The organism is Arthrobacter sp. ISL-95, from assembly GCF_018613695.1.
Lineage (GTDB): Bacteria > Actinomycetota > Actinomycetes > Actinomycetales > Micrococcaceae > Arthrobacter.
The window spans coordinates 1-56915 of record NZ_JAGGPR010000023.1; the positions used below are offsets into that span (position 1 = coordinate 1).

The 56915-nt window shown below is 61.7% G+C and carries 54 protein-coding genes and 1 pseudogene (1 of these 55 running past the window's edge); 27 read left to right on the forward strand and 28 right to left on the reverse strand.

Annotated elements, in window-relative coordinates:
* From J7I86_RS23395 to J7I86_RS22015, 3 genes are all read right to left on the reverse strand, one after another.
* Positions 1 to 370, reverse strand: a 370-nt coding sequence (locus J7I86_RS23395; RefSeq protein ID WP_396019939.1) for an IS30 family transposase, incomplete at its 3' end; no start/stop codon positions are given.
* Positions 297 to 719 (reverse strand): helix-turn-helix domain-containing protein, encoded by a 423-nt coding sequence (locus J7I86_RS23400; RefSeq protein ID WP_396019938.1) that lies wholly within the window; start codon positions 717 to 719, stop codon positions 297 to 299. The genes J7I86_RS23395 and J7I86_RS23400, both read right to left, overlap by 74 nt.
* A gap of 97 nt (positions 720 to 816) precedes the next feature.
* On the reverse strand, positions 817 to 1338 hold the full coding sequence (locus J7I86_RS22015) for a hypothetical protein (RefSeq protein WP_286180149.1): 522 nt from the start codon (positions 1336 to 1338) through the stop codon (positions 817 to 819).
* A 320-nt stretch (positions 1339 to 1658) separates the two neighbouring features.
* Here J7I86_RS22015 and J7I86_RS22020 point away from each other — a divergent pair, with 320 nt between their 5' ends.
* The 5 genes from J7I86_RS22020 (at position 1659) to J7I86_RS22040 (ending at position 3852) form a co-directional block, all read left to right on the forward strand.
* Complete coding sequence (locus J7I86_RS22020; RefSeq protein WP_214822990.1) at positions 1659 to 1943, forward strand: glutaredoxin family protein; 285 nt, start codon at positions 1659 to 1661, stop codon at positions 1941 to 1943.
* Positions 1940 to 2224: a hypothetical protein gene (locus tag J7I86_RS22025; RefSeq protein ID WP_214822991.1), complete on the forward strand. Its 285-nt coding sequence runs from the start codon at positions 1940 to 1942 to the stop codon at positions 2222 to 2224. Before J7I86_RS22020 ends, J7I86_RS22025 begins: the two co-directional genes overlap by 4 nt.
* 5 nt (positions 2225 to 2229) lie before the next feature.
* Positions 2230 to 3084 (forward strand): single-stranded DNA-binding protein, encoded by an 855-nt coding sequence (locus J7I86_RS23035; protein WP_286180150.1) that lies wholly within the window; start codon positions 2230 to 2232, stop codon positions 3082 to 3084.
* Between the two features lie 71 nt (positions 3085 to 3155).
* On the forward strand, positions 3156 to 3608 hold the full coding sequence (locus J7I86_RS22035) for a hypothetical protein (protein WP_214822992.1): 453 nt from the start codon (positions 3156 to 3158) through the stop codon (positions 3606 to 3608).
* Positions 3595 to 3852 carry a ParB family protein gene (locus J7I86_RS22040; protein ID WP_214822993.1) on the forward strand — a complete coding sequence of 86 codons (258 nt, stop codon included), beginning with the start codon at positions 3595 to 3597 and terminating at the stop codon, positions 3850 to 3852. The genes J7I86_RS22035 and J7I86_RS22040 overlap by 14 nt, the downstream gene beginning before the upstream one ends.
* 187 nt (positions 3853 to 4039) lie before the next feature.
* On the opposite strand, the gene J7I86_RS23215 is transcribed toward J7I86_RS22040, so the two are convergent.
* Complete coding sequence (locus tag J7I86_RS23215; RefSeq protein ID WP_309476785.1) at positions 4040 to 4195, reverse strand: hypothetical protein; 156 nt, start codon at positions 4193 to 4195, stop codon at positions 4040 to 4042.
* On the opposite strand from J7I86_RS23215, the gene J7I86_RS23040 reads away from it, so the two are divergent.
* From J7I86_RS23040 to J7I86_RS22055, 3 genes are read left to right on the forward strand one after another with little or no spacing between them, the layout of a single operon-like run.
* Entirely contained in the window at positions 4121 to 4435 is a 315-nt protein-coding gene (locus J7I86_RS23040; RefSeq protein WP_309476786.1) for a thermonuclease family protein, read from the forward strand. The two genes, J7I86_RS23215 and J7I86_RS23040, sit on opposite strands and share 75 nt — an antisense overlap.
* 40 nt (positions 4436 to 4475) lie before the next feature.
* Entirely contained in the window at positions 4476 to 4736 is a 261-nt protein-coding gene (locus tag J7I86_RS22050) for a chemotaxis protein (RefSeq protein ID WP_214822994.1), read from the forward strand.
* 14 nt (positions 4737 to 4750) lie between these two features.
* A complete protein-coding gene (locus J7I86_RS22055; RefSeq protein WP_214822995.1) occupies positions 4751 to 5176 on the forward strand; it encodes a hypothetical protein in 426 nt (141 codons plus the stop codon).
* Here J7I86_RS22055 and J7I86_RS22060 read toward each other — a convergent pair.
* Positions 5170 to 5601, reverse strand: a complete 432-nt coding sequence (locus J7I86_RS22060; protein ID WP_214822996.1) for a hypothetical protein — start codon at positions 5599 to 5601, stop codon at positions 5170 to 5172. The two genes, J7I86_RS22055 and J7I86_RS22060, sit on opposite strands and share 7 nt — an antisense overlap.
* A 405-nt stretch (positions 5602 to 6006) precedes the next feature.
* On the opposite strand from J7I86_RS22060, the gene mobF reads away from it, so the two are divergent.
* The gene (mobF, locus tag J7I86_RS22065; protein ID WP_214822997.1) at positions 6007 to 10419 is read left to right on the forward strand and encodes a MobF family relaxase; all 4413 of its coding nucleotides are present in this window, start codon (positions 6007 to 6009) and stop codon (positions 10417 to 10419) included.
* Between the two features lie 364 nt (positions 10420 to 10783).
* Here mobF and J7I86_RS22070 read toward each other — a convergent pair whose 3' ends face one another.
* Positions 10784 to 11347 (reverse strand): DUF6602 domain-containing protein, encoded by a 564-nt coding sequence (locus tag J7I86_RS22070; protein ID WP_214823072.1) that lies wholly within the window; start codon positions 11345 to 11347, stop codon positions 10784 to 10786.
* Between the two features lie 18 nt (positions 11348 to 11365).
* Here J7I86_RS22070 and J7I86_RS22075 point away from each other — a divergent pair.
* The 7 genes and pseudogenes from J7I86_RS22075 to J7I86_RS22105 all read left to right on the forward strand — a co-directional run.
* Positions 11366 to 11897 (forward strand): annotated as a pseudogene (locus J7I86_RS22075) (integrase core domain-containing protein); the annotation flags it as partial.
* 69 nt (positions 11898 to 11966) lie between these two features.
* Positions 11967 to 13076 (forward strand): hypothetical protein, encoded by a 1110-nt coding sequence (locus J7I86_RS22080; RefSeq protein ID WP_214822998.1) that lies wholly within the window; start codon positions 11967 to 11969, stop codon positions 13074 to 13076.
* Complete coding sequence (locus tag J7I86_RS22085) at positions 13046 to 13618, forward strand: hypothetical protein (RefSeq protein ID WP_214822999.1); 573 nt, start codon at positions 13046 to 13048, stop codon at positions 13616 to 13618. Before J7I86_RS22080 ends, J7I86_RS22085 begins: the two co-directional genes overlap by 31 nt.
* A gap of 181 nt (positions 13619 to 13799) precedes the next feature.
* Positions 13800 to 15761 (forward strand): type I restriction-modification system subunit M, encoded by a 1962-nt coding sequence (locus J7I86_RS22090; RefSeq protein WP_214823000.1) that lies wholly within the window; start codon positions 13800 to 13802, stop codon positions 15759 to 15761.
* Positions 15758 to 16939 (forward strand): hypothetical protein, encoded by a 1182-nt coding sequence (locus tag J7I86_RS22095; RefSeq protein ID WP_214823001.1) that lies wholly within the window; start codon positions 15758 to 15760, stop codon positions 16937 to 16939. The genes J7I86_RS22090 and J7I86_RS22095 overlap by 4 nt, the downstream gene beginning before the upstream one ends.
* Positions 16936 to 20070 carry a type I restriction endonuclease subunit R gene (locus J7I86_RS22100; RefSeq protein ID WP_214823002.1) on the forward strand — a complete coding sequence of 1045 codons (3135 nt, stop codon included), beginning with the start codon at positions 16936 to 16938 and terminating at the stop codon, positions 20068 to 20070. The genes J7I86_RS22095 and J7I86_RS22100 overlap by 4 nt, the downstream gene beginning before the upstream one ends.
* On the forward strand, positions 20063 to 20281 hold the full coding sequence (locus J7I86_RS22105) for a helix-turn-helix domain-containing protein (RefSeq protein ID WP_286180151.1): 219 nt from the start codon (positions 20063 to 20065) through the stop codon (positions 20279 to 20281). The genes J7I86_RS22100 and J7I86_RS22105 overlap by 8 nt, the downstream gene beginning before the upstream one ends.
* 77 nt (positions 20282 to 20358) lie before the next feature.
* Here the strand turns inward: J7I86_RS22105 and J7I86_RS22110 are convergent, their stop codons facing one another.
* From J7I86_RS22110 to J7I86_RS22125, 4 genes are all read right to left on the reverse strand, one after another.
* The gene (locus J7I86_RS22110; RefSeq protein WP_214823003.1) at positions 20359 to 20622 is read right to left on the reverse strand and encodes a hypothetical protein; all 264 of its coding nucleotides are present in this window, start codon (positions 20620 to 20622) and stop codon (positions 20359 to 20361) included.
* Between the two features lie 929 nt (positions 20623 to 21551).
* Positions 21552 to 22397 carry a carbohydrate ABC transporter permease gene (locus J7I86_RS22115; RefSeq protein ID WP_214823004.1) on the reverse strand — a complete coding sequence of 282 codons (846 nt, stop codon included), beginning with the start codon at positions 22395 to 22397 and terminating at the stop codon, positions 21552 to 21554.
* A 2-nt stretch (positions 22398 to 22399) separates the two neighbouring features.
* Positions 22400 to 23320 carry a carbohydrate ABC transporter permease gene (locus tag J7I86_RS22120; protein WP_214823005.1) on the reverse strand — a complete coding sequence of 307 codons (921 nt, stop codon included), beginning with the start codon at positions 23318 to 23320 and terminating at the stop codon, positions 22400 to 22402.
* 155 nt (positions 23321 to 23475) lie between these two features.
* On the reverse strand, positions 23476 to 24741 hold the full coding sequence (locus J7I86_RS22125; protein WP_214823006.1) for an ABC transporter substrate-binding protein: 1266 nt from the start codon (positions 24739 to 24741) through the stop codon (positions 23476 to 23478).
* Positions 24742 to 25122: 381 nt separating this feature from the next.
* Here J7I86_RS22125 and J7I86_RS22130 point away from each other — a divergent pair, with 381 nt between their 5' ends.
* Positions 25123 to 26121, forward strand: coding sequence for an IS481 family transposase (locus J7I86_RS22130; protein WP_214823007.1), 999 nt, complete (start codon positions 25123 to 25125; stop codon positions 26119 to 26121).
* Between the two features lie 135 nt (positions 26122 to 26256).
* On the opposite strand, the gene J7I86_RS22135 is transcribed toward J7I86_RS22130, so the two are convergent.
* The gene (locus tag J7I86_RS22135; protein WP_214823008.1) at positions 26257 to 27537 is read right to left on the reverse strand and encodes an ROK family protein; all 1281 of its coding nucleotides are present in this window, start codon (positions 27535 to 27537) and stop codon (positions 26257 to 26259) included.
* Between the two features lie 116 nt (positions 27538 to 27653).
* Between J7I86_RS22135 and J7I86_RS22140 the strand changes: the two genes are divergently transcribed.
* Together J7I86_RS22140 and J7I86_RS22145 are read left to right on the forward strand one after the other, a co-directional pair.
* The gene (locus J7I86_RS22140) at positions 27654 to 28688 is read left to right on the forward strand and encodes an SIS domain-containing protein (protein ID WP_214823009.1); all 1035 of its coding nucleotides are present in this window, start codon (positions 27654 to 27656) and stop codon (positions 28686 to 28688) included.
* The gene (locus tag J7I86_RS22145; RefSeq protein ID WP_214823010.1) at positions 28685 to 29623 is read left to right on the forward strand and encodes a BadF/BadG/BcrA/BcrD ATPase family protein; all 939 of its coding nucleotides are present in this window, start codon (positions 28685 to 28687) and stop codon (positions 29621 to 29623) included. The genes J7I86_RS22140 and J7I86_RS22145 overlap by 4 nt, the downstream gene beginning before the upstream one ends.
* Positions 29624 to 30068: 445 nt before the next feature.
* Here J7I86_RS22145 and J7I86_RS22150 read toward each other — a convergent pair whose 3' ends face one another.
* The 9 genes from J7I86_RS22150 to J7I86_RS22190 form a co-directional block, all read right to left on the reverse strand.
* On the reverse strand, positions 30069 to 30461 hold the full coding sequence (locus J7I86_RS22150) for a cupin domain-containing protein (protein WP_214823011.1): 393 nt from the start codon (positions 30459 to 30461) through the stop codon (positions 30069 to 30071).
* Positions 30458 to 31831, reverse strand: coding sequence for an FAD-binding oxidoreductase (locus tag J7I86_RS22155; RefSeq protein WP_214823012.1), 1374 nt, complete (start codon positions 31829 to 31831; stop codon positions 30458 to 30460). The genes J7I86_RS22150 and J7I86_RS22155 overlap by 4 nt, the downstream gene beginning before the upstream one ends.
* Positions 31832 to 32000: 169 nt before the next feature.
* The gene (locus J7I86_RS22160; protein WP_286180152.1) at positions 32001 to 32204 is read right to left on the reverse strand and encodes a hypothetical protein; all 204 of its coding nucleotides are present in this window, start codon (positions 32202 to 32204) and stop codon (positions 32001 to 32003) included.
* A 160-nt stretch (positions 32205 to 32364) separates the two neighbouring features.
* Positions 32365 to 33969 (reverse strand): amidohydrolase, encoded by a 1605-nt coding sequence (locus J7I86_RS22165; RefSeq protein WP_214823013.1) that lies wholly within the window; start codon positions 33967 to 33969, stop codon positions 32365 to 32367.
* A 33-nt stretch (positions 33970 to 34002) separates the two neighbouring features.
* Positions 34003 to 34482, reverse strand: coding sequence for a DUF3237 domain-containing protein (locus J7I86_RS22170; protein WP_214823014.1), 480 nt, complete (start codon positions 34480 to 34482; stop codon positions 34003 to 34005).
* On the reverse strand, positions 34482 to 36167 hold the full coding sequence (locus J7I86_RS22175) for an ABC transporter ATP-binding protein (protein WP_214823015.1): 1686 nt from the start codon (positions 36165 to 36167) through the stop codon (positions 34482 to 34484). The genes J7I86_RS22170 and J7I86_RS22175 overlap by 1 nt, the downstream gene beginning before the upstream one ends.
* Positions 36164 to 37027, reverse strand: coding sequence for an ABC transporter permease (locus J7I86_RS22180; RefSeq protein ID WP_214823016.1), 864 nt, complete (start codon positions 37025 to 37027; stop codon positions 36164 to 36166). Before J7I86_RS22180 ends, J7I86_RS22175 begins: the two co-directional genes overlap by 4 nt.
* Complete coding sequence (locus J7I86_RS22185; RefSeq protein WP_214823017.1) at positions 37024 to 38037, reverse strand: ABC transporter permease; 1014 nt, start codon at positions 38035 to 38037, stop codon at positions 37024 to 37026. The genes J7I86_RS22180 and J7I86_RS22185 overlap by 4 nt, the downstream gene beginning before the upstream one ends.
* 57 nt (positions 38038 to 38094) lie before the next feature.
* The gene (locus J7I86_RS22190) at positions 38095 to 39738 is read right to left on the reverse strand and encodes an ABC transporter substrate-binding protein (protein ID WP_214823018.1); all 1644 of its coding nucleotides are present in this window, start codon (positions 39736 to 39738) and stop codon (positions 38095 to 38097) included.
* A 120-nt stretch (positions 39739 to 39858) separates the two neighbouring features.
* On the opposite strand from J7I86_RS22190, the gene J7I86_RS22195 reads away from it, so the two are divergent.
* Positions 39859 to 40434: a TetR/AcrR family transcriptional regulator gene (locus J7I86_RS22195; protein ID WP_214823019.1), complete on the forward strand. Its 576-nt coding sequence runs from the start codon at positions 39859 to 39861 to the stop codon at positions 40432 to 40434.
* Positions 40435 to 40452: 18 nt separating this feature from the next.
* Here the strand turns inward: J7I86_RS22195 and J7I86_RS22200 are convergent, their stop codons facing one another.
* The gene (locus J7I86_RS22200) at positions 40453 to 40947 is read right to left on the reverse strand and encodes a DUF3237 domain-containing protein (protein WP_214823020.1); all 495 of its coding nucleotides are present in this window, start codon (positions 40945 to 40947) and stop codon (positions 40453 to 40455) included.
* A complete protein-coding gene (locus tag J7I86_RS22205) occupies positions 40944 to 42614 on the reverse strand; it encodes a CocE/NonD family hydrolase (protein WP_214823021.1) in 1671 nt (556 codons plus the stop codon). The genes J7I86_RS22200 and J7I86_RS22205 overlap by 4 nt, the downstream gene beginning before the upstream one ends.
* A gap of 157 nt (positions 42615 to 42771) precedes the next feature.
* On the opposite strand from J7I86_RS22205, the gene J7I86_RS22210 reads away from it, so the two are divergent.
* Positions 42772 to 43341 (forward strand): TetR/AcrR family transcriptional regulator, encoded by a 570-nt coding sequence (locus J7I86_RS22210; protein WP_214823022.1) that lies wholly within the window; start codon positions 42772 to 42774, stop codon positions 43339 to 43341.
* An 853-nt stretch (positions 43342 to 44194) separates the two neighbouring features.
* Here J7I86_RS22210 and J7I86_RS22215 read toward each other — a convergent pair.
* Positions 44195 to 44926, reverse strand: coding sequence for a GntR family transcriptional regulator (locus J7I86_RS22215; protein ID WP_214823023.1), 732 nt, complete (start codon positions 44924 to 44926; stop codon positions 44195 to 44197).
* Between the two features lie 154 nt (positions 44927 to 45080).
* On the opposite strand from J7I86_RS22215, the gene J7I86_RS22220 reads away from it, so the two are divergent.
* The 5 genes from J7I86_RS22220 to eda are packed head-to-tail and all read left to right on the forward strand — an operon-like array spanning position 45081 to position 50804.
* Complete coding sequence (locus J7I86_RS22220) at positions 45081 to 46463, forward strand: MFS transporter (RefSeq protein ID WP_214823024.1); 1383 nt, start codon at positions 45081 to 45083, stop codon at positions 46461 to 46463.
* Positions 46464 to 46476: 13 nt separating this feature from the next.
* The gene (manD, locus tag J7I86_RS22225) at positions 46477 to 47688 is read left to right on the forward strand and encodes a D-mannonate dehydratase ManD (protein WP_214823025.1); all 1212 of its coding nucleotides are present in this window, start codon (positions 46477 to 46479) and stop codon (positions 47686 to 47688) included.
* A gap of 11 nt (positions 47689 to 47699) precedes the next feature.
* Positions 47700 to 48698, forward strand: coding sequence for a sugar kinase (locus J7I86_RS22230; RefSeq protein ID WP_214823026.1), 999 nt, complete (start codon positions 47700 to 47702; stop codon positions 48696 to 48698).
* On the forward strand, positions 48686 to 50155 hold the full coding sequence (locus tag J7I86_RS22235; protein WP_214823027.1) for a mannitol dehydrogenase family protein: 1470 nt from the start codon (positions 48686 to 48688) through the stop codon (positions 50153 to 50155). Before J7I86_RS22230 ends, J7I86_RS22235 begins: the two co-directional genes overlap by 13 nt.
* Positions 50148 to 50804 (forward strand): bifunctional 4-hydroxy-2-oxoglutarate aldolase/2-dehydro-3-deoxy-phosphogluconate aldolase, encoded by a 657-nt coding sequence (gene eda / locus J7I86_RS22240; protein ID WP_214823028.1) that lies wholly within the window; start codon positions 50148 to 50150, stop codon positions 50802 to 50804. Before J7I86_RS22235 ends, eda begins: the two co-directional genes overlap by 8 nt.
* A 678-nt stretch (positions 50805 to 51482) precedes the next feature.
* On the opposite strand, the gene J7I86_RS22245 is transcribed toward eda, so the two are convergent.
* From J7I86_RS22245 to J7I86_RS22255, 3 genes are all read right to left on the reverse strand, one after another.
* Complete coding sequence (locus J7I86_RS22245) at positions 51483 to 51968, reverse strand: DUF3592 domain-containing protein (RefSeq protein ID WP_214823029.1); 486 nt, start codon at positions 51966 to 51968, stop codon at positions 51483 to 51485.
* Positions 51969 to 52255: 287 nt separating this feature from the next.
* Positions 52256 to 52570: a hypothetical protein gene (locus J7I86_RS22250; protein WP_214823030.1), complete on the reverse strand. Its 315-nt coding sequence runs from the start codon at positions 52568 to 52570 to the stop codon at positions 52256 to 52258.
* A 622-nt stretch (positions 52571 to 53192) separates the two neighbouring features.
* The gene (locus J7I86_RS22255) at positions 53193 to 54245 is read right to left on the reverse strand and encodes a YhcG family protein (RefSeq protein WP_214823031.1); all 1053 of its coding nucleotides are present in this window, start codon (positions 54243 to 54245) and stop codon (positions 53193 to 53195) included.
* A gap of 216 nt (positions 54246 to 54461) precedes the next feature.
* Between J7I86_RS22255 and J7I86_RS22260 the strand changes: the two genes are divergently transcribed.
* On the forward strand, positions 54462 to 54764 hold the full coding sequence (locus J7I86_RS22260; protein ID WP_214823032.1) for a DUF4193 domain-containing protein: 303 nt from the start codon (positions 54462 to 54464) through the stop codon (positions 54762 to 54764).
* Positions 54765 to 54922: 158 nt separating this feature from the next.
* Here J7I86_RS22260 and J7I86_RS22265 read toward each other — a convergent pair whose 3' ends face one another.
* Together J7I86_RS22265 and J7I86_RS22270 are read right to left on the reverse strand one after the other, a co-directional pair.
* A complete protein-coding gene (locus J7I86_RS22265) occupies positions 54923 to 55303 on the reverse strand; it encodes a DUF4913 domain-containing protein (RefSeq protein ID WP_214823033.1) in 381 nt (126 codons plus the stop codon).
* Positions 55300 to 56915, reverse strand: the 3' portion of a protein-coding gene (locus J7I86_RS22270; protein WP_214823034.1) for a type IV secretory system conjugative DNA transfer family protein. The gene runs 109 nt beyond the window's last position; only the last 1616 of its 1725 coding nucleotides appear in the window; the start codon falls outside the window, past its right edge; it ends in the stop codon at positions 55300 to 55302. Before J7I86_RS22270 ends, J7I86_RS22265 begins: the two co-directional genes overlap by 4 nt.

A 56915-nucleotide genomic window follows, 5' to 3' on the forward strand; every position in this document is an offset into this window, starting at 1 on the left:
ATTGAGATTCCCAATGGCCCGGCACGGCCCGGTCCTGAACCTCAGCAGGACGTTCGGAGATATTGATCATTCCAGGGATCCGGTTCTTGCGCTGACCGGCCTTACGGCAGGGCTGCCTGACAGCCCGCCCGGTGCGCAGACACACGGCCAGATCACGCTTCAGCGCCCCACGGGACTGGACGTATAGGGACTGGTAAATCGTCTCGGGTGACACCCTCATCTCCGGCTCATCAGGGAACTCAACCCGGAGTCGTCCTGCGATCTGCTCGGGTGAGTACCTCTTGTTCAGGTCTTCTTCAACCTTCGCACGCAGCACAGTATTCGTGTGCAGTTTCGCTGGTTTCGGGCGCGAGGCCCGCTCGTAGGCCAGTGCGTGCGCTGAGGTAAGCCCGGTACGGCATCCCTGCCACCGAGTTACGCCGCAACTCCCTCGAAATCGTGGAGGCCGCCCTACCGACCACGGCGCCGATCTGCCGCAAAGATTGTCCCTGGGCGCGCAATTCACGCTGGGCGAAGGTCAGGCAACGGCCCTTCAGATCACGGCCCCGCCGGGGCCTGACACCACCGGCCTCAAGCAAGACCCTGCGTCCGGTACGCCTGCTCGTATTGATCGGAACCACGGCATCAGTGATGAAATCACCTGCCTGCATCCCGGCCCAAAAAACCTGCAAAAGATCAGGTCTCACATGAATTGAATACCCTGCCATGGCAACACCCATCCGCTAAGTGTTGCAATCACCGCAAGAACCCAAGGATCCTCCTACGGGACGACCGCATCTTGTCCTGATTGGTTCTGTCACCAGGTCGGACCGTGCCTTATCCGCTTTCCGGCAGTAGGAACGCGATTCGCTGCTCCGGAGCCCACACGTACGTGTCATCGCAGCCATAACCCCTCAGCCAGGGCTGCCTGGCCACGACCCGAAGGTAGAACCCTTTGGGGTACTCCACGTCCTCGCTGACGGGCTCGGACGCGATGTGGATCGCTCCGGCCGGGCCGCGACCTGCGGACAGGACTGAGTCCGGCGCGTTCGACTGGTCCATCAGCGCCAACCGCAGGTAAGGGCCGGTCACCAAGGGACACAGTTCCAGACCCTGGCTCCTTGCCGTCGCGAAAACCTGGGACTGAACGGCGCCCTCCAGGAGACCAAGCTGCTCTACGGTCCGCTCCACAATTCGCAGCGTTCGGTCTACAGGTGCATCGAACGCGGGGTGAGCGAGCAGGGTCTCTGCGTGGGCATTGAGCTTAACGCCTGCATCGCGCAGTGACCGGACGACCTCGGTTCGCGACTGCCCACCTACCCGAACCACAAAACTCTCACTCTTCGCTGTGCTCATCATGAAGTGATTCTCCGTCATTGGCGGCTGGCCAACGACCTCGCATGGCCCAGACCGTTACCTGGCACGCTGATGGATCTCCTTACGACCCACGCAACCTCAGTGCAGACGACTTCTGACATTGAGTGCAGTTAGCTTCTGAAAATGACATTTCCAAAACCCGCCAGACTCCAGAATCACCGAAAAACAACTACCAAACACCGGTCGAAAACCTCTAGAAATAAGGGTAAAAGCCTGTAAATCCGATTGGATAAACGCTAGAATAGTAGTAGCAAGTCAGCCAGACGAACCTAACCAAACTGATACGAAACGCAGGACTGAAAATGACTTCCTCAACCACCGATTACACGGTCTACACCAAGCCCGGTTGCCCTAACTGCGACCGCACCATGGAGTACTTCAACTCCAAAGGCGTCACCTACACGCCCGTGGACATCACTGAAGTGCCGGCAGCGCTGGAGTACATCACCCAAGAGCTCGGCTACTCCCAGGCGCCCGTCATCGTGAACAACTCCGATGACCAGGACCACTGGTCCGGCCTCCGCCGGGACAAGCTCGTCCAAGCCGCCATGAACCACACGGCAGCCAACCGCCAGGAGGCATCATGAAAGCCCAGCCCATCACCGCCGAGACCATCGCCCTGATCCTGGACGGCCATGGTGTCCTCTCGGAAGTTCGCACTGACCCTGAAATCCAGGCTGTCGCGTACGGGCTTGCGTTCCTGGACTCCCCTGCCACTCCGGCCGAGAAGCGGTTCCACGACGCCTCCACTGTCTTCTATGACGAGGAAAGCGAAAGCAGGTACGAGGTCAACAACCGCGATCTCTTTGAAGAGCAGCTGAGCGACAGGCTGAGCGTCCGCGTAGCCGAACTCGCCAACGCAGGGTGAGGACCATGAGCACCCCGCACCCGGTGGACGGGTTCAAGATCAGCCCGCGGATCCCGTTGGAAGTGGACCTGTTCCGGGAGACCAACCCCGGCGGCAGGATCTACCCCGACGCCAAGGAAGAACCCTTTGCCGGTTACTACGGCATCCCTTCCAGCGTCGAGGACGACCGGTACCTTGCTGCGATCAGCAGGGCACCGATCGGGGCCGGCGGTCTGTGGGATGAACACACCGCGGACCAGTACCAACCCAACGCCCTCACCCACGATGAACCGGGTGGGACCGAACCTCAGAACGAAACCAGCACGTCCACCGAGAACACCACCAGCGCACGAGGAAAAGGAACCATCATGGCCGGCGAAACCACCATTACTGTCATTGGAAACCTGACATCGGACCCCGAATTGCGGTTTACCCCGTCGGGTTCAGCGGTAGCGAATTTTACGATCGCCTCGACGCCCAGGACCTTCGATCGTCAGTCTAACGAGTGGAAGGACGGGGAGACGCTTTTCCTCCGCGCCAGTGTGTGGCGGGAAGCAGCTGAGAACGTGGCAGAGTCCCTGACCAAGGGCACTCGCGTGATCGTGTCGGGACGGTTGAAGTCCCGGTCATATGAGACCAAAGAGGGCGAAAAGCGGACCGTTATAGAGCTTGAGGTAGACGAGATCGGCCCCTCACTGCGTTACGCAAACGCGAAAGTGAACCGCACCCAGCGCAGCAACCAGGGCGGAGGGAACGGCGGCGGATTCGGCAACCAGCCCAACACCGGGCAGGCTGCCCGGCAGGACGACCCGTGGGCCGCAAACACGTCAGCGAACGCCGGTTCCTGGGGCAACGGCCCCGACTCCGAGCCCCCGTTCTAAACCACTAGCTGTCGGGGTCGGCCATTGCCCTGGCCCGGCACCACTCCCTCCAACAGGTACAGGACTTGAACATGACTCATGCAGAGGATCTTCGCCGTTGGGCGAAAGGAACGTACACGACCGAAGCGGCCACCGAGCTGTTGCTGCGGGCGTTCAACGGGCGTTTCGCCGAACCGGGTAACCCGTGGATCCACACGCCGGCGACCTCCGATCACGAGACAGACCAGGCGGCATGGATCGACTTTGATGTGCTGGCCGAAACCGCCCACAACGGCGCCTATTCCGGGGGAGAGGCACGCTTCTTGCTGCTGACAGCTTCGCTGGCGGGGAACGTCCATGTGGTCCTCGCCGATGTCCTGACCGGTTTGGACCGTCATGTGATTGATCTGGTCCTGGCTGCAGTCTCACACGCGACCGGCAGCCACGACCATCCCGGGATCACCGTGGCCGAGGACGGGACCCCGAAGTTCTCCGGGCTGCCGACGACGCTGTACCCGTGGCCTGGTGACGATGACATCCGCTGAGAAGAAGGGCCCCTACTTCACGGAAGAGGACCTGAAGCAGATCCGCGCGGCGGTTCAAGCCGTCGGTCAGTTCGAGGGGTATGTGTCCCTTACGGACTTCGTTGAAGCAGCTGCGCGCCGGGAACTGCGACGGCTGCAGCGCAAGTACAACAACGGCCGGAAATGGCCGGGAGTTGAAGCCGGCGAACTTCGCCCAGGGCGGCGCACCCGCGCCGAAACAGCAGCAAAGGAGGACCACCCGTGACCACCACCCAGCACAGGGTCCGGTTCCTTGGACGTGTCCCGGCCGTCCTTGCCCTGGCCGGTTGCACGGCCCAAGGCGGACCGCTGACTGTTCCTGCCGGCAGCCATGCGCCGTTGCATGAAGTCCCGTGTGAAGCGACGGGCACGGTGGAGCGGCCGCCGGCGCTTCAAGCCACGGCCAGCGGCCCCTATGCCGTGGAGACTGTGGTGGATGGGGACACGATCCGGATCAGCTGCAACGACACAGCACCCGCGTCAGACTCGTTGGCATCAACGCCCCGGAAAGCGTCAAAGACGACGCACCCGTCGAATGCGGCGGCCCGGAAGCGTCCACCTACCTGCACTCACTCCTGGACGGGAGCCAAGTGTTCCTCTCGGCGGATCCCGGACAAGGAGTGCGGGACAAGTACGACAGGATTCTTGCCTACGTCTGGACCGCCGATGGCACTCTGGCCAACCGGGCGATCCTTGAACACGGCCATGCCGAAGCTACCGGCTACGGCAAGCCCTTCGCCTACAGCGAGGACTTCACGGCGGCCGCTGACCAAGCCCAGGAGAACAAGGCGTGTCGATGGAGTTGCTGAGACCACCGACCGCGCAATACCGAATCGTTAGGGGAACACCATGGCCGTCGTTCTGATCTTCTTCGCAGCGTTCGCCGCTGTCGCCCTGGGCGGCTGGATCATCTACGCACTCACGCACCCGGTAGCCGCCGGCCAAGGCATCCTGATCTTTCTGTGCAAGACCGCCGGCGTCATCGCGTTGATCACCGCCGTGGTGGCCTGGCTCGGTCAGAGTCTGCTCCAGGCAGTGCCACCGGCGCTGTTCATGGTTGCCTTCTTCTTCGCCGCGAACCGGCTCGAACGCCGCTGGCGCCGCTGGTGAACCAGCCACTAACTATGACGCCCGACGAGAGACGCTTTTGGTCCAAGGTGATCAAGGGCCCGCGGGAGAATGACTGCTGGCTCTGGACCGGTGCGGTCGGCGACGACGGCTACGGGCGGTACTGGATCAAGACTCCGACAGGTCAACAGGCTGTCCGGCCTCAACGCTTCGCATACTTGCTGTTGACCGGTGAGCAGCTGGACCCCGATACCAAGCTCATGCACTCCTGCGATATCCCGCTATGTGTCCGTGCCACCGGCGCAATGGACAGCCACTTGTTCCCTGGCACGCAAGCCGAGAACCTGATGGATCGGTCCCAAAAGAGACGCCACGCCAACACCCATTCGTGGCGTTGGCGTGGCGTCGGCCGCGCTAACTTCACCGCTCAGTCGCGGCACTTCGTCACGCGCTCAAAGAGCACGGATGGGACGAATCAGTGATCCGACCCCTCATGTCCGGACACGCTCCCGACGCTCCCACTCTCTTCTGAGTCCTGCGCTTCGGCCGATGTGTCAGTGCCAGCCTTGGCCTTCTTCGGTGTGGCCACGTCGATGCTGCGGACATAGGAAACGCTGACGTCCAGGAGTTCTGCGATGCCCTGGCGGGTCTCGCCGGTGGCGAGCATCTTCCGTACTGTTTCCTTTGCATCACCCATGGCCGAAGCCGCGTTCTTCTTCGCCGTGGCTATCAGCTCCGCTGCCTGCCGTTCGGCTTCTTCGACGCCGGCTTCGGCCATCATTGTTGCGGCGTGGTAGTCGGTAGCCAGCGACTGAAGCGTCGCTTCGCGTTCGCGCCGTTTCGCGGCCAGTTCCTCGGTCTTCCGGCGTGCCTGAACGATCATCGTGTTGCGTGTCTTGCCAGCCATCACGCCCCCCTTTGGTGTGGTCGGTTTTCTGTCTCTTATCCCCATTCTTGCAGAAGGCACTTGGCCACCCGAAAACCTAACGGTTAGAAGCCCACCCGTGTTCGATCCGGAAGGGCCGACGGGGCCGTTGCAGTCGGTTTTTGCGGGCGCTGGCAGGGGTTAGACACAACTTGCCTGGGCAGGCACGGAACCACAGCTGTTTGTCGGGCTGTGCATAACCCCTGCCAGCGAGTATCAACAATCAAAGCTGCCGCTTTTCATATGGATACCCGCACCAATGATGATGGACTCAATCCGACATTTTTCGAACCGATACTCGCTAGCTCGCTTCACGCTCAAAACGCCAAATTTAGTCACACCTCTTGCATTTCGAATAAGCGAGGCCGATTCCGCTAGAATCGGATCATGATGTCGCTGCACGTTCTCAGTGCTGGCACCGGCTACCTGTACTACACACAGGAGACCGCCAGCGGTGATGAGCTGCGCGCAGGCGACCGCCAGCTGGGCGACTACTACACCACCCAAGGTCTTCCTCCGGGCCAGTGGCTCGGACGCGGAGCCGAAGCGCTGGACGTATCCGGGCAGGTCACCGAAGCCCAGATGGCGAACCTTTTCGGGCAGGGCCGGCACCCGGAATACGAGAGAATCCTCGCCGCGAAGCTTGCCGAGGGTCTTCCGGCGAAAGCGGCCGAGAAGGCCGCCCAGGCTGAGGCCAAATTAGGCCGCCGTTACTACGACTACGGCCCCAAAGACAACGCCCTCGCACAGGCCATCAGCGTCCGCGAGAGCGACTTCGAACGCATGCAGGGCCGCAAACCCACGGCAGCCGAACGGCACCGTATACGGGCCACCGCAGGGGCTGTGATGTTCTGTGAGGACCACGGACGCCCGCCCGCTTCCAAGGAAGAACTGGGCAAGTACATCACCGGGCAGCTGCGTCCCCAGCAGAACGCTGCAGCCGGGTACGACCTGACCTTTACCCCCGTCAAAAGCATCTCCGTACTGTGGGCTCTCGGCGACGGTGATACCCGTCGTCTGGTCGAAGAAGCCCACCAAGCCGCGCTCAAGCAGTCCGTGGAATATCTGGAAACCCACGCCCTGGCTACCCGGTTGGGGACCAACGGCATCGCCCAGACCTCCGTCAAAGGAGGACTGACGGCCACCGCGTTCCGGCACCACGATTCCCGCCTAGGGGATCCGAACCTGCACACCCACCTCGTGGTCTCCAACAAGGTCCAGGACCTTCAAGGGAACTGGAAGACCATCGACGGCAAGCTGTTGCACCGCTCCGCTGTGGCCGTCTCGGAGCACTACAACACACAGATCCAGGCCTACCTTGAAGAGCATGGGGTTCAGTTCGAAGCCCGCACCGTCAACGGGTCCAAGCAACCGGTCATGGAAGTGGCGTCCGTTCCACGCGAGCTGAATGCGCTCTTTTCCAAGCGCAGCGCGGGGATCCGTTCAAGCCTGACGGAACTGCGCCAGGCGTATGAAGAACAGCACGGCCACAGCCCCGACCAAGCCGCCCTGATCAAGCTCGCACAGGCCGCGACGTTGGACACCCGGCCCGACAAAGAGGCACCCAAGACCCTCGCGGAACAGGCCAAAGCATGGCGGCAGGAAGCCGGAACCCTGTTCACCGAGAAGGACCTGACACGCATCACCGGTGCCCGTTCCCGGACACTCCGCCCCGCTGAGACCGGGGTCGATATTGACGCCGTTGCGCGTCAGATTGTCGCCGCTGTTTCGGACAAGCGCTCGACCTGGACGGCGCAGAACGTCATGGCCGAAGTCAACCGATGGGCACGCGAATACGCCGTCGAACACGGACCGGTTCCGACCGGCACCGTGGAACAAGTGGTCTCCCACAGTCTCAGCACCGCCTCCGTGCGCATCACCCCGGACCAGGTTCACGGCCGGTTCGAAGCACTCACCCGCAACGCCGGAACAGCTGACTTAAACCACCGAACCGACACCCGGTACACCTCCACGAAGATCCTCGAAGACGAAAACCTGCTGCTGCGTGCAGGCAAACGTGACGTCATCCCGGCAGCCTCCATGCAGGACTTCGACGCCGCCGTCGACGCCTACAACCTCGCCGTGGCCACCGGGGAAAAGTCCCACCCGCTGGACGCCGGACAGATCGAACTGGCCCGCGAATTCGCCACCTCATCGAAGCTCCTGGCCGTGGGCATCGGAGCCGCCGGTACCGGAAAATCCAGTTCCATGGGCTTGGTCCGCGCTGCGATCACCCACGCCGGCGGCAGGGTCATCGGCCTTGCACCCTCAGCTGTGGCGGCGGCGAACCTGGGCGAACAGCTCGGCATCACGGCGGCGACAACGGACAAGTTCCTGCTCAGCCCCAACGAGGCTTTCACAGTCACCCCCGGTACGCTGGTCATTGTCGATGAAGCCGGTATGCAGGGCACCGGCAAACTCGCCGACGTCGTCAGGGCAGTGGAAGCCGACGGCGGACTGGTCCGCCTCATCGGCGATGACCGGCAGCTTTCCGCCGTCCAAGCCGGGGGCGCGCTGCGGCTGCTGATCAACGAAGTCGGTGCGACCGAGCTGGAGACCATTCACCGGTTCCACAGCCCCGAAGAAGCAGAAGCATCCCTGCTCCTTCGCACCCCTACCGAGCACGAAGCTGACCCGTTCGCCTGGTACAAAGACAACGGACGGGTCCAGGCCGGAAGCATCGAAACCGTTGAAGGCCTGGCGTTCGGGTTGTGGCAGAGCCGCCTGAACCAAGGCGACGCCGCGGTGATGATGGCACCGACCAACGAAAGCTCCCAACGGCTCTCCGAACGTGCGCAGGCGTACCGGATCGAGACCGGTGAAGTGGCAGGCACCGGGACGTCCGTGCAGTTGCGCGACGGTTCCCATGCCTGGGCCGGGGATCACATCGTGACCCGTCTGAACGATTCCCAGCTGAAGGTCAAGCGCGGCCGGGACGTTGTAAAGAATGGCGACCTCTGGACTGTCGAACAAGCCCACGAGGACGGGTCCCTGTCAGTGGCCCATCTCGAGCATGGCGGGACGATCCGGCTCCCCGCGGAGTACGTCTCAGGGCATGTCCACCTTGGCTACGCCCTGACTACACACCGCGCCCAGGGCATGACCAAAGACGCCGGTATCCCCATCCTCGATGCCTCCACCACCCGTGAGAACGCCTACGTCGCCGCAACGCGTGGCCGGGATGAAAACGTACTGTTCGTCGCCGTCGAAGAAGGCCAGGACAGGGACAGTGTTCTCGCCGCGATCGCCGGGAACCACAGCCAGGACTCCTCCGCACACGAAGCCATGGCCGCCGAATACGAACGCATCAACTCGCCCCTGACCCTGGCCGATCAGTACCGCTACGTCACCGAAGAAGCCAACACGCTGCGCATGGCCGCCATGGCACGGGAGATCCTTGGACCAGACGCAGAGAAGTTCATCACCGCTGAGTCCTGGGGCGCGGTGGCCACCCACCTGGCGAAGGCCGAACAGGGCAGCTGGGACACTGCCGGGCTGCTGCGAACCGCAGCCGGTCAACGCGAATTCCAGAGCGCCGATGACCTCTCCGCTGTGCTTGCCTGGCGCGTGGAAAGTATCATGGACAAAGCCCCCGAGCTGATCGCCAAAGCAGGCGAACGGCCCCTACAGGGACTCACCGATGAGCAACTGGCCGCACTCCGTGCAGAAGCCGAGGCCGGTGCCCGGGCCGCCCGTGAAGCAGCTGCAGTTCACGGCCCGAAACCAGCTGACCACTGGACCAACCGCAGGCACGGTAGCCTCACGGACGCCGAGCTTGAACGCCGGATCTTCACCACCCGGTTCACCGCACGGGAAACAGCTTCCATCAACGACCCCGCCGCTGCCCGTCGTGCCCACCAGCAGCTGCGCGCGCTCCAAGACGAACACCGGATCCGCAACCAGCAGCTCAAAGAATCCCAGCGCACGGCCGAAACAGCCGAACGCGGCGGCCGCAGCGTTCACGGGAAGAACCCCGCCGCCGGTGCCAACACCCAACGCGCCTGGGGACACGAAACCATCGCCGCCCGCGCACGGGCTGAGGAACGCCTCCGCACCCTCACACCACGCCCCGCCACCGCTGTACCGGCACCGGACAGGCTGCCTGAATGGCTCGCCCCCGCACGCGCGGCCGCAAGCCCGTACCTACCCCAGCCCTGGAAGGAAGAACTCGCCGCCCGCCGCGAAGTCCTCGCCGCGAGGTTCGACGAACGCGGCCACCTCCTGGCAGCCACACCACCGGAATGGGCGCAAAAACTCGGTCCCGTCCCGGCACGCCCCGACGCCGCCCAACAATGGCGCGACACCGCGGCAAGCATCGAAATGTTCCGCGCCCGCTACAACGTTCCCGAAACGGAAGCCACACCAGTGCCAGAACGGTTCAGAAACGAAGAAATCGGCCAGCAGCTCCACGACCAGGCAGTGACCGTGTCCAAACGCTCACACGCCCTGCCCGAACGCGCCACCGAAGAAGACCGGACGCTGGACGCCCTGCGCGCCATCGAGCGTAACAAAGACACCCACGCACCCGAAGCACCCGCTCAGCGTGCAACCGACGCAGACCGACAGGCCAACGTCCAAGAACCGGCCGCCATCACCCCCGAGCAGACCGAGAAGCCACGACTCCGCAGCCGCTTGGAGAAGATCACGGCCGAGCGAAACGCTGCACGGCTCGCAGCGCAGCAGCAAACAGAGCCGCAGACCGACCAAACGGCCGAGCAGAAAGAAGCCGCCAAACAGCAAGCAGAACGTGCAGCAGCGCAGGCCCGACAAAACCAACAAGACCAAGGACGCGAGCTCTAGCCCCGGGCATCGCAGAACCTGCTGCGGTGGTGGAGGTGCCCATGTTGGCTGGCGTTCTCACAGCCAACCCCAAGCTTTAGGTGGGCATAATACGACCGAAGCTTCGGTCAACCGCTATTTGATCGGGGCTTCGCCAATTGAGAGGATCCGGGGGCGTGCCTGTCTGGGGAGCCCACGCTTGGTGATATCAGCTTTCTGCGTGGTCCTCGATGTAGTGCCCATATGCGTCTAAATCGAGTGCTAGTACTGTGCCCTGCGCGGACAGCCTCTTGTAGAGTCGCATTGCAAACCAAATTAGCTGTTGGTCCGATGGTGCGAAGACAAGCTCATCTTCTACTCTTTCGACTGCACCCGTCACTGACTGCTATTGCCAAGTCCAGCCGGTCTGTTTGGCTTCCCGTGAGGAGGGACTTGCGAGCGGCTTTTCCTTGGATGTCTGCCCGGGATGTCTCAGTGGCAAGCAGGCCTCCCAGAATGGGTTTGTTCGCTGGCTCTTGAGGTGGGTAAGTTCCCCGGCGTGTCGGATGCCTACGGAGGTTCTATGTAGTTTGCGGACGCTGCCGATCTTCTCCCGAGCATAGTCAACGTAGTCCTTGCTCAACTCCGGTTTTGCCTCGAATATCGCGTAGATGCTCTCGACGGGGACAAACGTCAACTCACCCTGCTGAAAGAACAGGGGTGAGTACTGGCGGTCGTAGACGGCCACATCTATCTGTTGGCTTTGTTTTCCGTACGAATCGATCGCAAAGACGCTGCCTACTCCGTAGCGCCGGGGGAGGAAATCGCTGAGCATGCGTATCCAGTGTTCCTCCGTGGCGTCGCCCTTGGCTGTTGGATGACTGGTGAAAGTGGGCATGAGGCCAAGCCCGGACAGCATGTGTTTCTGTTTGGCAGCAAACGCCTGTTTCAAGTCAAACGAGGTGCTCATGGGTGCAGCTGGCTCCGCGGGGAGCAGAAGCGTTTGACCGCCCAGTATCCCATGCACTGGTCAGCTTCGACTTCCAGTCCGATGTGACCTCCTGCGGGCGGCACATCCGCTTCTTCAACGTCATCGACGAGTACACCCGCAGGGCATTGGCGGTCATTCCGCGCCGGTCGTTCAAGGCCTCAGACGTCGTTGCGGCAATGGAGAACATCATCGCCGAAACCGGCACCGCCCCGACCTACGTCCGCTGCGATAACGGGCGCGAGTTCACCGCCGCCGCGCTGGTCGATTGGTGCAACACGCGGGCGTGGACACCGCGTTCATCGACCCGGGCTCACCGTGGCAGAACGGCTTCATCGAATCGTTCAATGCCCAGTTCAGAAGGGAACAACTCTCCGGAGAAATTATGGACAACATGGCCGAAGCGAAGTATTTGGCTGACGAATGAAAAGCTATCTACAATCATGAACGGCCCCACGGATCCCTGAACGGCACGACGCCGAACCGCTACTGGGAAAACTGGACGCAAGAAAACCGATTAGCTATCGCATAGACGCTGGACTGCTAACGGGGGTCCAATCAGCCGCCCAATCGTGTCGTCCCGCTCAGATAGTATGAGGCCATGCCTCGCTCCTATGGATTCCGCGTATTCATCGTCGAAGCATTCATGAACCGCAAAAAGGACCAGCAGCCGCTGGACTGCTCGTCGTCCTCAAACGTCCGGAACGAGATCGTCGAGCTGCTCGAGCGCCTCGCCACTAGGAACACGCTCCGGTTCCCGCCAAGGGAGCCCGTGGACGGCGAGCCCCAGAAACCGACGCGCACGGCGACGCTCACCGGCCCCGTGGAGGTCAGCTCCGAAGTGATCCACCTCGAGTTGGCCGTCGGCGAGACCGGCAGCCACGGGTACGCCACGCACGCCGTCGAACCGCCGATGAACATCAAGGACCGGTCCGCCGAGCAGCCGCACCGCATCACGCTGGTGTTCTCGCCCCAGCGCACGACACGGTTCATCGTCGTGTGCCAGACCATCCACCGCCGTGACGCGGTGCGCCGCTTCTTCCAGATCCTGACCGACGAGGGACTGAGGAAGAAGCAGGAGATCCAAGAGGATCAGATGCGACAGAAAGAGCTCTCACGCGCCGCTGGACAACGGCCCCCGGCAGCCACATCGCCAGCCCGGTTACTGTTCGACGCCAAGCAAGCAGCCGACAACGCGTTCCTCGACGAGATCCTCCGCGGGGCCAAGTCGGCGGCCGCCACGTTCACCAGCCACATCGGATCGAACCGAGGGGGCACCGCTGATCGAGTCGACCGCACGTTGAAGATCAGCCTGCTCGACGACAACCAGCGCCAGATCGCTCCGACCATCGGCCGGAAATGGATGGGTCGCATGCGCGACGGCCGCTCCACCAGCGCGAGCGAGGGAGTGTCAGAGGTGTCTGTTTTGCTAGAGGAAGAGCAGCTGCTCGCCGAACATGAGGGGGACCGTTATGACCAGGTGTCTCTCAGCATCAAGAGCGAGTCGAACGAGACGACCACCATCGCGGTCGACACTCTGCGCGACGTGTTCACCTACCCCGTGTCCGACGGCGAGCCCAGCATCATCTACTACTACGAGAAGGTCGCTGATCGGATCCACACGATCGCGATGCAGGACGACCTGCACCTCAACCGGATCGATCCCCATGAGGTGCAGGAATGTCTGGGCGCTTCGATATTCGACCACTAGTCCGGGGTCTTCGCGAAGGGCTCAAGCTTCGCCGCGCTCGTGCTCAGGACGAGAAGCCCGATCGCTGGACACGGCTCGTCCTGATCGGCGTTCCAGGAGTGGTACTGGTACTGATGATCACGTTCCACGTCGAGCTCACGAAGGCGGACCAGCTGCTCGCCGGGGCCGCTCTGCTGTCGGCCGCGCTGATCGGTGCCTTCGCCCAGATCGTCACCTGGCGGGAGAGGATCCTGCGGCGCAACCGCGAAGTCGAGAGGATCAAAGTCAGGGCGCTCAACGAAGCCGGTGCGCATGTCCTAGTGTCTCTGGTCATGTCGGTCGTGCTCACAGTGTCCGTCTTCGTCCTCGCCAACCTGACGCTCGACCGTGCACCGATCTACGTGCACATCATCGCCTGGATCCTGAGCGGCGTCAGCGCCGGCAGCTTCGCCTACGTGGCCTTGTCATTGATCATCGTGGCAAACCTGCTCTGGGACGCCTTCGAACGCGAGGAGCAGGACATCCTCGATGAGAACCCGCCCCAGTTCCCCTCTAGTCAATAGGCGTTTCGAGGTAGCAATGCAGCAGCGGCCTCAGGGCGTGGACCTGCCCGACAGCACCGCTTATTGATGTGCAAAGCAACACGTGCCTTTCGAAAGAGCGTGTCGGCTGGTGGGCACTTCGTCTGCTATGTAAATTTTCTGATACAAGCTTCAATATCGGCACCACCAAAGAAGAGATTCAATGACTATCACCACGCCCCCGCAGACTCAGCGCGTCGCGACGACGGAGAACGTCGTCTGGGCCACTGCCGACAAGTTCCTCCGCCACGTCGTCGAGGAGACCGAATACGGCGACTACATCCTGCCCTTCACCGTGCTCCGACGCCTCGAGTGCCTGCTCGCCGGTACTAAGGCCGAGCTCATCGAATTCGTCGACAAGCTCATCGCGAAGGACACTCCTGTCCGGTTCATCGACGCCGAAGTCAAGCGCCGCTTTGGTCTGAGCTTCTACAACACCTCGCCGCTGAGCCTCGAAGCGATCGCAGCGACTGATGACCACGTCGAAGCATCGGTGCTCAACTACATCGCCGGCTTCTCTCATAATATCGCCGACATCTGGACCTCCTTTGAGTTCCCGCGTCTGGTGAAGAAGCTGGCCGACGCCAACACGCTGCACCAGGTGATTCGTCACTTCTCGACGCTGGACCTGTCACCTGAGGCGATGCCGAACACCGCGATGGGCGACCTCTTCGAGAACGTCATGTACCGGGCCTTCGACAAGAAGGGCAAAGCGGCCGGTGCGTTCTACACCCCCCGAGACGCGATCAAGCTCATGGTCGATCTGCTCTTCGCCGCCGACGAGGAATCGCTGACCGGTCAGAACACTACGCGCTCCATCTATGACCCCACCGCAGGCTCCGGCGGCATGCTGCTGGTCGGCAAGGACCACCTCACGGAGCTAAACCCTGACATCGAGGTCAATCTCTTCGGCCAGGAGCTCATGGACTCCGCCTTTGCTCTGGGCAAGGCTGACCTCCTCATCCAGGGTGGTCTACCGGATGCGATCCGCCAGGGTGACACCCTGCTGGAGGACAAGTACGGCGACCGCCAGTTCGACTATGTGCTTTCAAATCCGCCCTTTGGCGGCGACTGGTCGAAGCAGGAGAAGAAGGTCGTCGAGCAGGCGAAGGTCCCTGGCTCGCGGTTCTCGCACGGCCTGCCGGGCAAGTCCGACGGCCAGATGCTCTTCCTCGCTCACTGCGCGTCCAAGCTCGCGCCGGCTGGCAAGGCCGGTCACGGCGGACGCGCGGCAGTGGTCTCAAACGCGTCACCGCTGTTCAACTCCGACAAGGGACCGAACGCCATCCGCCAGTGGCTCTTCGACGAGGACCTGATCGACGCGATCATCGCGCTACCCACCCAGATGTTCTACGGCACCGGCATCGCCACCTATGTATGGATCCTCGACACCAATAAGGAAGAAGCCCGTAAGGGCAAGATCCAGCTGATCGACGGCTCGGGCCTCTGGGATCCGATGCGCAAGCCGCTGGGCGACAAGCGCCGCGAGATGGGCAAAAAGAAGCGCAAGCTCGTCCATGAGGCGTACAAGGCTTTCGAGGACGCGGACCCAGCGATCTCGCGCGTGCTGACCAAAGAAGACTTCATGTTCCGCGACGTGCCGGTCTTCAAGCAGGCCCGTCTCGCGACGGTGTTCTCCGACGAAGCTCTCGAGACCATCGCCGAGCACAAAAACTACACCGACGAGCACGCCGACATCATCCGCGGCCTCGACGGCTCTATGTGGAACGGCCTGGCTGTCGCGTTCCAGCAGCGATGCAGGAACGCAGGACTCAAAGCTCCGCTCGGACTGATCGATGCCGTCACTGACGCCCTTGGCATCCAGGACGACACTGCGCCCTTGGCCGTCGACCGCAAGGGCAACCCTGTCCTGCTCGACGGCTGGAAGATCACGGAGCGTGTGCCCATGAGCGAAGACCTCGACGAGCACATGGCCCGCGAGGTGCTGCCCTTCGCCGAGGGCGCAGCTTGGGACGAGTCGAAGGCCAAGCCCGGCAACGAGATTCCTTTCACACGGATCTTCTACGTTCCCGAGGAGCCTCGGACGCTCGAGGAGATCGACGCTGATGTTGCGCGCCTCATGGGCGAGCTCGCTGAGATGTTCAAGATGGTGCACGAAGGATGACACTCGCTCAAAAGTGGAAAGCAGCACCGTTCTGGTCGCTCTATAAGCGTGGGAAGAAAACGGGCTTCCCAACCGAGGAACTTCTCTCCGTTTATCGAGACTATGGTGTCATTAAGAAGTCAGACCGTGACGACAACTGGAATCGCCCAGGTGAGGACCTCTCCGCATATCAACTTGTGGATGCCGGGGATCTCGTGCTCAATAAGATGAAGACGTGGCAAGGATCTCTTGGGGTTTCGCAGCACCGAGGCATCGTCTCACCCGCCTACTTCGTATACAAGCCGCAATCCCAGAATGACTCTCGGTTTATGCACTACGCACTGCGTTCAGACCACTACATCAAGGTCTATGCAAGTATTTCAAAGGGCGTTCGGCCTAATCAATGGGATCTTCAGCCTGAACAGCTTGATGCGATGCACGTGTTGGTTCCAGATCTCACCACTCAGCAGCGCATTGCCGACTACCTCGACCGCGAGGTCGGCGAGATCGACGACATGATGGCGAAGATGGACGAGTTGGCGGGGCAGTTGGAGGAGCGGCGCGACGCAGTAATTCTGAGGGAGCTGCAGGATATTCCGGGGCGAGCGCAGCTGACCCTCACGGTGGATGTCATCTCGGGATCCGGGTTCCCTGACAAGTATCAAGGTGCGTCGACTAACGAGCTTCCGTTCTACAAGGTTGGGTCTATGTCTTCCGCAGTGAACGGTTACCTCGGCGAGGACGAAAACTCGGTGAGTAGAAGCACCGCTGCTGAGCTTGGCGCTCGAGTGATTCCCCCGGGGAGCATCCTGATGGCAAAGATTGGTGCAGCGCTGATGCTTGCTCGCTTTGTGCAGACGACGAAGTCTGCATGTATCGACAACAACATGCAGGCGCTCGTGCCGCGTGATGGCGTTGTGGATCCTCGGTTCTTGGCGTACGCGATGACTGAGGTCTCAATCCCCTCGCTTGTCAAGAATGGCCCCGTGCCCACAGTTGACGTCATGGGAATGAAAATGACGCATATCGCATGCCCCTCGACACTCGACGAGCAGAAACGCATTGCCGATCACCTCAATGACGTCACCGGTAAGATCGACGCCATGCTGGCGAAGGTCGCCGAACTCAAATCCCTTCTCACCGAACGCCGTGCGGCACTCATCACCGATGTCGTGACTGGCCGAAAGGAACTGGCATGAGCCACCACCAGATCCTCGAGTACGAGTTCGAGTCCAATCTCTGCGAAGAGCTCGCTGAACGCGGCTGGCTCTACGAGAGCGCCGGTGACCCGAATGCAGCCGGCTGGGACACCGGCCGAGCGATTGTGCCCTCTGAGGTCCTGAACTGGCTCTCGTCGCAGTATCCCGACGAGTACGAGAAAGCTGTGCCATCCGATCTCACCAACGGTGCACTCGAGCTTGCGCAGCATAAGCTCCTGGACCACATCATCAAGGAGCTGGGCAAGACGACGAAGATGGACCCGATCACCGGGCACCCTGTCGGTGGCCTGCTTGGCGTGCTGCGGCGCGGCTTCACCTATGCCCAGGTCAGCAGGCCTGCTGCCAAGTTCGGCCCGGTCATGGAGTTCCCTCCGGAGAACCCGAACCTGCTCAGCGTCATCGAGAAGTCAGACGCGGTGCGCCTGCGCGTCCTTCGCCAAGTACGCTTCGACACGCAGACGAACGAAACGATCGATGTCGTGCTCTGCGTTAACGGTCTGCCGGTGGTCACGCTCGAGCTGAAGACCGACAACACCCAGACGGTCAACCACGCGATCGCGCAGTACAAGAACGACCGCGTGCCTGGTCCGACCCGCGCGCTTCTCGCCCCCTCTCGTGCGCTCGTGCACTTCGCCGTGTCCAACGACCTCGTCTACATGACGACCAAGCTGCAGGGTTCTGAGACAACCTTCCTGCCGTTCAACCAGGGCAGTGACGGCCACGCCGGCAACCCACCATCGGATACCGGCTCCGCGACGAACTACCTCTGGCGTGAGATTCTTGCCCGCCCGACGTTCCTGCGCATCCTGAAGAACTTCGCGCTCTTCGAGCCCAACCGTTCGAAGAAAGGTGACGGGCGGCTGGTCTTCCCGCGCTTCCACCAGCTGCGGGCGGTCGAACGGGTTGTCGCCGACATTGAAACCGAGGGAACCGGAGGCCGTTATCTGATCTGGCACTCGGCCGGTTCGGGCAAGACCAAGACCATCGCCTGGTTGTCGCACCGCCTGATCCGCCACGTCGGCACAGACGCGTCCTCGACGTTCGACTCGGTCATCGTCGTCACCGATCGGACCGTGCTCGATGAGAACGTCCGCGACGACATGAACCTCGTGCAGTCCAGCGCGGGGCTCGTCGTCAACATCGGTGACGCCTCCGGAGCGAAGTCCGTGCAGGTGATGCAGGCGCTGCTCGAGGGCAACCACATCATTACCTGCACCCTCCAAACTTTCCCGCACGTGATGAAGCTCATCGAAGACACCGATGCGCTGCACGGTCGCCATTGGGCCGTGGTCGCTGATGAGGCTCATTCCTCGCAATCGGGCTCCACTGCTCGTGCGTTGAAAGGTCTGCTGGTTGACCTCGACCTCGACCCGGATCAAGACCTCAGTGCCGATGATCTGCTGGCCGCAACAGATTCTGCGATCGCTGCCAGCTCGAACATCACGTTCATCGCGCTCACGGCGACTCCCAAGGCGAAGACCTTGCGTCTGTTCGGCACGCAGGTCGCCGGCGAGGACCGCTGGGACGCGTTCGACACGTACACGATGGCGCAGGCGATCGAGGAGCGCTTCATTCTCGACGTGCTCACGAACTACTCGACCTACGACATGTTCCTCCGCGTGAAGAACACCCTCGACGCCGAGGAGGAAGAGACCGAGGTTGAAACCGGCCGTGCGGTGAAGGAGATCGTGCGCTTCACGCGACTGCATCCCACTGCGATCGCTCAGAAGGTCCAGGTCGTTGTTGAGCACTTCCGGCGAAACGTCGCCCACATGCTCGGCGGGCAGGCGCGCGCGATGGTCGTCACCTCGGGGCGCAAGGAAGCCGTCCTGTGGTCGGAGAAGATGAACGCCTACATCGCCGACAAGGGCTACACCGGCCTCGAAACGCTCGTGGCTTTCTCCGGGTCAGTGAAAAACGACGCCGACGAAGATGTCACCGAAGTTTCGATGAACGCACTCGGTGACGTGGCCAGGGCCTTCCGTGAAGAAGACGAGTACAGGGTCCTCATCGTCGCGAACAAGTTCCAGACCGGTTTCGATGAGCCGCGCCTCATGGCGATGTACGTCGACAAGGTGCTCAGTGACATCGCCACGGTGCAGACCCTCTCGCGCCTGAACCGCATGTACCCGGGCAAGTCCGCTCCGATGGTCGTTGACTTCGTCAATTCGCCAGAGAACATCCAGAAGGACTTCGCGCGCTACTACACCGACGCGCACGTCGAAGGCGAGGTCGACGCGAACGCGCTCTACGAGCTCTCCGAACGCCTCGACTCGGTGGGCCTCTACACAGAAGTTCAGATGCGTGCCGTCGCGCAGGCATACATGGGCCATGCGGGCGGCGAGGCGATCCAGAAGGCCCTCGGACCCATCAAGTTCGCCTGGAGCAGTGGCCTGCAGAAAGCTCGGCTCACGAAGGACAAAGCCCGCTTTGAGGAACTGAAGCAGTTCCGCTCCGATGCGATCAGCTACCGCAACGCGTGGCAGTTCCTCTCTCAGATCGTCGACTACGACGATGTGGATCTGCGTCTGCGCGCCGTGCTCATGACGCTTCTCGCTCGCAACCTGCACCTCACGCCTGAGGAGTATGACAGCAGCTATATGGACGGTGTGCAGCTCGGGGGAGTGAAGCTCGTTCCCGAAAAGGTCAACGCCGATTACAGCCTGAATCCGGCTATCCAAGGCTCCAGCATCGAGCTGCCGACGTTCACGACCGAGCCAGGGGGCGTCGGGAGCAAGCCGCGGGGGCCCCTCGTAGAAGCGATCGAGAAGGTCAACGATCTCTTCGGTGAGAAGGGCGTCGACGCGGATCCAGGCAGCATCGCGGGCTTCATCACCGCCTACTGGGGCTTCCTCAACGCTGATGAGGAGGCGATCGCGATGGCCAGGAGCAACAACGTCGAACAGCTCAAGGGGTCGACCAAGTTCTCCGACGCGAGCGACTACGCCATGTATCAGGCGTTCCAAAACACCGACGAGATCAAGAAGGCTCTCGCCGATCCGGACGTACTCGCGTCACTGCTGGCGATCACCGCTGAGAAGATGCACGCCGAGCACCACCTCTCCGATCCTGATGAGGCCGAAGCTGGTGAAGTCGATGGAAATGCCTGAACGACAGGCAGCCATGCTCGAGATCGCCCGGCAGGTACTGGCAGCCCGACTAACCGCAGGGTTGAGCCAGCATGAGCTTGCTGACCGCGCTGAAGTATCCAGACCCTCGGTGGCCCGGGTCGAACGCGGCGATGATGTCAATACGTCAACCCTCGGCAGGATCGCCGCAACGCTGGGACTGTCGTTGCAACTGAAGAATCAGGCTGACTGACGATACCTCTCGCTGCATGGCCGAATGCAACAGCGCCCCACGACTAAGAAGTCTCGGGGCGCTGTTGTTCCTTGCCGCTAGATTAGCGCTGGCAGAGGCAACTGCTGAACAGCCCTGCGCGCACTGCCGAGCGGGGTGATCGCGTTCTCAACCTCGGTCGCGAAGTCCAGCAGATCCTCTGGTGTGCTTGACAGCGTCTCCCAGGAGCTGCCATCACGAACCGTGAATCCGAGACCAGGAAGATAATTGCCTGCCGAATCCGTGGCCGCCGTGAAGGGATGCGCGTACGACAGCTTGTTCCGAACCAACTGGCGAGCATCCTTGAACGCTGCAATGGCCACGTCAAGGATGTCTGCAACCGCAGCTCATGCAGGATGCTGACGATACTCATTGGCGAGTGTTGCCAGCGCCTTCTCCTTGTCGCCAGCCATCTTCCCTCGCGCTTCCGGCAATGCGGCCGCCCGAGCGTCGTAAAGGATCGCCGTCACCGTATCTTATGCCAGGATGAAACCCAGCAGAAAGACGGCACTTTGATCTCTGAATTAGGGACATTCGCTCGGCGTCACGTCCGGGGGAGTGATGTCGGTAGCCGCAAGCCACCCCAAAGGCAGGTTCGCTGCGGCCCAGGTTTGAGGGTTTTGCGTAGGTACTCTCTGAAGCCGGGAAATGGCGTAGTCGACTTTGCCATGCCCGGTTGATTCGATGAGTCTGACGTTGATAAGCCTGCCGCAGGACTATGACACGCACGCATGCCTGCTTAGTGAAATTCACACGATTTCAGACTTTGGCCTCCAGCGAGACCAGAAGTCAGCCCAGAATCCGCGGAAATCCAGGACGATTCAGCCCACGCGGCGGGATTAGGGATGGGGCGAATTGATTCATCTGATGAGATACGCAGAAGTCAGCTTGACATAAGATAGGTTATCGGCGATCGAAAATTGACCCGGGGAGTGGTCTTGGAAGTCTTCCGTGGCCAGCGCGCCAGCACAGTTATTAGTAGGCTTCACGTCCCTTGTCTGAGTTTTGACCCTCCATAATCAGCGGCTTAGGGGCTAGCCTGTCCTCTGAATCTGCGTTATCAGGCACCCTGTCGCTGGATGCCTTGCGCTTGGGCGCCGATAAAAGGCGGGATGACCGGCAGCAGTTGCTGGCGGGCCTCTTCTACCGGGGAAACTAAGCACGGAGCAACCCTCGGGAGGGTGGCTCCGTGCTTAGTTCCGGTTGAAAGACCTGGATGATTCTCCGAGCCTGAGAGGAGGAGGTTCGTAAACTAGCCCTTCACACCGGACATTGCCACTCCCTTGATGACGTGCCGTTGGAAGAGGATGTAGACCAGCAGCGGCGGAATCATTGCGATCAGCATGGCGGCGAAACGTACTCGGGGGTCCACGTAGAAGTTCGGGTTGAACATGTTGGCGATGGCGACGCTGAGGGCCTTCACTTCCTCGCCTGTGACCAGGGAGGGCCACAGGAACGCACCCCACACGCTGAGGGCGAGCAGAACTGTGGCTGTGATCAGACCGTTCCGCAGCATGGGGACGACGATGAAGAAGAAGATGCGGAAATGGCCGGCCCCGTCGACCTGTGCCGCTTCGATGAATGATCGCGGCAGGTCTTCCATGAACTGCATGAGGATGAATACCGAAAGAGGGGAGACCATGAGCGGCAGGGCTACGCCCAGGTATGAGTCGGCCAGTCCCATGTTGAACACCTGCCGGTACAGGGGTACGACGTACAGGACGAGCGGAAGCATCATTGAGCCCATGAGCATGGCGAAGAGGAACTTTTTGCCTGGGAACTCAAAGAAGGTGAATTCGTACGCGGCCAGGGAGCTGGTGAGGGCCATTCCTGCGATCGCGATCAGGGTGAAGATCAGCGTATCCCGCAAGGTGGTGCCCAGATCGAGCGCTGTGAACGCTTCGACCACCTTGGACCATCCGTTGGCGAGGTCATCGGGTACGAGCGCGGTGCTCATGTTCGTTGAATCTGAGGAGAACGTGGCGCTGAAGATCATCCACAGCGGGTAGAGGCTGGCCAGCAGCCAGATGAACGCGAGTACGGCCATCAGGATGATGCCTGTACGCGATCTTTTCTTTCCAGCAATACGTGATGGCATAATCACACCTTCTTCCGGCGCAGCTTGAACATTATGAAGGTCACGGCGATGATGATGACCATCAGGATCACGCCTTCGGCGGCTGCCCGGCCAAGGGCGGCTTCGCCGCCTATTCGCACGTTACGGACCATTTCCATCACGGGGAATAGCATGACCTGGTTTGGACCACCGACTGAGTTGGGATCGGAACCGCTGGTCAGAATTTGCGGGATGTCGTATACCTGCAGGGCGCTGATAAGCGAGTAAGTGATGACGAAGAAGATGATGGGCTCCATCATCGGGATGGTGATGTTCCACATTTTCTGGAAGACGTTTGCGCCGTCCAGGTCTGCAGCTTCGTAGAGGTCCTCCGAGATCTCCTGCATGCCGGTGCTGAAGATGACGAAGTTGAATCCGACGGAGTGCCACACGTCGATAAAGATGATCAGTGCGATCGCCCATCCGGCGGTGTTGACCCAGTTGACGTCCACTCCGATTCCCAGCTTGGCGAGGTTGGAGGCGACGAGCCCGTTCTCCGAGTCCATCAACCACAGCCAGATGCCCACGCAAAGGAACAAGGGAATCGCGGTGGGCACGAAGAACCCGCTGCGCAGAAACGACTGGAACCGGCGGGGCAGGTTGTGGACGATGAGTGCCAGACCCAGGGAGACCCCAAGGCCAATGGCGACGGTGATGGGCACATAGACGGCCAGGTTCAGGAGTGACTTGAGGAACCGGGTTGATCCCAACCCTTCGCCGCTGAGGATGTAGAGGTAGTTTTCCAGGCCCACGAAATGAAGGGTGCTCCGGCTCGACACGGACCAGTCCGTGAAGCTCATGGCCAGGCCGTAGACCATGGGCGTCCCGACGAAGACGATGAGCAGGACGAAGAACGGAGCAAGTCCTATGTAGATCGGGAGGCTCCGGGCAATGCGGGTTTTCAAAGGGAGACGACGGTTCGGTGCCGGCTCATTGCGACTCCTATGCGACGTCCGACCCATAGTCGGCTTCAACTCCGTACTCACGGGAGTACCTTTCTTTCTTGCAGTCGTGGGCAACCTGTGCCCGGAGTCACCTCCGGGCACAGTCGATGTCCGTGTTACTCGCCGGCCTCGGCGTAGAGGCTGTTAATTCCCTTGACGAATTCCTCGGCGGTCTGCTTGGGCGTGAGTGCACCGGCACCCAGCTTTGCTACCGGGTCGGTCATTGCGGTGGGCCAAAATACGCCTGACTTCATGAAGTCCATCTGCGGCATGCCGCCCTTGAGACCCTCGGAGGACACTTTCGCCATCGCGGAGGAGCCGACAACGGCCGGATCGTCCATGACATCCTGACGCAGCGTGGGCCGGCCGGTTTTGAGGGTCCATTCCTTTTGCACGTCGTACGACCCGAGCTTCTTCAGTAGTTCTGCAACCAGCTCGTTGCGGGTCTCGTCCTTGCTCTCGACGCCGTAGAAGAAGTCCCAGCCCTGGAGTCCACCGGTCCTGCCGCCCACCTCGTGAGGGGGCGTAAGCACGAAGTCGTACTCGACTCCGCTCTGCTTGATGGCCGGTTCGCTCCAGGGGCCACCGATCATGTAGCCGAGCTTGTTCGACTTGAAGGCTTCCATCGTGCTGTCGGCCTTGTAGATCATCGACTGGTTACCGAACTTGTCGATTTCCTGGACGACCTCGAAGGTGCGCTCCAGCTCTTCGGGCCTGATGGTCGTCTTGCCGTCTTGGGCACCCTCAGTGATCTTGTCGGCGTCGGCGGCCATGATGGCCCCCGGCCCGAAGTAGTCGTCCTTGGTCCAGGAGTGAGTAGGGGTGGCGCCCGATGCCTGCACCTTTGCAAGCTGATCGAGGAACGCTTGCTGGGTGGGGGTACCCTCGGCGGGGTCTATACCGGCGTTCTTGAGGACGGTCAGGTTCCGGTAAATGACAGGGGTATAGCTGATGAACGGGACTGCCCACACACCGTCGTCCTGGGAGACGGTCTCCAATGCCTTTGGGTAGAAGCCCTTTGCATAATCCGCATCAAAGGCTGGCTTGAGATTGAGCAGCCCGACGGCATCGCGGTACTTTTTGGCATCGCGGGCGCTGGCGCTGAATGCGTCGGGAAGTCCCACGCCGGACATCAGCCCCGAAAGGAGGTCAGCGTCGTTCTTTGGTACCAGTGTGACCGAACCTACGTTGGAGTGTTCCTTTTTGAATTCGTCAACGACTTTGTTCATGACCGCACCAGCTTCACCTTGCGTGAAGTCCGAGTACACCCAGAGAGTGAGATCTTGTTTCTTGTTTGGGTCGGATGCCTCGCTGGAGCTGCATCCTGTCAGAAGTCCAGCTGCGATAGCTAACGCCGCCGCCGCGCCGAGTACTTTCTTCATCAAAGCTCCTTGTTTACTGAACTGCTGTGTTTTCAGTTCGTGGCTTGTGGCTGACCGCAGGCCGTCTTTGTTGAAAGCGCTCGTGTGAGGGCGATCACTGGCTGCCGGTGTTAGTTAACCAGATAACCTTACTAATGCTGTTGGGTCAACCCCGCATGCCAAGCGCGTCGGGTCCGCCGAAGAAATTAGCGTGAGATGAGCGCCCGCCGACGGTTGAACCATCGCAGGGCTTAGGCGCGAATGATCCAGTCGCGGGCATCGTCAATCCGAAAGCGATCTAGCTGTACTCGGCCATGACGTTGGTGACATGGGTCTTGAAGTGAGGAGGACCCCCGGGGCTTAGTGGAGGTATCTGACATCTTCACGGCCACGGAGGTCCTCATGTCCCACGCTAATGCCCGCTTGACCATTCACGGGAGATTTCTTCTCGTTGAGAGGGTGATCGGTGATCAGCGGCCGGTTTCCCACGTGGCGAAGGAATTGGGTATTTTCCGGCAATGCGCCCACCGCTGGGTAAAACGGTTCCGGGCCGAGGCTGAGTCCGGCCTTCTCGACAGATCCAGCCGCCCTCACAGGAGTCCATCCAAGACCTGTTCCGAGCGGGAGGACGCTGTGGTCGCGGCCCGGACGGAACTCAGATGTGGGCCGGCGCGGTTGAGCCGAGCCACCGGGGTCCCCGAACGAACGATCTCGCGGATCCTTGTCCGACGCGGCCTGCCGCCCCTTGCTGCCTGCGATCCCGTTACCGGGGCGCTCATCCGGGCCACCCGGGCAACGACGGTCCGCTACGAACGCCAACACCCAGGCGAGTTGATCCATGTGGACGTGAAGAAACTCGGGAGAATCCCTGATGGTGGAGGCTGGCGCGCCCACGGCCGCTCGGAGAAAGTCCGTGGGCGGGGCATCGGGTTCGACTACATCCACGCAGCCATCGATGACCACACCCGCCTGGCCTACGCCGAAATCCATCCGGACGAAAAAGGCACAACCGCTGCCGGGTTCCTCCTTCGAGCTGCAGCATTCTTCAAAACCCAGGGCATCGGGAAAATCGAACGCATCATCACCGATAACGCCTTCGCCTACAGAAACTCCACCGCATTCAAGACCGCCGCAACACAGATCGGCGCGCAACAACGATTCATCAAACCCCACTGCCCCTGGACTAACGGCAAAATCGAACGCTTCAACCGGACCATGGCAGCCGAATGGGCCTACGCCAAACCATTCGCCAGCAATACCGAAAGAGCCGCAGCGCTTGACCCTTGGCTGAACTACTACAACACTGAACGCATCCACGCCGCCATCAAGGACACCCCGATCACCCGAGTGTCACCAACCTCATGGCCGGGTACATCTAGCGCCGCGAAGGCCCCCAACTGACCTGATAGCGATTCATCCGTAGAGGTTCCGTGAAGGCGCAACGATGTACGGCAGGGCCCGCATAGGCGGTCCGAGGCCCGTGGATTCCGTTCCGGGTCGCTGGCGAAGATTTCGGCCGTTGGTGTCCGAGCGTTTTTAGACTGAGGTCAGTCCTCGTGCGCTGCGTGACCTGTCCGCATAGGTAACGGTGTCGGCAGGGCTCTGGGTGCCAAAAACGACTGTCGTCCGGTCGTCCAAGCGTCGCTTGTACCTGGATCCCAAGAGTCCGGAGAGGGCGTGGTCAAGAGTTAGCGCGACTGCGCCTTCGACCGTTGCGTCCTCTCCCAGCGAGCCGGCCGTCACCTGTACCTCGGGCTTAATGCGTTGCACCACGGCCCGCACGCCTTCCAGGAGGTGGGGATTTTGCCCGACCCCTCCGCCCAGGAGAATCAGTGCCGGATCGAGCACCGCTGCAAGGGAGAGCACCAGTTGCCCGATGTCCCGGGAATGTTGATCAAGGGCTGCGACTGCGGTGGGAACGCCCGCGGCGGCGGAGTCAAAGAGCTCGGCAACCGTAGTGGGTACAGGGCCCTGCCGGACGTCCCAGGTCGATGTCCACCGGTCAAGGAACTGATTTGCGCCGAGGTAATCCTCAAGTGCGAAACGGTCGGCCTTTGCTGTATGCGCAGGCCATCCGGTCGGAAGGGACGAAACTTCTCCCGCTCCCCCCCGTGCACCGCGAAGAACCCGCCGGTCCGCGACGATCCCTGAGCCTATTCCAACCCCTACCTGAAGGAAGACGAAGTCATTGACATCCTGCGCGCTCCCCAGTTCCATTTCCGCCAGGGCCGCGCAGTTCACGTTGTTTTCAAGCAGAACGGGGACGTCGGCATTCAGATCGAGGGCGGCAAGGATTTCAGCAAGCGCAGGCCTGCCGACTGTCCGGCTCGTGGATTCCTCATTGAGGTATTGAGAGATGACCCGTGGCACAGCCACGCCTACCGCCCGCAAGGGGCCGGCTACGGGAGCTATCTCGTCAATCATTCCGGCGACCAGGCTACCGATCAGCTTCAGGATTTGTTCATTGCGGGTACCGGGACCGCTAAGGCTCTTGCTAACGCTCTTCAGTTCCCGGCCATCCAAGCCCCGTGAAAGGACTTTGACCCGGGTGGACCCGATATCAAGGCCCAGAAGCCATCCCGCGGAGGCGGCGATGGCATAGACGGTTGCGGAGCGGCCAAGCGATCCTTGCCGGGCGCGGACCGGGGCTATGAGGCCGGCATTCTCCAGCGCACTAACCGCGAGGCTCACCGTTGGTTTGGACACGTCCAGGGAAGCGCTTATATCGGGACGTGTGCACTCCCCCTTTGCGTAGACAACCGAAAGCACGCTGCGTTCGGTCTCGGTGAGCTCAATCCCGGTGGGAGAAGCAGCCATCAGACCTCCTAGGTTTCCTTTATTAATCTACCTTCCAAACTGTGCCCCTGCTTGACCGATAGGCATTAGTAAGGTTATCTGGTTAACTAATGCTCGCACTGAAGAAGGAAGATCAAATGACACCCACTAGACCTTGGCTCAAGTTTGACGAGGGCATCGCGGCGCAGTCAGCGGGGCTCACGGAGTCCGTGCAGAAAGTTCGTGAATGGCTTGCTACAGGCGCAGCCGAAGCCCTCAAGGGAAAAAGCCTCCTGTTCGCCGGCATCGGAGCAAGCTACGCAGCTGCGGCAACCCCTGTTTACTTCTTGCGCCAAGCAGGTATTGCAGCCTTCCGCTCATCCTGCGCTGATGTCCCTGACGAGGGCATTGCCCTCGCGGATGTATACGTGGGAATTTCCCAGGGGGGCCGCAGCCGGGAGACCATTCAGGCCTTGCTTACCGTGCCGCGGGAACGCCGCGTGGCTGTAGTCAACCACTCCCATTCGCCCCTTGCCAGCGAGACAGGGATCGTCCTCAGCGTGGGTGACTTGTTGGACAGCCGCATGTCCTCGATCGGGTTTACGGCGACGGTTGCGGCCCTGGGGCTGTTGGCGGAGTGGATCACTGACGGAGCTACGGACGCAGGTTGGGACACCATTGGACCGCTGACGGAGAAGGTCATGGCTGACAATGATGATGTCCTTCGGCTATTTGCATCGGAAATTGCAGAACGGGGAACTGTGGATGTCGTCGCCGCGGCCCCGAACCTGACATCGGCTGAGCAGGGAGCGCTCCTGTTCCGCGAGGGACCTTTCGTTCCTTCTATGGCCATGGACACCAGGTCCTACCTGCACGGTCCGATGGACTGCGCCGGCCCTTCCACTGCTCATGTGCTGATCGGCGGGGCGCGCGAAGGCCTGCTGGCTGATCAGCTCGCGGAAAAGATCGTTCCGATCCTGCTGATTACAGACGAGGACGTGGCAGCCGCCGCAACGATTATCCGCATCCCCCAGCTCACCGCCGTGCAACGCTCTGTCCTGGAAGTGGCCTTGATGCAGCGCCTCGTTCAGCACACCGCTGCCGCCTTTGGGCGGAACATCGAAGACCGGGCGTTCACGCGATACGACACAAAGGTGGACAGCGTGCGGCAGGTCATCGACGGAACATTGTGAAAACCACAGTTGTAGGAATCGATGTCGGTGGCTCAAAGACAGCGGTGCGAGCCGCCGACGCCGGTTCCGGAATCCTTTCAACCGACATCACGGTACCGACGCAGTCGTGGAGAGGTGAAAGCTTCCCCACAAAAGCGCGCGTCCTATTGGACTTGGTGGACCAACACGTGGGCTCTGACATAGCGGCCCTCGCCGTCGGAGCCCATGGATGTGACACTCAGGAACAGTGCGATGCTCTGCAAAAGGCCATCGCCGAAATGGCTACCTTTCCCGTCCGAGTCGTCAATGATGCACATCTGCTTCCCTACGCGGCCGGTTATCCGAAGGCCATCGGCGTCATTTCCGGGACAGGATCCATAGCCGTGGGCACCACGCCGGAGGGGAAGGGAATTTCGGCCGGCGGATGGGGCTGGCTGGTAGGCGACGATGGTGGTGCTACCGGTCTGGTCCGAGAAGCAGTCCGTGCGGCCCTCATCGCGTCCGATTGTGGCCATAGGGATCAGATACTGGAATCTACCCTGACGGCAGCGGCCGGTGTAACCCGGATCGGAGAGGTCAGCATGAAGCTCATGCTTGAACGACCCGAACGCTGGGCACTCTTCGCTCCTGCCGTATTTGCCGCCTCTGCGACCGGTTCACCCATTGCTAAATGGGTGATCAACGCCGCCGCGCGTTCCTTGAGTGACCTCGTGGATTCCGTGGCAAACCACGGCGCCGACGCGGCCCATATCGTGCTCGGCGGCTCCGTCATCGCTTCGCAGCCGGAATACGCCGCCGAGGTTCGCTCGTTACTGGCGATCTCACGACCACAGTCCACCACAGTGGTACTGGATCGGCCTCCGGTAACCGGGGCTCTCGTGATCTCACAGATGTTACACACGCGGGGAGAGTACGAGGCGGCATTCGCTGCCGAAAGGTTTACCTTCGGCGAGTAAAACGCGTTGACTACGCGCCTAGTGGGCTCGGCCCCGTGGACTGCCATCACGGAGCCGAGCCCATAGCCTTGCATTCGAGGCCGCCCCCGACAAGTAAGCACCCCTGCGTTGGGGCAACAGGGGCACAACTAGCGGAAGCCAAGGTTGCGTGACATCGACTGCGATCATGATGGTTTATCCGAAAGCCGCGCGTGCTGCCGACCAAACTTCTCACCGTGGATACGAATGGCATTTGACGTGCTGTCGCCCGTCCACCGGAAATAGAATTGGCTTGACGAAACGTCCGTTATCGGAGTTCTACTTGACGGTTCGGACGGCCCAGTGAATGATGTGGCCCGACTCGTCACCGCGAACAGCTAGACAGCTTTGACGAGCTCCTCGCTTTGTACGCTGCATCCTGGGTTCGCCTTCCTTTGGCGAGGTCAGGGGACGCCGAATGACCCCTTCAGAGTTCACTCGTCAGAGCGCTATTGTCTGGTGGAACTCTGGCGGCCAGGTACAGCTTGCGCAGAGGTCTCTTGTGTATTGTCCATCGAGTTTGCATTCCATCGGCCAGGCGGACGATCGAACCGGGGAAGAGCCGAAGCGTTGGCAGCTTTGGTTCCAGGAACTCAACAGTGGCCTCGCCGGTGAGGACAAGGAAGACCTCCTCGCTTTCAACGTCGAGCAGTGACCCGGCGCTCATCTCCCATAGGCCAAACTCAGCTCCTGCGACGGAGCCCAAATTTGTGATCGAAGTGGACGGGTTCCCCTCGCAATGCTGCCAAACTTCGACCGGATGGTTGTCCAGCGGGGCAATCGTCGCCTGAATCATTTCTCCTGGGGCGATTTCCCTCATGAGTCGAATCCCAGCCCGACGGCGTCGAGCGCTTTGAGGATGAGGTTCCGTTTCCCTTGATTGTGGTCGGCCCGGTCCATGGACCGGCGCGTCAGGATGATCCCTAGGAAAGCCAGCGGTTCAGGCGGGAAGGGAAGTGGCCGTTTCCGGACCATTTCCACTCGTGTGCGTTCCGTGTCGAGGCCGGCCAGCAGATCCAGGAGAACGTCGGCGGCGAATGCGGTGGCGCCCATGCCGAGGCCCGTGAAACCTGCCGCGTACGCAACGCGACCCTTGCGGGCGGTGCCGAAGAATGCACAGAACTGCGTACTCGAGTCGATCGGCCCAGCCCACTTGTGTGTGAACTTCAACCCTTCCAATTGCGGGAACGTGGTGAAGAAGTGGGAGGCGATCTTCTCCCAGGTGGCGGGCTGGTGCTCGTGCCGCTGGTCCACGCGCCTGCCCCAGAAGTAGAGGGCTTCGTACCCGCCGAACAGGATCCGGTGGTCCTTGGTGATCCGGTAGTAGTGGAACTGGTTAGCAACATCGCCAATGCCCTGCCGTTTTTCCCACCCGATGGAGGCCAACTGTTCGGGTGTGAGGGGCTCGGTCATGAGCGCGTAATCGTACACAGGCACCGTCATCAGCTGGTTCCGCTTCAACAAGGAAGGGAAGACGTTGGTGGCGAGCACAACGTGAGCGGCCTCCACGTTACCTCGTTCGGTGACGATGGTGACGCCGTGCTCCTGGTCCTTCAGCTCGCGCACACGAGTGCCTTCGTGAATTTTGACGCCAAGGTCTGTGGCCACCGAATCCTTGTTCCAGCGGCCGGCCAGGTAAGTGGGCGAGTAGGCCTCGGCCTGGACGGCTTCGCGATCCAGGTACACACTGCCTGGGCTGTCGTCCTCTTGAAGCCAGGCCACCTGGTGAGGTTCCACCGCCACGTTAAGCTCGCCCGTTCGTCCCCAGCCGCAGTCCATGCCGTACTTCTCTATGGCTTCCTGCATGCGGTTCAGGTTCTCCATGCCAAGCCGGTTCAGCGTCTCCAGCTCGTCCGGCCAACGATTCTTGCCATTCTCGTGGCCGTGGGTGAGGCTGGCTTCACAGAAGCCGCCGTTCCGGCCCGACGCCGCCCACGCCACCCGCTCCGCTTCCAGCAGGACCACCGTCCGACCGGGGTCCCTTTCTTTGGCCCTGAGGGCAGGCCACAGCCCGGTGTAGCCGCCACCGACGATCACAAGGTCCGCGGCAGTGTCGCCGTCGAGTTGCGGGTAGCGTGTAGCGGTGTCCTTCAGGTCGTCGATCCAGAAGGCCCGGTGGGCGGCGCCTTCCAACGCATGCGCTACGACGGCGGCCTGCGGGACGTTCCGCTCGAAAACGGTGGTATTCACTGGAAATTCTCCTGCTCCTGGGCGCGCTCACATGGCGCCGGGACTGTTGATGGTGGCCGAGGCTGCTGGTGTTGGCGGGATTGCCGAAGCAGCGACCTGTTCGGCGTCCGTCCCACAAAGGCCGGGGACGTGAGGCGATGAGGTTCCGCGTGTAGTCGTCCCGGGGTCCTCAAGAATGCGGGCCGTGGGGCCCTTGCTCCACAATCCGTCCCTGATGCATCACCAGGAGCACGGAACAAAGGCGCGAGACCACGGCCAGGTCATGGGTGACGAACAGGATGGTGAGTCCGAGCTGGTCCCGCAGTTCCTCCACGAGCTCCAAAACCTGCGCTCGGACAGAGACGTCCAAGGCACTCGTGGCTTCATCGACCACCAGGACCTTCCCGGGCTGCAGCTGGGCTGGTCGATTTCTTGCCGTTCATGAGCTTGTGTCCTCTTCTCGCGTTTTGCTCTGAGGACACCGGCGCTCGTCTATGAGCAGCGCAGAGTTCGGCACAGTATCGCTCTGAGACTGGCGCTTTGACGTTCGGAGGTCATTCGCGCTCGAAAACCACCCTGCCATTCACGACGGTGACGGCCGTGCCGACGGAGTTGAGCGCCTCCGTGGGGATTTCGAATGGATCGATCGTGGAGACCACGAGATCAGCGCGTTCGCCCACCCGCACCCGGCCCGGTGTGGCTAGCACAAGTGAGGCGGATCCATCCGTGTAGGCAGCGAGCGTCTCCTCGAGGGACAGCCGTTGGTCTTCGTCCAGCACGTCTGCGGAGTCCGGAAGCGTTCGGTTGACGGCTACGTGGATCGCGACCCAGGGATCGGCTGGAGAGACCGGCCAGTCGGACCCCATGGCGAGGTCGGCGCCGCCGTCGGCCAGTGATCGGAACGGATAACCGGCGCGCATCCGGTCCTCGCCGATCATGGGCACGACGAAGGGATCGGGCGCCGCCCAGAGCGCCTGCATGTTCGCCGTGATCCCGAGCGGACCGAACCGGTGCGCGTCGTCGGGATGGATCATCGAAAGGTGGGCGAAGTGGTGGCGAGGACCGGGACCATTTTTCACTCGGGCAGCTTCGACCGCGTCGAGTGCCACCCGGATACCGCGGTCACCCATGATGTGCAGGTGAAGGGCGAACCCCGCCGCGTCGAGCTGTTCGACGAAGGCGAAGATCGCCTCCTCATCGAAGTGCATCTCGCCGTTGCCGGCGTGGCTGCAGTATGAGTCTATGAGCGCGGCGGTCTCACCGTGGGGGACGCCATCGATCATTGCCTTCGCTGTGCTGGTTTGAAAGCCCGCCGCGGCATTCTCCTCACGCAGCCGCACAAAGCGCTCGACAAGCGTAGGAACTTCCTCGGCCCTCATGCCGGGACCGATCCAGAGCGCGCCGGAGGTCTTCGATGCGAGAGTGCCCTGCTTGATGGCGTTGCGGTAGGCGACCGTGCAGTCGGCCTTGCCGTTGTACTGGCCGAGGATGGCTTCGTGCCAGCCGGTCACCCCCAGCGACCAGAGGAACTCCTGCGCATTCAAGAGTCCGAGATAGATCTCGTCGTCGGTTGAGGGTGGGACCACCCGCCCGACGAGTTCTGCCGCTGTTTCGTTCAAGTAGCCGGTGGGTTCGCCGTCCGCATCGAGATAGATGTGTCCGTTGCGCGGCTGCGGCGTGCGGCCGTCGATGCCAGCGATCTCGAGTGCTTTTGAGTTCACCCACAGTGTGTGGTGACCGGCATCCGAGAGAGCCACGGGTCGGTCGGGCACGATCGCATCAAGCATCTGCCGTGTGGGATTCGGGAAGATCGCGTGGTCCCAGCCGCCGCCGGTGATCCAGCCCTCACTGGTCTGCTCGACCCTGGCCCGGATCAGATCGAAGGTCTCCTGCTCGGTCTTGGCCGGCGTCAGGTCGCAGCTGAGGCGCTCGACCCCGGCGAAGGCCGCGTGGGCGTGTGCGTCGACGAAACCGGGCAGGATCGCTCCGCCCCCCGCATCGACGATGTGTGTGTCCGGACCCTGCAGCTCGAGCACCCGGGCGTCGTTGCCCACACGCACTATGCGTCCGTCGTTCACCGCCACGGCTGTGTAGACCGTGCGCTTGCGGCCGTCGAACACCCGACCCGACACCAGGCAGAGGTCTGCGAATTCTGACATATCCAACTCTCTTCTCATCGATGATGCAACTGTCTATACCAGGCGGAAGACCCGGATGATAACGAATCCCGGCTCGGCGCGCGCGTAGCCCACGAACTGCGACTCGGTGAGCCAGGCCAGTGCCGGGTGCCCCGTGCGGAACTGGAAAGCCGTGCGGTAGTACAGGTCCTCTTCTCGGGGTTCCTCACCGGCAAGCATCCGCTCGAAAACCTTCGGCGTGGTACGCCAGAAGCCACGATTGACGACCTCGACCCCCACGGTCCCATCGCCGGGTACATCCGCTTGGATGACGTAGCGGGCATCCAGGCGCACGGTGAGCCCTTCACCGGTCCACCAGTCGCCGCCGCTGTTGAGGATGCGACCGCTCAGGCGCGGACCGGTGAAGGTTCCCCCTGAGACACGGGCGAAGTGCAGGCCCTCACCGGGCACCTTCCCGCCGAGAGGGAGCGCTTCGTCCACCTGGCAACGCAACTCAAAGCAATATTCGAACGCGGGCTCCATCAGTTTGACCATTAGAGGCCCCTCATCTCTTTCACTCGGTGCATTAGCGTGATGGTCGGTATCGCCGAGGTTCGGCCCGGGCGCCTGCGGCGCGGCTTCCATCCTTCCCTCGGAATCGAGTCGAGCAGCAACCGGGTATAGTCGGCCCGCGGTGCATCGAGGATCTCGTCGGCGGTGCCGTACTCCTCCACGCGGCCAGCGCGCATTACGACCACGCGGTCGCAGAGACGGCGGATCACCGTGAGGTCGTGGGTGATCATGAGCAGCGCGACACCGGTCTCGCGGCGGATGGTGTCGAGCAGGGTGAGGATTTCGACCTGCGTGGTGACATCGATCGCTGAGACGGCCTCATCTAGAACAAGGATCTCTGGATCTGCGGCCAGCGCGCGGGCGATAGCGACACGTTGTCGCTGACCGCCGGAGAGTGACTTCGGGCGCTGATCGGCAAGCTCCGGGTCGAGCGTCACCTGCCGCATGAGCTCTTCGATCCGCCGGGTGACCGCCTCGCGCGAGTCCGAGGGGCGATGCACGCGGATGGCCTCCGAGAGGCACTCACGGATCGTCTGCCGACGGTCGAGCGACTGGTAGGGATCCTGGAAGACCATCTGTACCTTTTTCGCCCGGCCGCGGCGTGCCGCGCCCCCGCGGGCGGGAAGACTCCAGTCTTCGCCGGTGACGGTGATGGTGCCGGCATCCGCGCGTTCCAGTCCGCAGATGATTTTGGCCGAGGTCGACTTGCCGGATCCGGATTCGCCAACGATGCCGAGCGAGCCGCCTTGGTCTAGCTCGAACGAGACGCCGTTGAGCGCGACCAGGGTTTCCCTGCCGCCAGTGGCGCCGGGAACCTGGTAGGTCTTGCTCAGTCCGCTTACGGCGAGCACGGATGTAGCGTCGCGGTCCCTGACCAACTCCTCAGGCTTTGCCTCGTCGAGGGCGGCCGCCATCAACACCTTGGTGTACTCCACGCGGGCCTCCTGACGCATCGTTGCCGAGTGCAACGTCTCGACTGTGCGGCCGTGTTGCATGACTGCCACCCGATCGGTCACCGCACTCGCCAGTGCGAGGTCGTGGGTGATGAACAGCATCGAGAGCTCGCGATGCTTGCGTAGGTCTCCGATGACGGCCATCACCTCCTCCTGTGTTGTGACGTCGAGGGCCGTGGTGATCTCGTCGGCGAGCAGGATTTCGGGATCCATCGCGAGCGTCGCGGCGATCATCACGCGCTGGAGAAGGCCGCCGGAGAGTTCCGCGGGATATTGCCTCAGACGTCGGACGGGATCAGGGATCCCGACTTCGTCTAGCAGTTCGGCTGCACGCCTGTCCGCGGCGGTGCGGCGCTTTCCGGCGACGTGCACGAGTGCCTCGGTCATGAAGTCGCCGATGGTAAGGAGGGGGTTGAGGTGCGCGCGCGGCGTCTGAAATACCATGCCGATGCGAGTGGCGCGGAGTTCCTTGCGTTCTTTTGAGCCCATCTCGGCAACGTCGCGCCCGAGGATGCGGATCGCACCGCCCGTCGTGAAGTCGTCGGGCAGGAGACCTGCCACTGCCCGCACCGACAGGGTCTTACCGGAGCCCGATTCTCCGACGAGTCCGACCGCCTCACCCGCCGCGACGGCAAGGGTGCAGTTGTGCACGAGCGTGCGATGCGGCATGGCGATCGACAGGTGGTCGAGTTCGAGAACTGGTTTGTTGCTCATCGTTCCTTCTCTTCTGCCCAGGCTGTGACGCGGGCGCCTATGATCGAGACGGCCAGCACAGTGACGACCACGAAGATCGATGGGAACAGTGCCTGCTCCGGCGCACCCGCGAGGATCCCGGTTTTGCCCCCGGAGATCATCGACCCCCAGTCGGCGGCCGGCGGCTGCTGGCCGAGCCCGAGGAATGAGATCGCCGCGAGGTCGAGCATCGCGTAGCCGAAGCCCACCGCCATCTGGGCGGCGACGACGGGAACGAGCGCCGGTATAAGGTGCCTGAAGCAGATCGCGAGACTCGACACTCCCTGCACTCGAAGCGCCGCGATGTAGGGCTTGCCCAGCTCGCGCGAGGCGGCGGTCTGTGTGAGCCTGGCGACCACTGGGATGAACGCGATCGACAGCGCCACGATGGGCGCGGGCAGTCCCTTGCCGAACATCGCGACCGCGAGCACCGCAAGCACGAGACCAGGGATCGCGAAGATGACGTCGATGATGCGCGCGATCGTACCGCGGGTGATTCCGCCGAACCAGGCGGCCGTGACGGCGAGCAGGGATCCGATGATCGTCGACAGCAACACGATGATGATCGGAGCGAAGACGCTCACCCCCGCGCCGCAGAGGATACGCGAGAGGACATCCCGACCGAGGTCATCGGTGCCGAGCAGATTCTGCGCGGTAGGGAGTCCGTTCTCAGGTCCGGCATACAACTGGGTGGGGTTGTAGGGCGCGATCCACGGACCGATAAGTGCCATGAGCGCCATGAGCGTGAAGGCGACCAGCGCGACGAGGTAAAGCCAGTCCTTCTTCGCGGCATCCTTCACTGCCACCGGCATCTTGCCCTGAGCGAGCTGTCCGACGCTCATGCCTGCCTCCCTGATGAAACGCTGTCGGGGTCAATGACGGCACTAATGAAGTCGGCCAGTGCATTGAGCACCACGAAGATGGTGACAAGCAGCAACGAAGTGACCTGCACGACGGGCAGATCCTTGCGCGCGGCCGCCTCGGTGAGCAGAGACCCGATCCCGCCGAGACCAAAGGCCACCTCGACGATCGCCGCTGCCGCGAAGAGCCCGGCGATCGTGATGCCCGAGATAGCGAGGATCTGCGGTGCTGCGTTGCGGAACACGTGCGTACCGAAGATGCGCCCGCGAGGGATGCCGCGTACTTTTGCGGTGTCGACGTGCTCGGAGTGGAGCTGGGCAACCAGTGAGGAACGCGTGACCCGGCTGATGTAGGCGAGGAACATCGTGGCCAGCGAGAAGGCTGGAAGGATCAGATGCCACAACCGGTCGATACCGTCGCCTCCCTCTCCGAAGACGGGGAACCAGCCGAGGCTCTTCGCGAAGATCCACATGAGCAGGATCGCAACAACGAAGCCGGGGAACCAGCCGAGGCTCTTCGCGAAGATCCACATGAGCAGGATCGCAACAACGAAGCCGGGGAGCGCCAAGCCCAGCGCGGTCAGCAGGCCCATGGTGCGATCCACGGCCCGCCCGCGGGTGGCGGCGAGAATCCCCGAGCCCACGCCGAGGACGAGAATGATGGCCACTGTGAGGAGTACCAGTTGGAAGGTGACGACGAAGCGAGGAGCTACAAGGCCCAGCACATCGGTCTTGTAGACAAAGGATCGACCGAAGTCGCCCACGAAGATACCGGAAAGCCAGTCCCAGTAGCGCGTCCAGATCGGATCGTCAAGATGGTATTCGGCGCGGATCTGCGCGATCAACTCCGGGTTCGGCTTAGCCCCTCCGGCCAGCGCCGACATGGGATCGCCGGGCGTCAGCAGCAGAGCGGAGTAGATCACCACGCTCGCGAGAAGGAGCGTGAGGACGAGGCCCCCGAGCCTTCCCAGTATCAGTTGTATCCAGTTCATTCTGGTGTTATCCCTTCCGGTGGACCGTCGGGCGAGCTGCGCCCGCCGGTGACCGTGCTACTTGCCGCCGAGGTGCAGCGCCCAGGGGCTGCTGGCGATGGCGATCGATGTGGTGATGCCGGTGAGGTCGTTATTCAGGTAGCTCAGCTGATAGGTGCCGGCGAGGGTGGTCTGCAGCTGATCGGGGGTGAAGATCTCCTGCGCGGCCACGAACTCCTTCGTCGACGTCGCCTCGTTTGGAGCGGTGCGAGCAGCCTCCAGGTGCTTCGTCACGTCCGGGTTGTCGTACCCGGACCAGTTGAACACGCCACCCCGGTCAGGAGGCAGCATGAACAGCGACGGGTAGCCGAAGATGCCGGGGGTCTCGAGATAGCCGGTGGTAGTGACCAGATCGATTCCCTTTCGTCTGGCCGGGTCGAAGAACATCGCACCGAAGTCCGACGCCTGCATCTCGTTGATCTCGATCGTCACTCCGATCTCCTTGGCGGAGGCCTGGATGATCTGGGCGGTCTGCTGCAGCTCCTTACCGCCGGCCGGGACCGCGATGACGAGCGGCTGGGAGAGATCTTCTCCGCTCTCCTCGAGCAGCTTCTTGGCCTTCTCGATGTCCTTCTTGGGCGTGTCAAGCGCATCGTATGCCGCCTGGTAGATCTCGTGCTCGCCGGACTTGTTGAACGCGAACGGCGGCACGATGGTCTTCTGCACGTGGCCGAGGCCGTTCATGACGGTGTTGACGTATTGCTCGCGGTCGATCGCGTAGCTCAATGCCTGACGAACCTTGGGGTTCGCCGCCGGTCCCTCTGCCGTGGTAGGGCCGAAGCTATTGGACGCGGTTGACGGTCCGAGGATCATGCGCCCCGCACCCTTGCCCTCAATGCTCGAACGCGAAGTCGCAGGGACGTTGAAGGCACCTTCGATCTCGCCCTCGGTGAGCGCGGTGGTGAGCGTCGCACTGTCCGTAACGAACACGTACTTCAGCGTCTTGACCATAGGAGCGCCGCCCCAGTAGTTCTCATTAGCGGTCGTGACGATCGCAGAACCAGGCTTCCAGTCGCCTTTGCCGAGCTTGTAGGGGCCTGTGCACATCAACCCACCATCTGAGGTGCCCAAGGCGGGGCCAGCCGCCTCAGCGTAGGCCTTGCTCAGTACCGCTCCAGCGCCTCCCGAGATCACATCACGGAACGAGAGATCCGGGGCGTTGAAGTGCACGGTGACCTGGTGATCGCCAGTTTTCTCGAAGCCCTTAATCAATGCGAACGCCGCATACCACTGGGAAGCGGGAGTGCGGTTGCGCTCAAGACTGTAGATCACATCCTCCGGCGTGAGCGCCGTCCCGTCCCAGAACGTGACATCATCGCGCAGATCGATCTGGAACGTGACCGGATCCACGAACTCCGCCTTCTTCGCCAGTCCCTCCGAGATGGAGAAGTCCGGGTCCAGGGTGAGTAGATTGTCACACAGATTCGGCGTGATCAGCTGCGCCGAGGTGCCGGGGTCAAGAGTCGCCGGCTCCCCCTCGACAATCCCCCAGGTCACCTCATCGACGGCCGTCGCGCCGGCGGGCAGCGATTCCACCAATGTGGTCTCGTCCACCTTCGGCTTGTCTCCACCCGAACCTCCCTCACGCGGCGTACACGCCGTCAGCGTGAGGAGGGCCACCGTGCTGAGCACGAACCCGGCGGTGAGTCCGCTTCGTTTCATGGGGTTCCGTCCTTTCGAAACACTTGGGGAGAGTCATCATCGATCTCCCCGGCAAGTATATATAACGTTGTTGTATATCAATGTTGCATTTGGATATCGGTTCTCAGTAGGCTCGAAATCATGCCTAAAGATGTAAATCGCGCGGGGCGTCTGAACGACATAGCCGACGCGACGATCCGTGTCGCCAGAAACTCGGGGGCGCACGCGGTGACCATTAGATCCGTGGCACGAGAGTTGGGCGGTTCCACCACCCTAGTGACGAACTACCTCCCGTCACGCGCGGGACTGATCCTGAACGTGCTCGACCGCGCCAGTGAACAGTGGAACAAGGAATACGTCTCATTGGCCCGCACCCTGTCGCCGCTTGAGCAGTTCGAAGAGCTCATCTGTTGGAGCCCCACTCCGGATGAAGCCGCGTCGGTCTTCCGCACGCTCATCCTTGAGATCGTGGCTAACGCGGATACCGAACCGGTACTTCGTCGTGCTCTGCAACGCGAGTCCCGCAAGTATCGCGACGAGCTTTACATGGCGGCAGTACGTGCCGGGTTCATCGATCCGCAGCTCGCTGCCGACACCGGCTACCTGCTGCTTCGGGGTGTTTACTTCGCGAACGCCGAGGATCCGGAGTACTGGACCACGGCTCGCATGCGCGAGGTGGCGATCGCCACCGTTCGCGCCTTGCCGCGCCAGGACTAGCATCCCCTTCGCCTCGTTCTACAGCACCCGGAAGACCCGGATGCAGACTTGGCCGTCTTCGTCGCGCGCCTTGCCGACGAACTGGTTCTCCGCGAGCCACCGGTGGGCGGGCGCATCCGTCTGGAATACCGGCGCGGTGCGGAAATACATGTCCGGATCGTCCTCGGATACGTGCTCCCCTGATTCCATCCTCGCAATGACGTCAGGCGTCGCGCGGAAGTAGCCGCGGTTGAGCACCTCGATCGCCGCGCCGTCGTCAGCCGCGATTACATATCGAGCCTCAAGCTGCGCCGTGCCCGAACGTTCCACCGCCCAGTCGCCACCGCCAGGGAGAACAGTGCCGTTCAGCCGGGGTCCCGCGACGGCCCCCCCAACGATCGGGGTCAACGACAGCACCTCGTCCGGGCCGCGACCAATATGGACCTCGCGGGTGCATGTGGCCCGGATCTCGAAGACGAACTCGAAGTTCGGTTCAGACAGCGGCGGCTTCTCAGCCTGGTTCTGCTCGGTCATGCGAGTGTTCCTTCCAGCACGGGGATATCGATAGCGAACGCGTCGGGCCCGCCGACCAGGATCGTCTGCGTGTTTGGCTTGGTTTCCTCCCCTTCAGTCCAGGGGTCGCGGCCCGTCCCGGGCTGCGGCAGGAACTCCGGGTAGTCGCTCGCCGAGAGATGCACGCGCAGGCGGTGTCCGGCACGCAGCCGGTAGCCGATTTGGCCAAGGTCGATGACCAGGCTCTCGTCCTCCGTCGCGTTTCGCAACTGCACCTGACCACGGGCGATGCGGAGCGCAGTGCCGTCGGGCGCGACGTCGAGCACGCGCACGAAACAGTCCGCTACGGGCCCCGTCGATCGATAACGAACGCGGGCGGTCACTGGGCCGGCGAGGTCGACATCCGTCGACTGCGCACCGCTCGTGAACACGAGCACGTCGTCGCGGTCGCCGATAGGCCCCTCGTTGGGCAGGTGAAGGAGGTACGAGAAGGCGTCAGGAACGCTGGAGGGCACGAGGTCCTCCGGATCGTGCGTCCAGCTCAGTGCGGTGGCTTCGGTCGGGCGGCCTGCGGAGAGCCCTCCGTCGACATCCGCATACCGAGTCGTCAACCGCGTCTGGGCTGGAGGCCACGTCTCGCTCGTGCGGTACTCATCGGTTCCGCCAAGATTCCACTTGACCCGGGGGATCTCGGATGGCCGACTGTTGCCGCGGACGAAGACCTCGAAGAACTCCAGCGCGGGGTCCAGGTACGCCGGCAGCATCGCGGCAATCTGTTCGGCACTGCGGTCCGCTACCCGATCCTCCGCGGGCTCGAGCAGGGTGTGGTTTTCGTGGTCGATCGACTCGATCCGGAGGTAGTGGTGCGCGTCCCAGTTCGGATGCTGCGCGATCGCAGCGACGTCGGTCCACGAGAGCGGCGCACAGTTGTCCCACCATCCGACCGTGTGCAAAACAGGCAAGGATCGTCCGGCGAAAGGACAGCCGTTTGGAAACCGCTTCAGCGGAACCACCTGAGGCACCCACTGGTCGTAGGAGATCGAGCGCTCTCCGATCATGGTCATAAACTCTTCGGCCTGCCCGGCAAAATCCCGCCGCCTCCAGTCCGGCTCCCACAAGTAGGTGTCATTGCCGAAGAAATGCGTGAGCGGGTACAAATTGGTGATGCCCATCTCCACCTTGCGCGTGCGCTCCCCGAGAGTGCGGTGCACCGGCTCCCCCAGTCCTGTGCCAGTAACACGAGGCGCAATGGCTTTCAGCGCGGGGTGCCCGCTCGCTGCAGCCGCCCACTGCGTGTATCCGTAATAACTGTCACCCCACATAGCCACGCGGCCGTTGGACCACGACTGCGACACTATCCACTCGACCGCGTCGTAACCGTCTTCAGCCTCATGCACGAAGAGAAGTGCCTCGCCCTCCGAACGGAACTTGCCGCGCACGTCCTGGGCCACTACCCGGTATCCGCGCTTCGTGAAGTACTCGGCGACCTGAGGGATGTAGCAGTAAGCACCGCTTTTGTCGTAGGGAAGGCGGATGAGGATCGTGTCTCCGGGGGTCTCATCCGCGGCATCCGGGGCGCCGGGAAGGTAGACGTCGGTGCCGAGGTAGATTCCGTCACGCATACGTACCCGCGCTTCACGGGCAAGATCGCTGACGGGGCCGGGGGCCATGTGCAAGTACTGGGGCATACCACTCCTACGTGGTCTAAGCGTTCCTTAGAGGCAGTGACTAAAACCATATGATCTACCTCATATTTAGTCAAGTCTGACTAGACTAGTAGCGTTGCCGCATAAGCACGTAGTCTTTTCAGGAGCACGATTCCGCACTGTAAGAAGGGAGCGTCAAATGGTACGGCCAACCGTCGCAGACAAGCGGCGCAAGCAGATCATCGAGGCTGCGATGAAGACCATCGCCGAACGTGGCATAGCGCGCACGTCGCTCGACCACATCGCCGACGCGGCTGGTATGTCACGCGGACACGTGCGCCACTTTGTGGGTAACAGGGAAGACCTGCTGGTCGAGACCGCCAAGTACTTCTACGCGGGCGAAGACGGCGCTCCGTCGATCATGCCTATGGATATTTCTTCACTCAACGACGCGCTCGGTTACTTCTTCGGTGGTGCATTCACCGAGTCGAGCGATGAGGATGCCATCGTGCTCGGCCTCGTCGAAATGGCGCGCATCAACCCGCGCATCGCCGCAGTGCTCGCGGAGGCGCACCGGGCCACCCGTGCCAGGCTTTTGGCGCTCGTGGGTGAGGCGCGCCCCGGAGCCTCCGCCGAGCAGTGCTCTTGGGCGGCCGAGGGGATCCTCACTGCAGCAATGGGCAACGTCTTCATTAACGACTTCGACCGCGATCTTGACCGTACCAATCAGGCGCGCCGCGCCGTCGAGGCGATGCTCAGCACGCTGTAGCACGTGTCGGCGGGTCGGGTTTTCTTCCGCTGGGCCAGCCGCCGCTGGATTCCCGAGAGGGCTGGGCGCTGGCCTCCGGATTAGGAATCGTTACCGCAGGAAGCAGCATCGGCTCAGCAACCGCCACATTCCTACTCCCACTCGTCCTTGCCGGACTGGGTATCAACGTGGCGCTCTTCGCCTGCGTGGCAATCCTCCTTATCGGTGGTCTCGTGTGCTGGCTCTGGGCACCTGAAAAGGCGCCGCGAGTCACTCGTCACACTCGACCAGGCCGAAATCACCGGGCAGTCATTCGACCAGGAAACAACCGGAAGTATGCGGTGAACCGCAGGGCCAGGCACTGCTTAATGACGCGCGAGCCTGGCCTGTAAATATCTGCCCAGAGGGTGCACCTATAGCAGGTGCACCCTGTGGGGTTTTCCCCTTATACACCGGTTCTCACCCCGCATCGAAAAATGGCTGGCTGGGATGTGAAAGTAATCCATCTGTATAGGTCACACCTAAGCTGACGTCAGGTCGGCGATGGATACCTGTCAGATCAGGGTCTGATGTCCTTTTCATGGACAGCGGTCTAAGAAGCTCTTAGATCCGAACCTGACGCCTCTGGGATCAGAGGCCACATACGGGCCCTTGTCTGCTCTCAAGTCGGACGAATAGAAGTAAGTGAAGGAACAAGTCTCGGCGTCCTCTCATTGTGCCTTCTTCGCCTGTGAATTGCGGATTGTGGGACGTGACCTTCGTCGCGATGCCTCTATTCTTTCGCGTATTGGGGTCACTCCCGATATTCGTTAGGGAGCCCTTCGTCGTCCGGGCTTGCCTTGATTCCAGGGGTGGGGTGGAACTGCGGCTCCGTTTAGGAGAGGCGGGCGACGCTGCGACGGGATGCACGTGGCGCCGAACCGTCGGAGAAGAGTTCCGGTGTTGCGCCCTGGATGCGTTCGATGTCCTTGAACACTCCGCGGAGATGGAGGCGTAGAGAAGCGTCCGCTGCGGTGTGATCGTCGGTAGCGAGACCATCCACTACTGCGGTGTGTTGCCGGATCAGCGTGGCAACGTGTCCGGAATCGATGAGGCTTAGCCGGCGGGCCCTGTCCAGATGTGCTTTGGCAGAGTTGACGGCGTTCCACGCTGCGCCGTGCCCGGCAAGCTGCAGGAGTTCGCGGTGGAAGTCTTCATCCAAGCGGAAGAACTGATCGATATCCCCCGCCGCCTCGGCACCCCACTGCGCTTGAAGGATCTCACGGAGCCCGGCGACCCCTTGCGGGTCTGCCACGACGTCGGCCAGAGATGCGCACTCGATGGCTTCCCGGATGAATTGGGCTTGGGCTACGCGCTCCAGATCAACCAGCGAAACGAACGAGCCGATCTGCGGAAAGACCTGAATGAGGCCCTCTTCCCGCAGGAGAATCAGACTCTCCCGGACCGGGGTGCGGCTTACGCCGAGTTCCTGCGCGAGCTCGTTTTCCGAGAGCGGCGCACCGGGGGGCAGCTCCAAGGAAATGATGCGCCGACGAAGTACATCCAGAGTCCGGTCACGGACTGACAGCCGGGGAGCCGGGTCGAGCTCAGGTTTCTTGGTAGCCACATTCCAAGTCTAAACCATCGTTGACAAACTAGAATGGTAGTGCTTGTATGGTAGCTATCAACATGAGGTTGTACACCATGTTTGAAGCTCGTCCAACCTCACAGCGTCTCCCGAAAAAGACTCCCCGAATTCATCGCCTGCAAAGGAGCAACTGATGAGCGCAAGCTTTGCGCCTCTGGCCCATGATGCGAAGAAGGCCCGCAAGACCGCGGGAGCTTCTTTCATCGGCACCATGGCCGAGTACTACGACTTCTTCATTTACGGAACAGCGTCAGCGCTGGTCTTCAACAAGATCTTCTTCCCCGAAATTGATCCGCTCCTGGGAACTCTCGCGGCGTTCTCCACGTACGCCGTTGGCTTCTTTGCCCGCCCGCTCGGCGGTATTGTATGGGGCCATATCGGTGATCGGATTGGTCGGAAGAAGGCCCTGATCTGGACCCTGCTTATTACGGGGTTGGGTACTTTCGCAATTGGCCTTATGCCGACCTACGAGACCATCGGCCTTTGGGCTGCGGTCATCCTGGTCTTCGTCCGCCTGCTCCAAGGCTTCGGAGTCGGCGGCGAACAAGGAGGTGCCGTCCTGCTGACCGCTGAGGCTGCACCACCGAAACAGCGAGGCTTCTATGCGAGTTTGGTACAGATGGGATCACCGGCCGCCTACCTCGTACCGTCCGCCCTCTTCGCCTTCCTCACCACGCAGCTTTCGGAAGAACAGTTCCTCGCTTGGGGCTGGCGTATCCCGTTCCTGTTGAGCATCCTTGTGGTCGCCATCGGCCTCTACATCCGGCTCCGAGTGGACGAATCCGAGACATTCAAGGCCGTCAAGGAAAACGCCAAGGCCCAGCAGGCTCCAGTCAAGCTGGTCTTCCGCAAGAACCGCCGCGAGGTCTTCCTCGGCATGGGGTCGAAGTTCGTCGAAGCCGCCGTCTTCCCCTTCTACACCGTCTTTCTGGTGGCCTACTCCAAAAACGTCGGCAACGACTCCGGATTCGTCTTACAGGCCATCATCATCGCGATCATCGCTGAACTCATCATGATTCCCATTTGGGGTTGGCTCACGGACAAGATCGGACGCAAGAAGGTCTTCCTCGGCGCAGCGATCCTCAACCTGTTGCTCATCTGGCCTGCCTTCGCCGCCATCGAAAGCGGAGACACGCTCCCCATCGTCGCAATCCTCGTCGCGGGCCTGGCACTCGGCCACGCAGGAACCTACGCCCCGCAAGCCTCCTACTACCCGGAACTCTTCCCAGTTCGTGGACGCTACACCGGCGTCTCGATTGTGTGGCAGTTCGGCGCCATGATCGCCAGCGGCCCCTTCACCGTCATTGCTACGGCGTTGCTCGTTGCAGGAGGCGGCTCCATCACGGGCGTGGCCATCTACGTATCCGCGCTGATCCTCGTAAGCGTCGTCTGCCTGACCCTGCTGCCCGAAACGGCCCCGAGCCAACTTGGCGGCAGGGAATACGCCGAGTGGACCGTCACGGACGAAGACCAAAGCAACGATACTGCCCACCACAGCACGAACTCCGTGAAGTAAAAGGAAGAAATCAGTGAAGATCACCGATGCACGGGTAGTTGTCTCGTCCCCTGGGCGAAACTACGTGACACTCGTAATTGAAACCGAAGACGGCATTACCGGCATCGGTGACGCCACCCTCAACGGCCGGGAACTCGCCGTCGCGTCCTATCTGTCAGAGCACCTCTGTCCCCTGCTGATCGGACGCGACGCCCGCCGGATCGAGGACACCTGGCAGTACTTCTACAAAGGCGCTTACTGGCGCCGTGGTCCGGTGACGATGACCGCGATCGCTGCGATCGACGTCGCACTCTGGGATATCAAGGGCAAGTCGGCCGGCATGCCGGTCTACGAGCTCCTGGGCGGGGCAGCCCGTGAAGGCGTGATGGTCTACGGCCACGCCAGCGGATCAACGCTGGAGGACCTAAGCGCAGACTTCCAACACCATCTGGATCTCGGGTACAAAGCAATCCGGGCACAGTCAGCGGTTCCGGGCCTGGACAAAACCTATGGGATCGCCCCCGTTGACGGGAAGCTGTATGAGCCGGCAAGCGGCAACGTCCCCCAGGAAGACATGTGGGAGACCACTGCCTATTTGGACTTCGCTCCGAAAATGATGGCCCATGTCCGCGAACAGTTCGGCTACGGCGTGCATGTTCTGCACGACGTCCATCACCGCCTCACACCCATCGAAGCCGGGCGGCTGGGCGCCTCACTGGAGCAGTATCGGCCGTTCTGGATCGAGGATCCCACTCCCGCCGAGGACCAGTCAGCGTTCCGCCTGATCCGCCAGCACACCACAACCCCCATCGCCGTTGGAGAAGTCTTCAATTCGATCTGGGACTGCCAGCAACTGATCACCGAACGCCTGATCGATTACATCCGGACTTCGGTCTCCCACGCCGGCGGCATCACCCATCTGAGGAGAATCTTCTCCTTGGCCGACCTCTACGGCGTTCGCTCCGGCTCTCACGGCGCAGGCGACCTTTCTCCCGCGTCCTTTGCTGCCGCACTTCACGTGGACATGAGCATTCCGAACTTCGGCGTGCAGGAGTACATGGGCCACCGCGAACCAGCCAACGAGGTGTTCACCACCTCCTACACCTTCACCGACGGCTACATGCACCCCGGCGATGCTCCCGGCATCGGCGTCGAGTTCAACGAAGAAGCCGCGGCCGCCTACCCGTTCGACCCCAAGTACCTGCCCATCAACCGCCGACTCGACGGCTCCATCCACGACTGGTGATTGAGCAACCTATGAACAGCGCCACACAAGATACGAAAAACGAGCACTTCGACGTCATCGTCATGGGCGAAATCTTGCTCGAGGTAGCCACCGATGTCCCCTTCGGACACGCGATACCGGCTCAACTCGGCATCTCAGGCGACGCACTCAACGTCGCAGCAGCGGCCGCCGCCGCCGGCGCCCGGACAGGCCTGCTCGCAGTACTGCCCGACGACGACCTCGGTCAGGCGATCGCCGCCAGGATCGCCGAACTCGGCATAGCGACAGACCTTCTGAAGTTCCGCCCCGGCCAACAGGGCGCTTACCTGGTGCACTCCGACCCGCTGGGGCAACGCGAGTTCTCCTACGCCCGATCAGGAAGCGTCGGATCCACCTTGTCTCCGGACGATATAGACGAATCAGTGTTCTCCTCAGCGGGAGCCGTGCTGGCCGGGGGCATCGCCTGCGCAATCTCGGAGTCCTCAAGGGCCGCAGTACTCCGCGCAGCATCGCTCACCAAACGCTTCATCTTCGACCCGAACTTCAGGCCACGATTGACGTCAGCTGGAGAAGCCTCCAGATTGCTTGCCGAACTAGCACCCCAGTCATACCTGGTTACCCCTTCCTTCCCGGGAGAAACGTCAACACTTCTCAATGTTTCCTCCGCAGGGGAAGCCGCTATCAAACTCCGCGCCATGGGTGCGAAGAACGTAGCTGTCACCTGCGGCGCGGACGGTATCCAGCTGGAAAGTGACAGTGTATCGGCCTGGATTGATGCCATTACGGCGCCCCTCGTGGTGGATCAAACCGGCGCGGGCGACGCCTTCGTTGGAACCACCACGGCCCGGATTGTCCGCGGCGACAGCCTTCCGCAAGCAGCCCGCTACGGTGCTGCGGCTGCCTCACTCGTTGTCGGAGGCAAAGGCGGCACCGGGCTCATCCCCACCTTCGAACAGACACAGGCGCACGCCAAAAAGACACAGGCGCACGCCACCGGGATCAAGGAGGAGCGGCTTTCATGGAGCGCCTGAGCGACTCGACGCTTGCATCAGCGGACGGCCTGGAGTCCCGACTCCCCCGTGTGTCCGTCAAACCGGGCATCGTGCATCTCGGCCTGGGTGCCTTTGCCCGTGCCCACACCGCCGTCTTCACCGAGGATGCCATGCTGGCCTCCGGCGACTTTATCTGGGGAATCGTCGGTGTCACGCAACGCTCCGACACCGTAGTCCAGCAACTCGCTCCGCAGGACGGGCTCTTTACTGTCGCCGAACGAGGCGACAATTCCGCGCCGCTCCGTGTGATTTCGAGCATTGTTGGAGCCGTCTCCGGGCGGGACAACCCCGAAAAAGTGGTGGAACATATCGCCGCTCCCACTACGTCGATCGTGACTCTCACGATCACCGAAAAGGGCTACAGGATGGATCCCCGCACGGGGTCCCTTAACACCGCTGACGGACAGATCTTGTCAGACCTCGCGGGTAACCCTCCACTGACGGCACTTGGACAGATAACCCGGGGGATCCAGCAACGTTCCCGCCAGGGTTGGGGACCACTTACAGTCGTTTCCTGCGATAACCTTCCTGGCAACGGCGAGCTGACGGGCAGACTCGTGCGCGCGTTCGCCGCCGCTTTGCCTGACGATGAAGCGGCGCCGCTCTTGGCCTGGATCCAAGCCAACGTCACGTTCCCGAACACCATGGTGGACCGCATGGTCCCAGCCACCACCCCAGGCGACCTTGCCGCCGTCGAACACCAACTCGGACTACGCGACGAAGCGGCGGTTGTCGCCGAACCGTTCATGCAGTGGGTCATCGAGGACAACTTCGCCGGCCGCCGGCCTCGGTGGGAGGATGCAGGCGCTGTGTTCAGTGCAGATGTGGCGGCGTGGGAAGCAGCGAAACTGCGGTTGCTGAACGCGAGCCATTCGATGCTGGCGTACCTCGGACTGGCAACCGGCAAGGCAACCATTGCGGACGCCGTAAACGAGGACTCCTTTCTCACTGCGTGCGAACGGATGATGTTCGACGACGTGCTGCCGACCATCCATCTGCCGGCCGAGTTCGACGCTGAAACCTATTGCAAACAAGTCCTGGGCCGGTTCGCGAACCCCGCGCTCGGCCACACCACCGCAAAGGTAGGAAGCGACGGTTCGCAGAAAATCGGGCTGAGACTGCTCAGCACAGTTCGCGAAAACCTCGACGCCGGACGCGAACCACGGTGGGCGACGCTGGCCGTCGCGGCATGGATGCGTCATGTTGCAACGACGTCTTTGGAAGACCTGAACGATCCGCTGGCGGGCGAGCTTCATGCCTTGCTGCCGGCTGATCATTCGGCCAACGCCGTGGTTCCGGCCTTGCTGGCATGCCGCAGCATCTTCGACGACGGTCTAGCGGCCGACGCCGGGTTCATTCAGCAACTCAAGCACTGGTACTCCATTATTGATGAACACGGGCCTGAGGGCCTGAGAAACGAGATCCTCCATGGCTGACGTCTCCACTATCCTGAACGCCTCCCGAGTCATACCCGTGGTGACAATAGACAACCCTGAGCACGCAGTCCCGGTGGCCCAGGCCCTGGTTGAAGGCGGCGTAGGAATCATCGAACTGACGCTGAGGACCGAATCGGCGCTGAAGTCGTTGCAATGGATCGCCGAGGAAGTCCCCGGCATTCTTGTTGGTGCCGGAACCGTCCTCACCCCTGCCCAAGCCGATCATGCAGCGGCAGCCGGCGCTCAATTCCTCGTGAGCCCGGGAGTCACGCCAGCCCTGCTCCAGCATGTGTTGTCGTTGAACCTTCCGTTCCTGCCCGGCGTGGCAACCGTCGGCGAAGTCATGGCTGTCCTGGAAAGCGGGTTGACCGCCATGAAGTTCTTCCCCGCCGGACCCGCCGGGGGGCCGCCGTACCTTGCCGCCATTGGAGCACCCATTCCCCAAGTACAGTTCTGCCCGACCGGCGGAGTGAGCCTTGCCTCAGCACCGGAATACCTCGCGCTGCCAAACGTCTCATGTGTCGGAGGCAGCTGGCTAACGCCGAAGACCGCAGTTGAAGATCAGGACTGGGGCCGGATTAAGGAGCTGGCGCAGGAGGCTGCGGGTCTGGCAGTAGAACGCCCCGCCCGTACCGATGCGAGCGGCTGATTTAGCGAGCAATACTCCTTGGACTGCCGTCCGGTTCTTCGCATTTGTCTCCGGGAAGCGCCTGCGCTGGCTTCCGTACTCTTCGCCATCGACCGGCCCCAACGGCCCGCGGAGAATTCTCCGCTGTAAACCTTTGCACGTGCATGTCCTTCAATCCAAGGCCACTGCAGAACCTGTTGCACCGGCTTCGGAGTCTCGATCTGACGCCAAACCCGGCACGCTTTCAACCAGCTCCACACGAACCTCCAGGCGTGACTTCTGTCCGGCACCGATCCCGGCCGTACATTTTCAGACCCCGCTACCCGTATCCGATTCACGTCGCGACCTCCCCCTATCGCCGCCTCTGGCGGGGCGTCAGCTGCCTCCCGGGCAAATAAGGGCGACATATGGGTGCTTATCGGCGTTTGGTAGAAGAAGATAAAAACTCGTCCTGCCCTGTTTCGGTTGTTTCCGCAGATTAGTCGCACGTGGCCCATTCGTGGCCAGGGCGCATGGCATGCACCACGGTAAGGAACCGCTCAAGCTGCTCGCGAACCCGGGGCAGTCCGGGACATGAAACCCGGACGACGAGCAATTCCGGGTAAATGGTCTTCGAGGAGTGGAAGCTCGTTGGTCGCGAGGGGATGCTCGATGAGTTTGAGAACGGCGTTTGAACGCGCTGTGGCTTGTCCCTGTCGTTCAGACGGTTCGCTGTCTCCGGCTCTTCCGGAGTTTTTTGATGATGAGGATCAGGCCGAGAGGAAAGGTGAATATCAGCAGGAAGAGGGCGCCGATTCCGCGGACGGAGTTGCCATCGCTTTCGTAGCCCACGACGACGGCCTTTCCGGGGTGCGATTCGCTGTAGATCACGGTGACGTCCGCCCCGACCGTGGGGTGTTGGCCGTGGTTCACGGACGCGAAGGTCGAGTATCCGGTGCCGTCAGCGTCAATGTACTGCACAGTGATGTTCCGGTTCGACGCCTTCCGTACGTCGGCGAAGTCCACAATGGAGCCGGTGGTGTGAAGCCCGGTGCGCGCGAGCTCCTCATCTGAGTCGTTCATCGAGGACCCGATCCCGATCATCACCGGTCCCGTCAGGAGCAATAACGCGACGAACGCGACGCCTCCAAGGCGGGCCCAGAAGGTCTGAGGTCTATTCGGTACGGCGGTATCTGGGAAACTCACGCGTCTATTCTTCCTGATAACGGGTGAGAGACCGGCCACGGGCCAGCCTCCCCTGATCGGCTCGGCGGCGGCCTGGACCAGGGTCAGCTTGATGTAACCGTACCGGTCCTGGCCGGATGCTGTTCCCGGTGCCCGCAGGATGAGTGCGTCGTCGATAGTGACGATGATAGGTTTGCGGCGTTCTCCCTGTGGCGGTGAGGGTGGTGGCGCTTTCGGTCATCCAGGTGTGGGCACCTTGCGCTCCACCTCGGCCCGCTTGCATCGATCTTTTTCCGCTGAATGGCAGGCTATTTCCGAGTCATGGTGACGCTGGCGTTGTGGCGACCATCGGAGCTTTCACCGACGCAAATCTCGGTCATGCTGTTGCTGTCGCGGTTCGCCATGCAGGTTCCGCCACCATATCCTTCGGCTTTGAACTCATCGATGTTCTTACCAAGGCGTGAGGCAATCTCGTTAACGGGTACCTCATGGTCAATGGCCCACGCAACTTCCAGCCTGAGGCAGTGGCTGTCAATGGAAACGCAGCCGGGGTCAACCTTCCGCTCAAATCGATGAGTTTCAGTCCAACCCTCCCCCCGTACGTTGTCAGCTGCAGCCCTCATGGCCGCAGCCTTCTCAGCCTGGCTTCCGCCGCCTCCGTTGATCCCGTTCACCAAGGCGGAGCAACCGTCGAACAGGAGTATTCCGCAGATCGTCAGGGAAAGAGCGATAATGCCGAGAACCCATCCCGTCTTGCTTTTCCTGGGTGGAAGCGGAGCCCACTGCTGGGGCTGGCCGTACTGGGGAAACCGCTGAGGACTTTGTGCAAAGTACTGCTGGGGCGGATAGGGAGGCCTATTTGGGTGCCCCGGTCCCTCAGGTCTCTGCGGCTCCATACCGCTACCCCCATATTCTCTTACCCGGACTTTTGTAAGGATGATGATGCGTTTCCTTCCGAGACGATCATGTCATGTCAAACCTGCCACCCCCTGAGCAGGGTCGCCGTAACGACCTCGTGGAGACCAGCGGATTCGAACGACTGACCGAGGATGATTGAAGGGCGCCGTCCATCCCCCGCTCTGCTTCTGAGCTACGTCCCCGGGTTCGGTGTCGGGCGCCGAACGGGCCCCCATCACCGCATCGTCCGCTTTGACGACCCGGATGGACAACTGGGCTTGCTTGCTTCACACGAATCACCACAGCAGAGCCCTTGTCGGCGTTAGCATCCCGGTCGTCCCAGTGGGCCTAGCCGGGGTTGGGCTGTCCATCCTCGGGTTCGGCCCATTCGAGCGCTGCTACAAGGTGGCCTTCGTTGGGCAGCGCTTGCTGTTCGGCCGCGGGGAGTTTGTCGTAGGTGTAGGCTGCAACGGCCATGGGTGACGTGGAGCGGCCTAGGCTGTATCTGACGCTTCGGTCGTTCTTGGTGCCGCAGATCAGGATGCCGATGGTTTCGTTGTGGTGCTTCCGGCGAAGCACGTCATCGACGAGAGCCACGTAGAAGTTAAGTTTGCCGGCGTACTCGGGCTGGAACTTTCCTGTTTTTAGTTCGATAACCACGTACCGGTTCTGGTCCATGTGGAAGAACAGCATGTCGACGTAGTAGTCGTCGCCGTCGACATCGAAGTGAACTTGCCGGCCGACGAACGAAAACCCTGGTCCCAGCTCCCTGAGGGTTTCGGTGATCCGGCTGGTCAATGCCAATTCCAGGTCCCGTTCGGCGACTTCCCCTGAGAGACCCAGAAATTCGAAGTTGTAGGGGTCCTTGGCGACCTGCTGGGCCAGCTCGGAATCTGGTCCAACAAGCCGTTGGACAAAGTTCGACGGTGCCGCGCCGGTCCTTTCCAGGGTTCGGTTCATGATCATGTTCAGCAGGACGTTGCGGGACCATCCGTGTTCAACTGCGGCGCCGGCGTACCAATCTCTATACTGGCGAGTGTCGGCCTTGTCCAGAAGAACGGTGACATGCCCCCACGGCAATTGTGCAACGGCTTGTTGCACAATTGGGTCCGGCCATGCGGCGGCAAATGCCCGCATGTAAAAGAGGTTCCGCCGAGACAGGCCCTTCATCTCGGGGAACTCTGCCCTGAGGTCCTCGGCCAGACGTCCCATGACTCCACTCCCCCACTGCTCGACCTGCTGGCGCTCCAACACTGTCTTGCCGATTGACCAATACAATTCGATCAGTTGCGTGTTGACGGTTCGAAGGGCGGTCAGACGCGCGGACCGGACCCGGTCCTTGAGCGCGGCCAAAAGATCGGTGTAGTCCGCGGGCAGGGCCAGGGCGCGTGCATCAGTCATGAACTCCACCCTAGTAGGCTGCCACTGGCGCTCAGGATTCATTTGTCCAGACAGCGTCTGGACAATCGACATCTCCGGGAGGAGACATGCGACTCCCCTCGGGGCAATCTTCTCCCACTACGTCTCTCTCCAGACCATTTGTCCGTGGGAACAATTACGCGGTGGTGCGCGTTGCATGGAGGCCAGAATCGAACACGAGAAATGAGAATCACTTAGGTGGCAACTGATTACGATGATCTCCGCTCCGACGTCAAGGAATCGCAGGACCGCTCGCTGGAGGCACTGAAGTCTGCCAACGCGCCTGATGCCCGCAGCGTGGTCACTGAATTGAACGAGGCCGATGCCCTCGATGAGGGCCTAACACCCGGAGGAGAAATTGTCTCCGAAGAACTCATCGTTCAGGTCATCCCTCAGGCAGAGGACGAGTTCACCTGTTACTCCTGCTTCCTGGTCCGACACCAGTCCCAACTTGCCCGTGAAACCAATGGCCACTCATACTGCATCGAATGCGAAGGCTAAAGCCGCTGTACGGCGACGAATGGAACGGCATCGCAGAATCGCTCCGGGAGCCGCCAGATCTCGGGCGTTGGGGTTGCGCAACGGAGTCCTGCCCGGCCGCGTAGTCTGTCGGCCTCTGTACTAGCACTATCGGTGTCCCCCTTGGTTTGGTAATCCTGTCATGGTGCCCAGCCGTCAGGGATAGCTTCCGTAACCAAGCGCGGCGTGTACATGACCTGGCGGTCGAAGAATCGGTGCCCGTCCCGGCACAGCTCGAACGGCCCCGTGGCTGAGAAGAGCGTCTTTGAGTGAGCGTCCCAGTGGTACACGAACCAGCCGGAGAGCGTGTTTTCGTCCTCGGCCCGTACGTACTCCTCATACAGCGCGCGGAGCCTTGTGACGGCTTCGGGGTGGTTCCACCACTGCGGGCACCAGTACCGGGTGTTCTCGTCGTCGGTGACGGCCTCGATGTCGTGGATGAACGCCTCAACCCAGTCCACGAAGTTATCGATCAACTCCTGCTCGCTCAGCTCCGGGGATTCACCAGCTGCTTCGCTCATGCGGCGACCTGCTTTTCAGGAACGGGATCCGTGGCCGGCTGGGGTTCGCCCTTGGCCATGGCGGCCGCGGCCGCCATGCCGGCCTCAATGGTTTTGCTCAGTTCCTTGTTCTTGTGCCATGGGGTGAGCCGCAACAAGGTGGCCGGGGCGACGCTGCTGCTGAGGATCCCGGAGAACTTTGGCAGGTCAGCGAAGTCCTGCACGCTGACTTTGGGCAGACGCTCCTTCCTGTCGGAGCCTTGCTCCTTGCGTTGGTAGGTGCCGATGGCCTTGGACAGGCCTTCGGTCCAGTCGGTTTCCTCGTTGCTGCCCACGAACCGGGTACCGGACATTTGCCACAGTGTCTGCATGCCTTTGCTGCCCCATTCGCCGCAGCCCTGGGACCAGCCCTGCAGGTAAAGGGTGAAGCAGAGGCCGCGGGAGCCGTAGTGGCTGAAATCCTGGGGCAGCGTAGGCCAGGGGACGATGTTGGCCACTTCGTCCAGCTCGCCGACCAAGGGGATGGTCAATCGTGCTTCTCCAGGGGTTTTGCGGACGGCGGCGTTGCAGATGGCTTTGATCATCGCCGTGAGAACGGCACCGGCACCGCCGGGGCCACGCTCGGACAGGAGGATCATGGTCTGACGTCCCTCCATGAACTTGGCTGCGTCGAAGTTCCTGATCCCCGGCGTGGGAGTGGTCCACGCCAGAATTGCGTCGTGCACCAGGTCGCGGCACATGCGCTGCGTGGTGGCCACCAAAGATCCGCGTGTACGGTCAGGCCACTTGTCGAAGCCCCTCATCTCCGAAGCAGGGCGAGGGTATTGGTCGGCAAGAATGTTGCAGACTTTCTCGAACGAGCCTTTGGAGATCCATTCGTGGACATCTCCCAGGGCCTTCCCGGTCAGGGCCGCTGCCAGCAGCGTCCACGCCAGGCAAGACTCCCCTGAGGGGCCGAACTGGGCGTCCTCGGCCGCTTCGCTCTCGCTACGTGGATTGTTCTTCAACGAAGCTGTGATGATCCACGAAGCCAAACGCATGGCATCCTCGGTGCCCTTCACTTCCCGCAGCGGGCTGAAAATGAAGTCCGGCTTGTCGGACTGTCGGTAAATCTTGCCGGTATCCCAACACCACACCGTTCCCAGCTGGTGGCGGGCAGCGATCACCTGAGCTACGCCGTCAACCTTATTCGACGTCATCAATGCCGCGCCGGGAGCCGCTGCCAGACGAGGAACCACCAAACAGGACGTCTTACCGGATCCAGGGCCCATGATGCACACACCCAGATCCCGCCAGCCCTGATACAGAACGGCAGATTTCCCGGCAGCCGTCTGGCCCAGCACTTGTCCAGGAGCTAAATCCACGGCTTTCGGGTGCAGCTGCTTGGCGTCCTTCTTCCGCTCTTTCTCCATCAAGGGGGCGAGCTTGGCGCCGGTTGCGAGTCGGCCGCCCAGCTCACGCTGCGCTGCACTGCCCGCGCCGCCACGGCCGGCAACGAGTAATGCCGCACCAAAGAGGGCACCGATTGCCAAGACGATGGCGATCCATGTCGCCGCTCCTGGCCAGGCGAAGGTTCCCTCCTTGAACCGGGCCACCAACTCGGAGAAATTGGTCCACGGCATCCCTGTCGGTG

Excerpts from the sequence above, each read along its gene's own strand:
- J7I86_RS23400 (WP_396019938.1), bottom strand. The coding sequence starts at position 719 with ATGGGTGTTGCCATGGCAGGGTATTCAATTCATGTGAGACCTGATCTT.
- J7I86_RS22015 (WP_286180149.1), bottom strand. The coding sequence starts at position 1,338 with ATGATGAGCACAGCGAAGAGTGAGAGTTTTGTGGTTCGGGTAGGTGGG.
- J7I86_RS22020 (WP_214822990.1), top strand. The coding sequence starts at position 1,659 with ATGACTTCCTCAACCACCGATTACACGGTCTACACCAAGCCCGGTTGC.
- J7I86_RS22025 (WP_214822991.1), top strand. The coding sequence starts at position 1,940 with ATGAAAGCCCAGCCCATCACCGCCGAGACCATCGCCCTGATCCTGGAC.
- J7I86_RS23035 (WP_286180150.1), top strand. The coding sequence starts at position 2,230 with ATGAGCACCCCGCACCCGGTGGACGGGTTCAAGATCAGCCCGCGGATC.
- J7I86_RS22035 (WP_214822992.1), top strand. The coding sequence starts at position 3,156 with ATGACTCATGCAGAGGATCTTCGCCGTTGGGCGAAAGGAACGTACACG.
- J7I86_RS22040 (WP_214822993.1), top strand. The coding sequence starts at position 3,595 with ATGACATCCGCTGAGAAGAAGGGCCCCTACTTCACGGAAGAGGACCTG.
- J7I86_RS22050 (WP_214822994.1), top strand. The coding sequence starts at position 4,476 with ATGGCCGTCGTTCTGATCTTCTTCGCAGCGTTCGCCGCTGTCGCCCTG.
- J7I86_RS22055 (WP_214822995.1), top strand. The coding sequence starts at position 4,751 with ATGACGCCCGACGAGAGACGCTTTTGGTCCAAGGTGATCAAGGGCCCG.
- J7I86_RS22060 (WP_214822996.1), bottom strand. The coding sequence starts at position 5,601 with ATGGCTGGCAAGACACGCAACACGATGATCGTTCAGGCACGCCGGAAG.
- mobF (WP_214822997.1), top strand. The coding sequence starts at position 6,007 with ATGATGTCGCTGCACGTTCTCAGTGCTGGCACCGGCTACCTGTACTAC.
- J7I86_RS22070 (WP_214823072.1), bottom strand. The coding sequence starts at position 11,347 with ATGAGCACCTCGTTTGACTTGAAACAGGCGTTTGCTGCCAAACAGAAA.
- J7I86_RS22080 (WP_214822998.1), top strand. The coding sequence starts at position 11,967 with ATGCCTCGCTCCTATGGATTCCGCGTATTCATCGTCGAAGCATTCATG.
- J7I86_RS22085 (WP_214822999.1), top strand. The coding sequence starts at position 13,046 with ATGTCTGGGCGCTTCGATATTCGACCACTAGTCCGGGGTCTTCGCGAA.
- J7I86_RS22090 (WP_214823000.1), top strand. The coding sequence starts at position 13,800 with ATGACTATCACCACGCCCCCGCAGACTCAGCGCGTCGCGACGACGGAG.
- J7I86_RS22095 (WP_214823001.1), top strand. The coding sequence starts at position 15,758 with ATGACACTCGCTCAAAAGTGGAAAGCAGCACCGTTCTGGTCGCTCTAT.
- J7I86_RS22100 (WP_214823002.1), top strand. The coding sequence starts at position 16,936 with ATGAGCCACCACCAGATCCTCGAGTACGAGTTCGAGTCCAATCTCTGC.
- J7I86_RS22105 (WP_286180151.1), top strand. The coding sequence starts at position 20,063 with ATGCCTGAACGACAGGCAGCCATGCTCGAGATCGCCCGGCAGGTACTG.
- J7I86_RS22115 (WP_214823004.1), bottom strand. The coding sequence starts at position 22,397 with ATGCCATCACGTATTGCTGGAAAGAAAAGATCGCGTACAGGCATCATC.
- J7I86_RS22125 (WP_214823006.1), bottom strand. The coding sequence starts at position 24,741 with ATGAAGAAAGTACTCGGCGCGGCGGCGGCGTTAGCTATCGCAGCTGGA.
- J7I86_RS22130 (WP_214823007.1), top strand. The coding sequence starts at position 25,123 with ATGTCCCACGCTAATGCCCGCTTGACCATTCACGGGAGATTTCTTCTC.
- J7I86_RS22135 (WP_214823008.1), bottom strand. The coding sequence starts at position 27,537 with ATGGCTGCTTCTCCCACCGGGATTGAGCTCACCGAGACCGAACGCAGC.
- J7I86_RS22140 (WP_214823009.1), top strand. The coding sequence starts at position 27,654 with ATGACACCCACTAGACCTTGGCTCAAGTTTGACGAGGGCATCGCGGCG.
- J7I86_RS22150 (WP_214823011.1), bottom strand. The coding sequence starts at position 30,461 with ATGAGGGAAATCGCCCCAGGAGAAATGATTCAGGCGACGATTGCCCCG.
- J7I86_RS22165 (WP_214823013.1), bottom strand. The coding sequence starts at position 33,969 with ATGTCAGAATTCGCAGACCTCTGCCTGGTGTCGGGTCGGGTGTTCGAC.
- J7I86_RS22170 (WP_214823014.1), bottom strand. The coding sequence starts at position 34,482 with ATGGTCAAACTGATGGAGCCCGCGTTCGAATATTGCTTTGAGTTGCGT.
- J7I86_RS22175 (WP_214823015.1), bottom strand. The coding sequence starts at position 36,167 with ATGAGCAACAAACCAGTTCTCGAACTCGACCACCTGTCGATCGCCATG.
- J7I86_RS22180 (WP_214823016.1), bottom strand. The coding sequence starts at position 37,027 with ATGAGCGTCGGACAGCTCGCTCAGGGCAAGATGCCGGTGGCAGTGAAG.
- J7I86_RS22185 (WP_214823017.1), bottom strand. The coding sequence starts at position 38,037 with ATGAACTGGATACAACTGATACTGGGAAGGCTCGGGGGCCTCGTCCTC.
- J7I86_RS22190 (WP_214823018.1), bottom strand. The coding sequence starts at position 39,738 with ATGAAACGAAGCGGACTCACCGCCGGGTTCGTGCTCAGCACGGTGGCC.
- J7I86_RS22195 (WP_214823019.1), top strand. The coding sequence starts at position 39,859 with ATGCCTAAAGATGTAAATCGCGCGGGGCGTCTGAACGACATAGCCGAC.
- J7I86_RS22200 (WP_214823020.1), bottom strand. The coding sequence starts at position 40,947 with ATGACCGAGCAGAACCAGGCTGAGAAGCCGCCGCTGTCTGAACCGAAC.
- J7I86_RS22205 (WP_214823021.1), bottom strand. The coding sequence starts at position 42,614 with ATGCCCCAGTACTTGCACATGGCCCCCGGCCCCGTCAGCGATCTTGCC.
- J7I86_RS22210 (WP_214823022.1), top strand. The coding sequence starts at position 42,772 with ATGGTACGGCCAACCGTCGCAGACAAGCGGCGCAAGCAGATCATCGAG.
- J7I86_RS22220 (WP_214823024.1), top strand. The coding sequence starts at position 45,081 with ATGAGCGCAAGCTTTGCGCCTCTGGCCCATGATGCGAAGAAGGCCCGC.
- J7I86_RS22230 (WP_214823026.1), top strand. The coding sequence starts at position 47,700 with ATGAACAGCGCCACACAAGATACGAAAAACGAGCACTTCGACGTCATC.
- J7I86_RS22235 (WP_214823027.1), top strand. The coding sequence starts at position 48,686 with ATGGAGCGCCTGAGCGACTCGACGCTTGCATCAGCGGACGGCCTGGAG.
- eda (WP_214823028.1), top strand. The coding sequence starts at position 50,148 with ATGGCTGACGTCTCCACTATCCTGAACGCCTCCCGAGTCATACCCGTG.
- J7I86_RS22250 (WP_214823030.1), bottom strand. The coding sequence starts at position 52,570 with ATGAGGGCTGCAGCTGACAACGTACGGGGGGAGGGTTGGACTGAAACT.
- J7I86_RS22255 (WP_214823031.1), bottom strand. The coding sequence starts at position 54,245 with ATGACTGATGCACGCGCCCTGGCCCTGCCCGCGGACTACACCGATCTT.
- J7I86_RS22265 (WP_214823033.1), bottom strand. The coding sequence starts at position 55,303 with ATGAGCGAAGCAGCTGGTGAATCCCCGGAGCTGAGCGAGCAGGAGTTG.